The sequence below is a fragment of the Lelliottia jeotgali genome (assembly GCF_016771845.1).
Taxonomy (GTDB): domain Bacteria; phylum Pseudomonadota; class Gammaproteobacteria; order Enterobacterales; family Enterobacteriaceae; genus Enterobacter; species Enterobacter jeotgali.
Genome location: NZ_JAENMQ010000001.1, coordinates 458231 through 515901 on the forward strand (window position 1 = coordinate 458231; position 57671 = coordinate 515901).

The 57671-nt window shown below is 51.5% G+C and carries 59 protein-coding genes and 2 pseudogenes (2 of these 61 running past the window's edge); 31 read left to right on the forward strand and 30 right to left on the reverse strand.

Going from position 1 to position 57671, the window contains the following annotated elements; genetic code table 11:
* The 10 genes from JBO43_RS22900 to JBO43_RS02240 form a co-directional block, all read right to left on the reverse strand.
* A protein-coding gene (locus JBO43_RS22900) for a hypothetical protein (RefSeq protein WP_237729910.1) crosses the window boundary here: on the reverse strand, positions 1-173 show its 5' portion. Its footprint begins 34 nt before the window's first position; 173 of the gene's 207 nt are visible here — the first part of the coding sequence; it begins with the start codon at positions 171-173; its stop codon lies beyond the left edge, outside the window.
* On the reverse strand, positions 173-775 hold the full coding sequence (locus tag JBO43_RS02200) for a DUF1367 family protein (protein ID WP_202673644.1): 603 nt from the start codon (positions 773-775) through the stop codon (positions 173-175). Before JBO43_RS02200 ends, JBO43_RS22900 begins: the two co-directional genes overlap by 1 nt.
* Positions 776-1344: 569 nt before the next feature.
* Complete coding sequence (locus JBO43_RS02205; RefSeq protein WP_202673963.1) at positions 1345-1683, reverse strand: hypothetical protein; 339 nt, start codon at positions 1681-1683, stop codon at positions 1345-1347.
* A gap of 1 nt (position 1684) precedes the next feature.
* The gene (locus tag JBO43_RS02210; protein ID WP_202673645.1) at positions 1685-2047 is read right to left on the reverse strand and encodes a DUF6864 domain-containing function; all 363 of its coding nucleotides are present in this window, start codon (positions 2045-2047) and stop codon (positions 1685-1687) included.
* Between the two features lie 734 nt (positions 2048-2781).
* Entirely contained in the window at positions 2782-5478 is a 2697-nt protein-coding gene (locus JBO43_RS02215) for an HNH endonuclease (protein WP_202673646.1), read from the reverse strand.
* Between the two features lie 464 nt (positions 5479-5942).
* Positions 5943-6254, reverse strand: a complete 312-nt coding sequence (locus JBO43_RS02220; RefSeq protein WP_202673647.1) for a hypothetical protein — start codon at positions 6252-6254, stop codon at positions 5943-5945.
* Positions 6255-6256: 2 nt separating this feature from the next.
* Positions 6257-6943 (reverse strand): replication protein P, encoded by a 687-nt coding sequence (locus JBO43_RS02225; protein ID WP_202673648.1) that lies wholly within the window; start codon positions 6941-6943, stop codon positions 6257-6259.
* Entirely contained in the window at positions 6940-7857 is a 918-nt protein-coding gene (locus tag JBO43_RS02230; RefSeq protein WP_202673649.1) for a phage replication protein O, read from the reverse strand. The genes JBO43_RS02225 and JBO43_RS02230 overlap by 4 nt, the downstream gene beginning before the upstream one ends.
* Positions 7858-7942: 85 nt before the next feature.
* Positions 7943-8485, reverse strand: a complete 543-nt coding sequence (locus JBO43_RS02235; protein ID WP_202673650.1) for a toxin YdaT family protein — start codon at positions 8483-8485, stop codon at positions 7943-7945.
* A gap of 32 nt (positions 8486-8517) precedes the next feature.
* Entirely contained in the window at positions 8518-8745 is a 228-nt protein-coding gene (locus JBO43_RS02240; RefSeq protein ID WP_202673651.1) for a Cro/Cl family transcriptional regulator, read from the reverse strand.
* A gap of 68 nt (positions 8746-8813) precedes the next feature.
* On the opposite strand from JBO43_RS02240, the gene JBO43_RS02245 reads away from it, so the two are divergent.
* The 10 genes and pseudogenes from JBO43_RS02245 (at position 8814) to ttcA (ending at position 17888) form a co-directional block, all read left to right on the forward strand.
* Complete coding sequence (locus JBO43_RS02245; protein WP_237729911.1) at positions 8814-9536, forward strand: XRE family transcriptional regulator; 723 nt, start codon at positions 8814-8816, stop codon at positions 9534-9536.
* Positions 9537-9960: 424 nt separating this feature from the next.
* Positions 9961-10116, forward strand: a pseudogene (locus JBO43_RS22905) (hypothetical protein); the annotation flags it as partial.
* A complete protein-coding gene (locus tag JBO43_RS02250) occupies positions 10109-10273 on the forward strand; it encodes a YdaE family protein (RefSeq protein ID WP_202673653.1) in 165 nt (54 codons plus the stop codon). The pseudogene JBO43_RS22905 and the gene JBO43_RS02250, both read left to right, overlap by 8 nt.
* 138 nt (positions 10274-10411) lie before the next feature.
* Positions 10412-13225, forward strand: a complete 2814-nt coding sequence (locus JBO43_RS02255) for a RecE family exodeoxyribonuclease (protein ID WP_202673654.1) — start codon at positions 10412-10414, stop codon at positions 13223-13225.
* Positions 13191-14280 (forward strand): annotated as a pseudogene (locus JBO43_RS02260) (RecT family recombinase). The gene JBO43_RS02255 and the pseudogene JBO43_RS02260 overlap by 35 nt, the downstream one beginning before the upstream one ends.
* A gap of 33 nt (positions 14281-14313) precedes the next feature.
* A complete protein-coding gene (locus JBO43_RS02265) occupies positions 14314-15147 on the forward strand; it encodes a DNA adenine methylase (RefSeq protein ID WP_202673656.1) in 834 nt (277 codons plus the stop codon).
* Positions 15144-15386, forward strand: coding sequence for a DUF4060 family protein (locus JBO43_RS02270; protein ID WP_202673657.1), 243 nt, complete (start codon positions 15144-15146; stop codon positions 15384-15386). Before JBO43_RS02265 ends, JBO43_RS02270 begins: the two co-directional genes overlap by 4 nt.
* Positions 15387-15450: 64 nt before the next feature.
* Positions 15451-15663, forward strand: a complete 213-nt coding sequence (xisR, locus tag JBO43_RS02275) for an excisionase family protein (RefSeq protein WP_202673946.1) — start codon at positions 15451-15453, stop codon at positions 15661-15663.
* Position 15664: 1 nt separating this feature from the next.
* Positions 15665-16903 carry a site-specific integrase gene (locus JBO43_RS02280; RefSeq protein WP_202673658.1) on the forward strand — a complete coding sequence of 413 codons (1239 nt, stop codon included), beginning with the start codon at positions 15665-15667 and terminating at the stop codon, positions 16901-16903.
* A 49-nt stretch (positions 16904-16952) separates the two neighbouring features.
* Positions 16953-17888, forward strand: a complete 936-nt coding sequence (ttcA, locus tag JBO43_RS02285) for a tRNA 2-thiocytidine(32) synthetase TtcA (RefSeq protein ID WP_174348376.1) — start codon at positions 16953-16955, stop codon at positions 17886-17888.
* A gap of 45 nt (positions 17889-17933) precedes the next feature.
* On the opposite strand, the gene dbpA is transcribed toward ttcA, so the two are convergent.
* The 3 genes from dbpA to zntB all read right to left on the reverse strand — a co-directional run bounded on the left by dbpA (position 17934) and on the right by zntB (position 20775).
* Positions 17934-19307, reverse strand: coding sequence for an ATP-dependent RNA helicase DbpA (dbpA, locus tag JBO43_RS02290; protein ID WP_202673659.1), 1374 nt, complete (start codon positions 19305-19307; stop codon positions 17934-17936).
* Positions 19308-19364: 57 nt separating this feature from the next.
* Entirely contained in the window at positions 19365-19517 is a 153-nt protein-coding gene (gene ynaL / locus JBO43_RS02295) for a proline-rich small protein YnaL (protein WP_103945987.1), read from the reverse strand.
* 274 nt (positions 19518-19791) lie between these two features.
* Positions 19792-20775, reverse strand: coding sequence for a zinc transporter ZntB (zntB, locus tag JBO43_RS02300; protein ID WP_095282181.1), 984 nt, complete (start codon positions 20773-20775; stop codon positions 19792-19794).
* 201 nt (positions 20776-20976) lie between these two features.
* Between zntB and JBO43_RS02305 the strand changes: the two genes are divergently transcribed.
* A complete protein-coding gene (locus tag JBO43_RS02305; protein WP_233210385.1) occupies positions 20977-22095 on the forward strand; it encodes a GGDEF domain-containing protein in 1119 nt (372 codons plus the stop codon).
* A 31-nt stretch (positions 22096-22126) separates the two neighbouring features.
* On the opposite strand, the gene JBO43_RS02310 is transcribed toward JBO43_RS02305, so the two are convergent.
* Complete coding sequence (locus JBO43_RS02310; protein ID WP_237729912.1) at positions 22127-23281, reverse strand: methyl-accepting chemotaxis protein; 1155 nt, start codon at positions 23279-23281, stop codon at positions 22127-22129.
* Positions 23282-23735: 454 nt separating this feature from the next.
* Here JBO43_RS02310 and JBO43_RS02315 point away from each other — a divergent pair, with 454 nt between their 5' ends.
* From JBO43_RS02315 to JBO43_RS02325, 3 genes are all read left to right on the forward strand, one after another.
* On the forward strand, positions 23736-25865 hold the full coding sequence (locus JBO43_RS02315) for a putative bifunctional diguanylate cyclase/phosphodiesterase (protein WP_095282183.1): 2130 nt from the start codon (positions 23736-23738) through the stop codon (positions 25863-25865).
* A 91-nt stretch (positions 25866-25956) separates the two neighbouring features.
* On the forward strand, positions 25957-27189 hold the full coding sequence (locus JBO43_RS02320; protein ID WP_202673660.1) for a GGDEF domain-containing protein: 1233 nt from the start codon (positions 25957-25959) through the stop codon (positions 27187-27189).
* A 73-nt stretch (positions 27190-27262) separates the two neighbouring features.
* The gene (locus tag JBO43_RS02325) at positions 27263-27406 is read left to right on the forward strand and encodes an Ecr family regulatory small membrane protein (protein ID WP_157738401.1); all 144 of its coding nucleotides are present in this window, start codon (positions 27263-27265) and stop codon (positions 27404-27406) included.
* Positions 27407-27457: 51 nt separating this feature from the next.
* On the opposite strand, the gene JBO43_RS02330 is transcribed toward JBO43_RS02325, so the two are convergent.
* Positions 27458-29074, reverse strand: coding sequence for a peptide ABC transporter substrate-binding protein (locus tag JBO43_RS02330; RefSeq protein ID WP_095282185.1), 1617 nt, complete (start codon positions 29072-29074; stop codon positions 27458-27460).
* Positions 29075-29258: 184 nt separating this feature from the next.
* Between JBO43_RS02330 and mpaA the strand changes: the two genes are divergently transcribed.
* The gene (gene mpaA / locus JBO43_RS02335; protein ID WP_095282186.1) at positions 29259-29972 is read left to right on the forward strand and encodes a murein tripeptide amidase MpaA; all 714 of its coding nucleotides are present in this window, start codon (positions 29259-29261) and stop codon (positions 29970-29972) included.
* On the opposite strand, the gene ycjG is transcribed toward mpaA, so the two are convergent.
* Complete coding sequence (gene ycjG / locus JBO43_RS02340; RefSeq protein ID WP_202673661.1) at positions 29963-30928, reverse strand: L-Ala-D/L-Glu epimerase; 966 nt, start codon at positions 30926-30928, stop codon at positions 29963-29965. The genes mpaA and ycjG overlap by 10 nt on opposite strands.
* A 95-nt stretch (positions 30929-31023) precedes the next feature.
* On the opposite strand from ycjG, the gene tpx reads away from it, so the two are divergent.
* Positions 31024-31530: a thiol peroxidase gene (tpx, locus tag JBO43_RS02345; protein WP_095282188.1), complete on the forward strand. Its 507-nt coding sequence runs from the start codon at positions 31024-31026 to the stop codon at positions 31528-31530.
* A gap of 135 nt (positions 31531-31665) precedes the next feature.
* Positions 31666-32025, forward strand: a complete 360-nt coding sequence (locus tag JBO43_RS02350) for a glyoxalase superfamily protein (protein WP_095282189.1) — start codon at positions 31666-31668, stop codon at positions 32023-32025.
* 104 nt (positions 32026-32129) lie between these two features.
* On the opposite strand, the gene JBO43_RS02355 is transcribed toward JBO43_RS02350, so the two are convergent.
* The 8 genes from JBO43_RS02355 to pspA form a co-directional block, all read right to left on the reverse strand.
* Positions 32130-32366, reverse strand: a complete 237-nt coding sequence (locus tag JBO43_RS02355; protein WP_095282190.1) for a DUF2543 family protein — start codon at positions 32364-32366, stop codon at positions 32130-32132.
* A gap of 12 nt (positions 32367-32378) precedes the next feature.
* A complete protein-coding gene (tyrR, locus tag JBO43_RS02360; RefSeq protein ID WP_095282191.1) occupies positions 32379-33920 on the reverse strand; it encodes a transcriptional regulator TyrR in 1542 nt (513 codons plus the stop codon).
* 106 nt (positions 33921-34026) lie between these two features.
* Positions 34027-35076, reverse strand: coding sequence for a YcjF family protein (locus JBO43_RS02365; RefSeq protein WP_095282192.1), 1050 nt, complete (start codon positions 35074-35076; stop codon positions 34027-34029).
* Entirely contained in the window at positions 35073-36470 is a 1398-nt protein-coding gene (locus JBO43_RS02370) for a YcjX family GTP-binding protein (RefSeq protein WP_103946224.1), read from the reverse strand. The genes JBO43_RS02365 and JBO43_RS02370 overlap by 4 nt, the downstream gene beginning before the upstream one ends.
* Before the next feature lie 114 nt (positions 36471-36584).
* Complete coding sequence (gene pspD / locus JBO43_RS02375; protein ID WP_103945992.1) at positions 36585-36803, reverse strand: phage shock protein PspD; 219 nt, start codon at positions 36801-36803, stop codon at positions 36585-36587.
* Positions 36804-36818: 15 nt separating this feature from the next.
* Complete coding sequence (gene pspC, locus JBO43_RS02380) at positions 36819-37178, reverse strand: envelope stress response membrane protein PspC (protein ID WP_095282194.1); 360 nt, start codon at positions 37176-37178, stop codon at positions 36819-36821.
* The gene (gene pspB, locus JBO43_RS02385) at positions 37178-37402 is read right to left on the reverse strand and encodes an envelope stress response membrane protein PspB (protein ID WP_095282195.1); all 225 of its coding nucleotides are present in this window, start codon (positions 37400-37402) and stop codon (positions 37178-37180) included. The genes pspC and pspB overlap by 1 nt, the downstream gene beginning before the upstream one ends.
* 54 nt (positions 37403-37456) lie before the next feature.
* Positions 37457-38125: a phage shock protein PspA gene (gene pspA, locus JBO43_RS02390; RefSeq protein WP_095282196.1), complete on the reverse strand. Its 669-nt coding sequence runs from the start codon at positions 38123-38125 to the stop codon at positions 37457-37459.
* Positions 38126-38276: 151 nt separating this feature from the next.
* On the opposite strand from pspA, the gene pspF reads away from it, so the two are divergent.
* The 10 genes from pspF to pdeR all read left to right on the forward strand — a co-directional run bounded on the left by pspF (position 38277) and on the right by pdeR (position 51030).
* On the forward strand, positions 38277-39269 hold the full coding sequence (gene pspF, locus JBO43_RS02395; RefSeq protein WP_165790587.1) for a phage shock protein operon transcriptional activator: 993 nt from the start codon (positions 38277-38279) through the stop codon (positions 39267-39269).
* 87 nt (positions 39270-39356) lie between these two features.
* Positions 39357-40997, forward strand: a complete 1641-nt coding sequence (sapA, locus tag JBO43_RS02400) for an ABC transporter substrate-binding protein SapA (protein ID WP_095282198.1) — start codon at positions 39357-39359, stop codon at positions 40995-40997.
* Positions 40994-41959, forward strand: a complete 966-nt coding sequence (gene sapB / locus JBO43_RS02405) for a putrescine export ABC transporter permease SapB (protein ID WP_095282199.1) — start codon at positions 40994-40996, stop codon at positions 41957-41959. Before sapA ends, sapB begins: the two co-directional genes overlap by 4 nt.
* Complete coding sequence (gene sapC, locus JBO43_RS02410; RefSeq protein WP_095282200.1) at positions 41946-42836, forward strand: putrescine export ABC transporter permease SapC; 891 nt, start codon at positions 41946-41948, stop codon at positions 42834-42836. Before sapB ends, sapC begins: the two co-directional genes overlap by 14 nt.
* The gene (sapD, locus tag JBO43_RS02415; protein ID WP_095282201.1) at positions 42836-43828 is read left to right on the forward strand and encodes a putrescine export ABC transporter ATP-binding protein SapD; all 993 of its coding nucleotides are present in this window, start codon (positions 42836-42838) and stop codon (positions 43826-43828) included. The genes sapC and sapD overlap by 1 nt, the downstream gene beginning before the upstream one ends.
* Entirely contained in the window at positions 43829-44635 is an 807-nt protein-coding gene (sapF, locus tag JBO43_RS02420) for a putrescine export ABC transporter ATP-binding protein SapF (RefSeq protein ID WP_095282202.1), read from the forward strand. It begins immediately after the preceding gene.
* A gap of 125 nt (positions 44636-44760) precedes the next feature.
* Complete coding sequence (gene fabI / locus JBO43_RS02425) at positions 44761-45549, forward strand: enoyl-ACP reductase FabI (RefSeq protein ID WP_012017568.1); 789 nt, start codon at positions 44761-44763, stop codon at positions 45547-45549.
* 143 nt (positions 45550-45692) lie between these two features.
* Positions 45693-46694 (forward strand): CMD domain-containing protein, encoded by a 1002-nt coding sequence (locus JBO43_RS02430; protein ID WP_202673662.1) that lies wholly within the window; start codon positions 45693-45695, stop codon positions 46692-46694.
* An 87-nt stretch (positions 46695-46781) separates the two neighbouring features.
* Positions 46782-48716 (forward strand): exoribonuclease II, encoded by a 1935-nt coding sequence (locus JBO43_RS02435; protein ID WP_202673663.1) that lies wholly within the window; start codon positions 46782-46784, stop codon positions 48714-48716.
* Between the two features lie 322 nt (positions 48717-49038).
* Positions 49039-51030 carry a cyclic di-GMP phosphodiesterase gene (pdeR, locus tag JBO43_RS02440; protein ID WP_095282205.1) on the forward strand — a complete coding sequence of 664 codons (1992 nt, stop codon included), beginning with the start codon at positions 49039-49041 and terminating at the stop codon, positions 51028-51030.
* Here the strand turns inward: pdeR and JBO43_RS02445 are convergent.
* On the reverse strand, positions 51027-51896 hold the full coding sequence (locus tag JBO43_RS02445; protein WP_095282206.1) for a crotonase/enoyl-CoA hydratase family protein: 870 nt from the start codon (positions 51894-51896) through the stop codon (positions 51027-51029). The genes pdeR and JBO43_RS02445 overlap by 4 nt on opposite strands.
* A gap of 193 nt (positions 51897-52089) precedes the next feature.
* On the opposite strand from JBO43_RS02445, the gene JBO43_RS02450 reads away from it, so the two are divergent.
* The 3 genes from JBO43_RS02450 to osmB all read left to right on the forward strand — a co-directional run bounded on the left by JBO43_RS02450 (position 52090) and on the right by osmB (position 53556).
* Positions 52090-52272 (forward strand): YciZ family protein, encoded by a 183-nt coding sequence (locus JBO43_RS02450; protein ID WP_103945996.1) that lies wholly within the window; start codon positions 52090-52092, stop codon positions 52270-52272.
* A 42-nt stretch (positions 52273-52314) separates the two neighbouring features.
* Complete coding sequence (gene yciT, locus JBO43_RS02455; RefSeq protein ID WP_095282208.1) at positions 52315-53067, forward strand: DNA-binding transcriptional regulator YciT; 753 nt, start codon at positions 52315-52317, stop codon at positions 53065-53067.
* 270 nt (positions 53068-53337) lie between these two features.
* Positions 53338-53556: an osmotically-inducible lipoprotein OsmB gene (gene osmB / locus JBO43_RS02460; protein ID WP_095284293.1), complete on the forward strand. Its 219-nt coding sequence runs from the start codon at positions 53338-53340 to the stop codon at positions 53554-53556.
* A 101-nt stretch (positions 53557-53657) separates the two neighbouring features.
* Here osmB and yciH read toward each other — a convergent pair whose 3' ends face one another.
* The 5 genes from yciH to pgpB all read right to left on the reverse strand — a co-directional run bounded on the left by yciH (position 53658) and on the right by pgpB (position 57307).
* Complete coding sequence (gene yciH, locus JBO43_RS02465) at positions 53658-53984, reverse strand: stress response translation initiation inhibitor YciH (RefSeq protein ID WP_095282209.1); 327 nt, start codon at positions 53982-53984, stop codon at positions 53658-53660.
* Positions 53984-54721, reverse strand: coding sequence for an orotidine-5'-phosphate decarboxylase (gene pyrF, locus JBO43_RS02470; RefSeq protein WP_202673664.1), 738 nt, complete (start codon positions 54719-54721; stop codon positions 53984-53986). The genes yciH and pyrF overlap by 1 nt, the downstream gene beginning before the upstream one ends.
* A 185-nt stretch (positions 54722-54906) precedes the next feature.
* Positions 54907-56076 (reverse strand): lipopolysaccharide assembly protein LapB, encoded by a 1170-nt coding sequence (gene lapB / locus JBO43_RS02475; protein ID WP_095282211.1) that lies wholly within the window; start codon positions 56074-56076, stop codon positions 54907-54909.
* Between the two features lie 6 nt (positions 56077-56082).
* Positions 56083-56391, reverse strand: coding sequence for a LapA family protein (locus JBO43_RS02480; RefSeq protein WP_095282212.1), 309 nt, complete (start codon positions 56389-56391; stop codon positions 56083-56085).
* A 148-nt stretch (positions 56392-56539) separates the two neighbouring features.
* Complete coding sequence (gene pgpB / locus JBO43_RS02485) at positions 56540-57307, reverse strand: phosphatidylglycerophosphatase B (protein WP_202673665.1); 768 nt, start codon at positions 57305-57307, stop codon at positions 56540-56542.
* A gap of 195 nt (positions 57308-57502) precedes the next feature.
* On the opposite strand from pgpB, the gene ribA reads away from it, so the two are divergent.
* Positions 57503-57671, forward strand: partial view of a GTP cyclohydrolase II gene (gene ribA / locus JBO43_RS02490; RefSeq protein WP_095282214.1) — the beginning only. The gene runs 422 nt beyond the window's last position; only the first 169 of its 591 coding nucleotides appear in the window; it begins with the start codon at positions 57503-57505; the stop codon falls past the right edge of the window.

The window sequence follows — 57671 nt, forward strand, 5'->3', positions numbered from 1 at the left end:
GCGCGCGGTGGATTTTTGCTTTCCTGCAACCGGACGCTGACAGTCCAGGTGATGTAATCAGGGTTGAGGCTGCGTTCGACGCGCACTCCGCGGCGCTGGTATTGAGCCAGCAGTTCATTTGCTTGCTCTGTACTGCACTGGGTATGATGGAACCACGTAAATTTCATCCCCATCACCCCGCGAAGCCAAGCAGCTGCGCGGCGACATTCTCGGCTTCGTCCCGGTTGCGGAATGAACGAGACAGAATCCAGCGCCAGAGAACGTCCAGCGCAGCCTTGTAAAGCTGCTGGAATTCGAGTTCGTCCATGTTGGCGAAAGAAATACTGCGGGGATGTTTGCGGAGTGTGCCGTCAGGCAGTTGAATGGCGTCGAAGTGCCCTGCCTCAACGATCACCCAGGACCGGTAAGCATCGAATGATTTGCAAAGACTGATACCATTCGTGACGCGGCGATTGGCGACCTGTTCCAGATATTGCTCTGCAGCATCGATCAGAGCGCTTTTATTCCCGGCGTAGGATGCCAGGAATTTTGCGTAGCCGGTGATCAGCCTGCGTTCGTTAGACGAGATCGCTCCGCCGGTTGGTTCCCAGTATTCAAAGCCAAGGTTGAGGAGCGCGAAGAAGCGCCGGTGAAATGCCGGGTTGCGAACCCGCGTGAACTCAGCAACCAATACGACGCCGAGCTTAATTTTTGATTGCAGGATATCACTGGTCTCGGGGGTAGCCGGGATCAGTATTCCTGTGTGGTGCTTGATGAGTTGTAATTCGTGCGCCATGGTTCTCTCCGTGGCGCATCAGGTAACGAATGTTCAGTCCGTTAAGTGATCATACCAGAGAGAGACGTTATAGGGTAGCCAAGGCGGCGAAGAAACAGAGTTCTAAATGAGAGATTTAATACACTCTCGTCATCCAGAAGAGGTCTGCAAGAAACCAAGCCATTTCTAGTGATAGACAAGGCATCTGCATTCGATGGCCATTGAACCGATAGGTTTGCCGTTTGCTTGCCTAATAACATTAGGCCAGTATGGCTATACTAGATTATCTTTCATACAAGCGCCTTCTCTATCATCACCTAAATCTAACTAACCACCAGGGCTGAATCCCCTTTATTAAGCCACATATTAAATGGATAAAAAGTACTTAGGAATTTGATAATGTTTGCCCTTGGTATCAACCTTAAACAGAATAAAACTAAGCCACTGATTTTAATTCCCTTTTCACTCCGAGGCGAGAAAAACTGTTTTAAACAGATTGGTTGGTATGGAAGGCGGCGACTAGCTTGGTGAGTGGAAATTTTCAGCAAGCTAATGGACACAGAGCAGATTCGGACTTCAACATTTACATGCTAGTTCTTACTGACGTCCTCTCGCTTACCAAACATATATCCAAGAGAAAGTGTCAAAAGTGGACAAAACGTAGACCAAGTTTCTTTTATTATATATAAACAACCAGCCCCATTATTATTATATAAATCATAACTGCAAAGCACTAATATAATCGCGCTATACATATATAGAGTATAAGTGATGATTTTCCACACAATACTATTTTTGGCGTTTTCACCCTCTCCAATTGTGTTAGCAATTGAACCTGACGAAACATTACCTTTTGAAGTATTGCTAAATTGACCTTCAGGCTTATCAAACTCATGCGCTTCAGACTGTGAACTGAAAGAGGAAGTCATATTAGTCCCTTACAATATTGAAAGTGATAATCCTATTGTTTTCATTCACACTTTGAACCCAAACATTAATATAATACTGAAGACCATCAACATTATAAAAATCAAACGGCTCAAAAAAACCCTCTCCTAATGAATTATTAAAATTGATAAAGCTTAGAGTGTAAGACTGTCCGTCATCCGATGGATTCCCTTCATATCTAGATGTTTTGTTCTTACTATCATTTTTAAATCGAATATAGAAAAACTTATCATCAATCATTTTGAAGTTTATAGATGAACTAATATTAGGTACCAATATCGTTTGAGTTAACACAATGATTTTGTTATTTATGGTTATCTCTTTAACAACGTTCTCTTTAGACATGACAATTCCTCGCTAGTACGAATTCCATTATAAAAGCCACTTGAAATGATTACAACTTTTTTGAAATGAAGCAAGCAGCATCTGTTCTTCCCCAGGCATTCCTCAAGAAATTTGCTTTATTCAGAGGTTAATTTTAAAGCGGCAGATACAGTTCCTCGCGATACGCGCTCTATACGTGACTGCAGAACATCTCGTGTCAATTTCCTCATCAAAGCTTTAGAGAATGGTAGGAAGCATCATCTGGCGAACAACGGGCAAGCCACTTTTAGGCGGTTTTACGGCTGATATTGAAGCGTCGGCCCCTCCAGCAACCGAAAGGTTGCCTTCGAGGCAAGTCGCGACAAACTGCAAACGTTGTATGGTAATAGTCTCAGTCAAGGGCACGTTAAACCTCCATAAGCTGTTTACCATGCCGCTCTAACCTGTTACCCATGTGCCCGGTTTAAAGTACACCTATGTTACCGGTTCATACATCGGCCCCCTAGGCTCGATAGAGTTAGCGGTGCTGGAACATGCTCATGTCGATATCAACTATGCGGCAAGCGATCCTAACTACAAGGTACTTTATCAACCAGAATATTCTTGCAAGAACATGGCATTGAAGATGGTGATGCATTGGAGCCTTGGAGCTTATTGAAGTCTAAGATTCTCAGGGCTGCAGCATAAGCCATGTTCCAATAGTGATCGCTATTTAATGCTTGTTGTTTTATTTATTCACACGCATGCATGGATTTCTAATCATCCTGCGATGTAAAGTAGAACCAATGATATTCTAGAGCTTCTTTAGAAATTCCGACCTTATCCTCCAGCATGACGCCATTTAGTTCCTGATAGTATCTATCGCAAACAGTCTCATTTACGTGAATTTTTAAAGTCGCTGGATCAATTGATATTAGATAACTATCAAAGAGACGATGAATGTCGGTGCGTAATAACAACCCATTTTTAAGATGATTATCCTTATCACCTTTGTAAGGATAAATATGCGCTGCATCAAGCACTGCCAGAGTTTTACAACCAGTCAATGCACATTGCCCCCAAGCATTTAATAGCGCACTTCTGAAATCGCGCTGGCCTGTACGTAATGTAATGTTTTTATTTATAATTTTACGTTCATCAGAGTCCCTTAACTCAAACTCCCCCACTTCAAAATCATCATATTTCCTGGGCGCAACAATTACTTTATTAGGTGATTTTTCCACTTTAACGCGTTGATAAATTGATTTTGTTTGTACGGGATTTAAATATTCCTCTTCGAACGTTGGAAGTTCAAGGTCTTGAATCATACTTACAGACAGGAAATTTTTGTAACTCAATGGTTTAAAATCCAACCCGCGTTCATAACGAATTTTTGAAAGCACAGTAGCAGCTTCTTCCACATATTTAAAGCAATTTTCCCTCTCCCCCCATAATTTAGATAAATCATCTGCATTCAAATTATTATATCTTGATAGAATCTCACTTAAACTTTTAAAATGAACGGTAACCTCAGAGCTTACATTTGGTTTATCTTGAAAGCTACAAAGGGATTGAGGAGAGCAGTCTACATCTACATCTACATCTACATCTACATCTACATCTACATCTACATCTACATCTACATCTACATCTACATCTACATCTACATCTACATCTACATCTACATCTACATCTACATCTACATCTACATCTACAGAAGAAAATTTAAAGTTAACGTAGTCAAAATGGTTTTTACCACTCCAATCATTTAGCGATAAATAGCAACCATCATTGATATCTTCGTCTATTAACATTAATTTTTTATGGAGAATAAATAAAATTACCGCAGCTTCAAGATAATTCACATATTGAGAAAGATACTTATTTTTAAGCATATCTACGTCATATTTACAGTATTCATCACTTACCTTTTTTATTATAGATAATTCCTCCTCACACAAAATCACAGGTCTGTCATTTGATATATTACGAATCAGGAATGATATTAGTTTTTTTTGATTGTTCTTAGCATTTTCAGAGCGCGGTGGCTCAAGATATACACCTTCCACTCTGTCCAATGCCTTAAGGCAACTACCAGCAAGCTTAGCCATCGCATCTTTTCTTGTTTGGATCTTCGAATCTTCATAAAGAACAAAGTTGTCCCCATTGCGGATATGGGCTATTTCCAGCTGATATATATCATTATTTTTTACAAGTTTGTATACAAACCCGTACTTTTGCATTCTATGCAGAGCCAATGTAGGTATGACATCATCATTAGCTCTCTCATTTAAATCATAGTTTTTTATTCTTTTGTGCAACCAACTAATTGCCGGTGTTGAAATAATAATATCACTATATGAAATATTGTTTTTTTTACTTACTGAATTTAGAAGAGACACTCCAAACAAAGCCTGAATACAATCCACACAATAGGATATGCTTGCATAGTCTTGATGTCCTTTATATGGAAGAGAATCTAATGAAATAAACCCTGACTTATAAAATCTCATGAAGTTCTTTTCAGATAAAACTTGAGTTCCTAAAAGACTTCTATCGATAACATCTTGATCATTTCTTGTTAATTCGAGAATATTAATCGAAGCGAGAAGTGAAATATAATACGACCCTAAAGTTGCGAGCTCTCGATGTGAATTTATAGATATATCTTTCCCCTTTTTCCGAGGAGGAATAAAGGCTTGAATTGAGTTGAAGTTGATTGGAAAACCAAAACCCTCATTTAATTCATTATTGACATAACGTTCTCTAACATTCGGTTTTTGTACTCCGTCCCATGCCGATTTAATACCACCAAATTTGCTTTCATGTTTTTTAGGAGATTTCAATTTTAAGTGATTGCAAACTATACTTGCTACTTCACTCTCTGCTTTCTTTTTAGTCCCTCCAACTCCTATAAAGAACTGCCCATTAGAAAGCGTTATTTTAGATTCAAATTCTGGCGCATGTTCTGCCCCCCGAGCCAAGGAGGTTTCGTATATTGGTAAAGGTTGTCGATTTCGTTGAAAATGTTCTTGCAGAAGAGTTTTGGGTGGTTTGCCAAAAAAAGATTCAGAAATTGAAATGCGTTCAATGAAAAAATTTAGATGTGATACAAAATCAAAATCAAACACCACTCCAAGATAGTAATGAAACATCTGAACTATCATAGCCTCTGAATTTATCTCTTCCGCTCTTACTCCGTGGCCGAAATTTGCTTGACGATAAACTGTCGTCAAAGGAAAGTTTTCAACAACAATCTCTCTTAGGTTTTTTTTCAGGCTGGTAGTTGTAATGCTCAAATTTCTATCACCAACATTACCCACGCTCAAAGAACGACAAGCGCAGATTAAATCCTCGATCATTTTACCAACAGACACTGTAGCGCCAAATATTTCCGAGTTGCATTTGACAGATGAGCGATGGCTTATTTCAATATAATTTCCATTTATATAATCTATGAATGATATGTTCATATCCACCTCGTGCATTTTTCGACAAGGGTAACATTGTACGCGATCGAAATGCTTCGTTCAAAGCAGTCTCCCTAATTTAGCGCTGTATCAGCATAATCAATATTATCCTGCAGCTTCGCAAAAAATCGGATGGTTTGCGCGTGCACATACGTCAACAAGCCATGCCGGTACTGCGTTGCCGCACGTGCCACATGCTTATCCATCGCGTACTTTATCCTGCGATAGTTCTGGTCAATGATTTACAAGTCTTTAACTCCCTGCGCACGGTAGAGTTCATTTGGTTAGGGCATCTACTAACTTGCTGTAAATGCTCCCTTCAATCGTAACCAATCCAATGCGTTGTAATCTGCGACATGGCCAATTTAACTTTGGTTAGCCAAACAGTTTCCTGCATCACCTACAGCAGCAGATTTCTAGTTAAACAATTGGGTTTAGGGCATATTTCATCAGGGGGTCGGAATTGCTCATACTTGTGCACTCCGAATAATTTTATGGATTTGATAGCCCTTCCAGTTCTGGCGGCATATTTCAGCGATGCCGGGTTTATGTCGCTCCGCCACTATTAGCTTGATGCCTGTCTCCCCGTCCGGTTGTAGGATGAAAATTGGACGACGAGGCCGGCCGATGTTCTTCACGGCACCAACCGCATTGAGATGCTCGAGCAATCGGCAGGCTTTCTTGCTGTTGCAACCGAGTAACTTGCAAACATGCCGCTGAGTAATCTCGCCGCTGGCCTGAATTTCATTGATGATTGTCCAGAGATTATTGCTGGCCATCGTTATACCCTCCCGGCTGATTTCAGTTGCTCGTACTGAGCCTTGAGGAGTTGGGCCGGTGTTGGCCCTTTGGATGCGACTGGAGCGGCCAGCGCCCGGCGAACAGGCGGAATCGGCTTCCTGGCAAGCACCCGCTTTTCCCACATATCCAGGATGTCGCTGGCTTCACGCTCAAGCTCTTTCTGGCTCAGTTGGCCATCAGTGCCGCGGCGACGAAGCTCAAGGCAGATGTGATAATAAACCGGCTTAGGCCAAGGATACTGCTCACTGCTCGGGTACCGAAAAACCAGCTTCCTCCACTTCCAGAATTCCGCCATTACGTCTGCGGTGGTTATTCCCAACACGCAGCGCCCTTCCCTGCACCACTTGATAAACTGGCCAGGCGACGGTAGGAATGGTCGCTCCTGGCTGCGAGCTACACGCATGCCAGCGTCAACCTGATCCATGGTGCTTATCCCGTTTTCTTTGAAAGCCAGCACCCACTGCCGGCGGATCTCGTTCACGTCCTCCTGGTTGCGATTGACCAGGCTTGCCGGGAACGCTGCCGCCAGTTGCACGAACAGGCCGTTGATAATCTGCGCCACCTGCTGCGTTTGATCGCGTTCGGTGTATTGCTCAGGCAGGTTGTTCGCCACTCGGCGTGCCTGTTCCCAGTCAAAATTGCGAATGCTCTCTGAGAGGTTTTTCATTCCAGCACTCCGTCAATCCAGTCGGTGTTATGCAGGTCGACGCCACCCGGGGATGGTTTTGCCGCTCCGGTTGTGCGCAGTCGTTTGGTGGTGAGCTGATCCCACTGCTTGCGCAGACTCGAAGGGCTCAGAATGTTGTCTTTCCAGAACTCGTCCCGGTTGGCCCACTGGAACAGGTCACAGATTTCGTAGTGAGTACGTTTGTCCTGGATACGCATCAGCCTGATGGTATTTGCCCATTCAGCCCAGTTTGGTTCGGTTAGCGAAGCGTTGACGGTGAGAAGCCTGTCGTAAATCCAGCGAGCCGCCTTGAGGTCATCAGCGGATCCCCATGATTTACCTGCCGGGGTGTATATCCCATCGGCAGCTTCTGGATGGCGAGAGAGAAACTTTTGAGTTTCCTGGTTTCGGGATTCGTCAGAATTCCGAGACGAGGATCTTTTAATACTGTTCTTGTTATAGTCTTGGGTGTCTACCGTTTCCGGGAAGGTTTTTCCCGTTTTCGGTAACACTTTTCCCGATTTCGGGAAGGGTTTTCCCGTTTTCGGTTTGTCTAAAATCCAGGCTGAAAGGTCAGTATTTATACCGACAGTTTTCATCACGCCTTGCTTATGGCTGAAGATGATTTTGCGCTCTGCGAGCGATTTCAGTGCATCAGAAACATGCGAATCACTCAGATCTGTAAGCTCGGCGATCACCGTATTCGTCACGCGGTCCTGCTTCTTGTTCCAGCCGTAGGTAAGCCAGATCACCGCTTCAAAACACTGCCATTCTCGGCCCGATAATCTCAGGCGAGGTTTAAGCTTCTGTATCTCATTGGCGACCTTCGTATACCCGTTCGACAGGTCGGCCATACGACCTCCCGGTTGTTCGATTTGAGTTGGGAAATTGATAATTTCAGCGGTATTTGACATACTTAGCTCCGCATTTGCCTAACAACTGATGCACAAGAAAGTCGGTTCTGTTCGAGCAGACCGGCTTTCGCCATTTTGGAAGCACTCACATAACCCCCAGCATAGAAGTAACCATCGCCATCAATGGTCCAATTTGCTCAGGCATAAGACTGAATAGCGACGCGATACCTTCGCTTACCTCTTTCAACTTCTGATGCTCAGGAGCGTCCAGGATGATTGCCTGTTTGGCTTCAGCCACTTCCTTCTCGGCTTTTGCCAATCTTGAAAACTTGCAGTCGGCACCAAATAAATATGTTCGATATTCGATCGGCAGCACGGCCATGATTGCTGGCGTCAGTTGGCAAACATTTTCGCGGTACTTCTCTGAGTCGAAACGGTTATCCAACCAGCGGAACAATTTCTGACGGCGAAGGCTGATGTCTCGCGAGAACTCCAGTTTTCCACCTCCCTGCCGTTCCCACTCTTCAATAATTAAACTGGCGACAACATCCTGATTGTTCATTGACGCCGACCAAGCGCGTACAGCATCTCGAACATATTCCGGTGATACGTCCACAAATGACTGATAACGGTTTATCAGTGGCCTGGTGTCAAAGGATGTATTCTGGTGATAAGTAAGTGATTGCATATTGCATTCCGTATTAGTGGCTAAGACGCCAGTCAGGCAGCTTTTGGTTTGCTGATTTCAAGAATTTGGGTAGAAGTAAAGCGACCACCTGAAACTTCAGCAATCTTTGATGCGTAAGTCGTCTCTCCGGTGTATTCAGTGCGTGGCAAGCAGCCGCTATTGATCCATTTGTAGATAGCTCGCGGAGTCCGTTCGCATGCTTCAGCGACCACAGGCACGCGAATCAACTTGATGATTTCACCAAGGCTAGTAGGTTGCATTTTCCAATCCTCAATGTGAACTTTGAGTACATATTATGCAGGAACTGATAGTTCATGCAAGAGATATTATGATTGAACCTATGGTTCAGGAAGAAAAAGCGCGAAAAGACTTTTCCCATAGGCTAGCGCTGGCCTGCGATAAAGCTGGTTTGCCGGTACATGGTCGTCAGGCTGAGATAGCCAAAAAGATGAAGTTGACACCAAAAGCCGTAAGCAAATGGTTTAACGGGGAATCAATTCCAAGACGTGGAAAGCTTCAAGAGCTTGCTGCGAGTATTGGTACAACCTCAACTTATCTGTTAGGTGATAGCGCGACAGATGGTATCTCGGAGGGACGTTTGCAGAAAACGACCGGAACATTCCGCATAGATATGCTTAATGTCTCCGTTAGTGCTGGACCTGGCGTGATCAACAGCGAGTTTGTGGAGGTGTTACGCTCCGTGGAATACTCAGTTGAGGATGCGCGTCAGATGTTCAATGGTCGTAAACAGGAGCAGATCCGTATCATCAATGTTCGTGGCGACAGCATGTCTGGCACGATAGAACCCGGAGACCTTCTGTTTGTTGATATCAGCATCCAAAACTATGATGGCGACGGCATATATGCCTTCATCTACGACGACACATCACACGTTAAACGTCTGCAAAAAATGAAAGACAAACTTCTAGTCATCTCGGACAATCAGACATATCTACCTTGGGAACCGATTGAGAAGGAAGATATGAACAAAATACTCGTGTTCGGTAAAGTTATTGGCAGCATGCCCCAAACTTATAGAAAGCATGGGTAGATCATACCAATTGAAAAAGCCGCAAACGCGGCTTTTTCATGCAGAAATTTCTTGATGTGCACTTCGGTATACCGTAGCAATCATTAATGATTCAAATTCTCTTTGGCTTTCAACGTAGCTTTTAGGCTATCGATAATGGTATTCCAGCTTATCACTTTCCTTTCCGCTATTAGTCTTGATACCTCACTACAATCTCGCCGCAACAAACGGCACTCGATCTTTTTCTAGTTTTTCAGATCCAAAAATAATCTTTCAGTTGTTTTTTTGAACTAATCAAAAAACACAGGAATAAATTACCCTAAAGTTCATATTGTTAGCCGTCATGAACTTATCGTATTATTGAAATGTACTATCAGTACTTTACAATAATGAACTTACAGTACATCATAAACTCATCGCAAAACACTAAGCGCATCAGGTGTAAACGTTCCGCTGGCCAGCGATAAGGCAAACGAGGGTGAGAATGATTGATTTCGCACGCAAACCAGGACGGCAGCAGGCCGTAAAACTGAATTTTTTCGAGTTGATTATACGCCGTTTATGCTACGTGCTGGCGCAAAAGGGGAATCCAGATGTGTAACTCAACGAAATGCGGGTACTGCAGCAAGCCGGTTGAACCGGAGGAAGTAGTCAAAAGTACCCTGCTCTATCGCAACGGCGCACAGCTGGCGCGAAAAGAAAAAGAATACTGCTCTGAACGTTGTGCTTCGTACGACCAGATGGCCCACGAAAGCTAACGTAAAAGCCGCGTAAGGCGGCCCGTACGTCCGGTGACACCGACCAAAGTTCCACCGGAAAACTACACAAAACCAAAGTTAACCCGATGGGCGCTATCTCTGGCCCGGGGATCTTACATCCAAAAAAGAGGATCTCACATGGAATTTTTCTATGTAGTCAAAGCTACGCAGAAATCTGGCAAAGACGATGCAGTGGTTTGGTTCACTGCAAAATCAGAAGCCCGAGCCAACCTGCAGCTCGATGTTGAGCTAGAAGATGCTGGAATCGAAACCGGACGCGGTAAGGATTATCAGAAGCCGATCCGTACTGACTTCCCTGTCTATGACGACCTCCCGGAAGAAAGCACCGTTGATTACACCTGGTGCAAACGCTACGAATTGGCTGATGATCTGCGCACGTGGCAACTAAACCCCGTATCAGAGTCGAAGGATAACATTCACCAGAATGTCACTGTTAAAAGCAACCACGATTGTGATTTAACAACAGCACTTTTGTCCGAAGAAGATAGTGCTCGTAAGATCGAATACGCAGACGACAACAGCGTGCATTTTCAATTGGCAACAATGCCCTTTCGTCTTCAGTTGCTCGCACAGTTTTGTGCCGAAGATCGCCACGTCTACCACATCAGTATCCCACATCGCAAAGAGCTCTCGGCTCTCGAACTGGACATGGACAATAGCTACGTGCAGAACATGCTGCTAGCTGCCGAGAATAGCCCAGAAATTAAGTCATTCGACATGCCAACCCTCTGGAAATTAGCTGCCGCGATCAAGATGGTATTTCCGCAAGACAAGCGCCATGAACTTAACCAGATTATTGAGTTCACGAAGATATGGGTACAAACAGAGTATATCGATCGCGGTATCCTCACCCGCGAACGGGCAGCCGGCAACCGCATCAGCAAGGTTCAACGCACTGATTCCGGAACAAATTCTGATGGCGGTTATATCACTGATCGCGGAATCGACGCCCATCACACCCTCGAAACGCTTGATTTAGAGATCGCATGCGCCCTGCTCCCGATGGATTTCAACCATCTCGAGATCCCCGGCAGCATTCACCGTCGCGCCAAAGAAGTCGTAGCCAAAAAAGAAGAGCCATGGAAGTCGTGGAGCGCGATTCTGCGCAACCAGCCAGGCGTTCTGGCGGTGAACCGCGCGGCTATCTTTAACGTGGTGCGTATCGCGCCGGAAAACATTCACTGTACGCCAGCAGCTCACCTTGAATTTGTGAACAAGACGATGAAGGCTGAATTTAATGCTGCGGTTGAGTTGCTGCCGCTGCCTGCGCCAGTTGTTGACCCTGATGCGCCTGTAAAACAGCCTAAGGTCGAAAATCTCGGTGGTGGCATGTTCACCATCGATGGCCTGATGAACGAAAAACAACCAGAAAAAGATGACCGTTCATCGGTTAATCAGGAGACCACCAGCAATGTGCAGATGGAAGAGGCTGAGCCAGAGAAAGTCCAAATTACTGATGCGGTATCACCAGACCAAAGCGTTGATGAAGCTGATCTACAAACAGTTACCGTAGCACCGACAGATATTCTGGCCGCAGCGGCGCCAAGCCTCGCGAGCGACACCGCATCAGAAATCACGCTGGACGCGCCGGATGTAGGCACCAAAGCGCCAGAAGCGCAGCAGGATGAACCCACTGTCGATTACCCGGCATTCTTCGAGCCAGGTCGTTATGAAGGTTTGCCGAACAACGTTTACCACGCAGCGAACGGGATCAGCAGCACGCAGGTAAAAGATTCCCGGGTGAGCCTGATGTATTTCAACGCGCGCCACGTCGCCAAAACTATCCAGCGGGCGCCGTCTAAAGTACTGGATATGGGTAACCTGGTTCATGCACTGGCGCTACAGCCTGAAAATCTCGAAGAAGAATTCAGCGTGGAGCCGGAGATCCCATTAGGTGCGTTCACGACAACGTCCACTCTGCGTGAGTTCATCGATGCGCATAATGCCAGTCTTCCACCCTTGCTGAGTGCAGACGATATCAAAGCGCTGCTGGAAGAGCACAACGCTACTCTACCCGCGCAGCTGCCGCTTGGTGCGGGCCTGGAGGAAACCGCGCAGAGCTACATGGCGCTGCCGGCTGAGTTCCAGCGCATTGAACCTGAACAGAAGCAGACTGCAGCAGCGATGAAGGCCTGTATCAAAGAATACAACAACACCCTACCTGCGCCGGTAAAAACCAGCGGTAGCCGTGATGCACTACTCGAGCAACTGGCACTGGCCAATCCCGATCTGGTTGCGCAGGAAGCACAGAAGCCTGTTCCGTTGAAAGTATCCGGTACCAAAGCCGAGATGATCCAGGCGGTGAAGTCCGTCAAACCGGACGCCGTATTCGCCGACGAACTACTCGATGCATGGCGGGATAATCCGGGGGACAAAATCCTGGTTACGCGCCAGCAACTGGTAACTGCACTGGCTATTCAATCTTCGCTGCTGGCGCACCCGACCGCAGGCATGCTGCTCCAACACCCGAGCCGTGCCGTTGAGGTGAGCTACTTCGGCTTTGACGAGGAGACCGGTCTGGAAGTTCGTGTGCGCCCTGACCTCGAGATCGACCTGGATGGCGTGCGTATCGGTGCCGATCTGAAAACTATCAGTATGTGGAACGTTAAGCAGGAAGGTCTGCGCGCCAAGCTCCATCGCGAAATCATTGAGCGCGATTACCACCTGAGCGCGGCTATGTACTGCGAAACCGCAGCGCTGGACCAGTTCTTCTGGATTTTCGTCAACAAAGACGAGAACTACCACTGGATCGCCATTATTGAGGCATCCGCAGAACTGTTGGAATTAGGCATGCTCGAGTACCGCAAAGCGATGCGCGCTATCGCCACCGGTTTCGACACTGGCGAGTGGACAGCGCCGATCACAACCGATTACACCGACGAACTCAACGACTTCGATCTGCGCCGCCTTGAAGCGCTGCGCCTGGCTTAATGGAGGATTTGACCATGCAAGATACCAACATCATCACAACTGAGCAGGCTCCAAACACCATCTCTGCCAGCAATGCAGTATTTAACGTTCAGGCGCTTGGCCAATTGACTTCGTTTGCGGAACTGATGGCTCAGTCAGCCGTGACCGTCCCTAAACACCTGGCGGGTAAACCTGCCGACTGTATGGCAATCGTTATGCAAGCCATGCAATGGGGCATGAACCCTTACGCGGTGGCACAGAAAACACACCTGGTTAATGGCGTGTTGGGCTACGAGGCTCAGTTGGTCAACGCAGTGATCTCCAGTTCCAGCGCAATAGTTGGCCGCTTCCATTACGAATATGGTGGAGACTGGGAAAAGATCGCTGGACACAAAGATGCGCGTGATGAGTCATGTCTGTTTATCCGGGTTGGCGCGGTACTCCGGGGGGAGGCTGATATCACTTGGGGCGAAAATATTTACCTGGCTGATATCACTACCCGCAACTCCCCGCTCTGGAAAACGGCACCGAAACAGCAGATCGCCTATCTAGCAGTGAAGTATTGGGCTCGCCTGTACTGCCCAGAGGTCATCCTCGGCGTTTACAGTCCCGACGAAGTCGAGCCACGCACCGAGAAAGAGATTAACCCAGCGCCACAGCGCGTAACCCTTGCTGATATCTCAGGTGACAACGTAACAACCACTCAAAGCGCGCAGGTGTCGGCTTCCAACATCGATTCTCTGGCCGATGATTTCCGGGATCGCATCGAAGCAGCTCAGGATGTCGATAGTGCGAAAGCTCTACGTGCCGACATTGAGACCGTAAAAGCAACACTGGGATCTGCCCTGTTCACCGAGCTGAAAAACAAAGCCGTGAAGCGTTACTACCTTGTGGATGCACGGAACAAAGTTGAAGCAGCCATCAACTCGTTCCCCTCTTCGTTTGAACCAGATGCAGCGGAGCGATTTGAGGAAGTGGAACGCGTGCTGGCATCGGCGAAACGTCATCTTGGCGACGAGTTGCACGATCAGTTCAGCATCACCCTTGCAGACATGAAACCGGAATACGTGGGCTAAAGGAGGCGGGAGGTCTCGCCCTCCCGAAACATAATGTTAAGACAAGATCCCGTTAAGCATCCAGCAATACGATATCACGGCGGAAAATTCCGACTGGCATCCTGGGTTATTCAACATATGCCTAAGCACCTCTGCTATGTGGAACCATTTGGAGGCGCAGCTGGCGTACTGCTGCATAAGCCTCGCAGTTACGCAGAAGTTTATAACGATATTGACGGAGAGGTAGTTAACTTGTTTCGTGTGCTGCGGAACCCCGAGCTGAACCAGCGCCTGCAAGATGCGTGCATACTTACGCCTTATTCACGCGATGAATTCTGCGCCGCGCGTGAAGTAACTGAGGAACCGATTGAACGAGCTAGGCGTATGGTCGTGCGCGCAAGCATGGGCTTCGGCTCAGCTGCCGGTATTGGTGGTAACTCCGGATTCCGTAGCGACAGTAAGCGTAAATATGCAACGGCAGCTCATCTATGGGAGCGTTATCCGGCAAATCTGGCAGCAGTATGTCAGCGTTTTCAGGGCGTCATTATTGAAAATAAAGATGCGCTGTCAGTAATGCGTGCACATGACGCAGAAACGACCCTTCACTACATCGATCCGCCGTATCTACCGGAAACTCGGGTCCAAGGTAATCGTTATTACACCCATGAAATGACAGTCGAGGGGCACGAGAAATTGCTAACAGTGTCCAGGGCGATGGCAGGAATGGTGATGATGAGCGGTTACGAAACAGAGTTGTATAACGACGTACTGACGGGCTGGAAAAAAGTTAAGAAAAAATCACGCATCAGTGCGGGGCGCGGTACAAAAATTCGAACTGAGTGCCTCTGGATTAATCCCCTAGCGCAACAAGAGGAGCGTATTGCATGAAGCTGATTAATCGAGGCAGTAAGCAATCCCCGTTAGCACGTCGGGCCTGTGATATCGCGCTGGCAAAACATACTGAACGTTACGGCGATTATGGGCGCAGCAAAATGAAAGAAACGTACACGGTAAGGGTAGAAGGCGTGAAAGTCTGGGTCGAAGTAGTGAACCGACAGAAGAGCTACGTCGCCACAGCAATGACTGGCATGCGCCGTCTTCGAGCCCTTCCCGGCCAGGTAAACTGAAAACGAAATATCAACGACACAAAGCCGGCACATTTATACTCGTGCCGGTTACCTGAGGTGAATGATGACACAGGTAGTTTTTAATGAAGAGTGGGTGCTGGCTGAAAAACTGACCGCGAAAACAGGTCTGGATACGCGCCAGATCGAAAAGTATCGCCAGGGATGTTGGATAGAAGGAATCCATTTTAAGCGTCACTCCCCCACAGGTGCACAAACCACCCGAGGGATAACCTGGTACAACTACCCAAAAATTAATCAGATGATACAGGAAGCATAGAATGGCAGACTTACCTCCGGGTGTGGAGCTTCGCGGTCAAAGCATACGCATCTGGTTCATGTTCAAAGGTAAGCGTTGCCGTGAATCACTTAAGGGGTGGAAAGTCACCCCTTCCAATATAAAAAAAGCCGGTCAGTTAAGAACAGTCATCGTTAGTGAAATTGCACTGGGTGAATTTGACTACCGCGCTCGATTTCCCGAATCAAAGCAAATAGAGGAAACAGCAGGAACAGTTCAGTTACGCTATTTTGGAGAGCTCGTAGATACCTGGCTCGCAAACCGCCGAATCGAGCTTTGTGCCAATACCTGGCGTAAAACAGCCTCTCAGTTAAATACAATACTGGCTGTAGTCGGGGCTGACACAACCATCAGAGAGATAAAGCACAACGATATCCTCCGCTATCGAACCGAACTGCTCGAAGGTCAGACGATGTATTCATTTAATGTTCGCCCCAATAAAATTGGTCGTAGTGTCCGGACGGTGGACAATTACATATCCCTTCTCTGCTCTATTCTGCGCTTTGCCCATCGGTCTGGGTTCACAACGGAAAAGCCTTATGAGGGCATAAAGAAGCTTCAGAAAAGCAAAGCCAAACCTGATCCGCTTTCCCGCGCTGAGTTTGAGAAGCTCATTTCTGCCAACCAGGGGCAAAAACGGCATCTGTGGCAGTTCGCCATTTATTCAGGGTTGAGGCATGGTGAACTGGCGGCTCTGGCCTGGGAAGATATCAATCTTGAAAATGGCACCGTGAGTGTCCAGCGTAACCTGAACGCAATTGGTATGTTTGGGCCACCCAAAACGGATGCAGGATTCAGAACCATCACACTGCTTCAGCCGGCACTCGATGCCCTGCTTGCCCAAAATAAGCTAACCGGACAATTTCCTAAAACCGAGATCACCTATCACCATCGGGAGTACGGACTGACCGAGCAACAGAATGTGCATTTCGTTTTTATGCCCCGCGAGAGGAATGGAGCCCAGAAATCGCACTACTCGCTGGGCAGTATTGGAGCTCGTTGGGACTCTGCTGTAAAACGTGCTGGCATTCGTCGCCGCAATCCGTACCATACACGGCACACTTTCGCATGCTGGTTGTTATCTGCAGGCGCTAACCCGTCTTTTATTGCCAATCAGATGGGGCACGAAAATGCGCAGATGGTGTATGAAATCTATGCTACATGGATAGAAGAAATGAATAGCGAACAGGTGGCGATGCTGAACTCGAAGCTTGCGCTTTGAAATGGTTTTGTCCCACTGGTGCCCCATTTGATAGTTGAGTAACGAATAAATGCAACAAAATCAAGAGATTAATAAGAAAGAACAATACAACCTGAATAAACTGCAAAAGCGTCTGCGCCGTAATGTCGGTGAAGCCATTGCAGACTTCAATATGATTGAAGAAGGTGACCGCATTATGGTCTGCCTGTCAGGGGGTAAAGACAGTTACACGATGCTGGAGATCCTGCGCAATCTTCAGCAAAGCGCACCGGTGAACTTTTCACTGGTGGCAGTCAATCTTGACCAGAAGCAGCCTGGCTTCCCTGAGCACATCCTGCCGGAATATCTGGAACAACAGGGTGTCGAGTATAAGATTGTCGAAGAAAATACCTACAGCATTGTTAAAGACAAAATCCCGGAAGGCAAAACTACCTGCTCTTTGTGCTCGCGCCTGCGTCGCGGTATTTTGTATCGCACCGCAACGGAATTAGGGGCTACAAAAATCGCGCTGGGCCACCACCGCGACGACATTCTGCAAACCCTGTTCCTGAACATGTTCTACGGCGGCAAAATGAAAGGGATGCCGCCGAAGCTGATGAGCGATGACGGTAAACACATCGTTATCCGTCCGCTGGCCTACTGCCGCGAAAAAGACATCGAGCGTTTTGCCGAGGCGCGTGAATACCCAATCATTCCTTGCAACCTGTGCGGCTCGCAGCCGAACCTGCAACGTCAGGTGATCGGCGACATGCTGCGTGACTGGGATAAACGCTACCCTGGCCGCATTGAAACCATGTTCAGCGCCATGCAAAACGTGGTGCCTTCGCACCTGAGCGACGTCGAGCTGTTCGATTTCAAAGGTATTAAACACGGCGGAGAAGTCGTGGACGGCGGTGATCTGGCTTTTGACCGGGAAGAGATCCCAATGCAGCCAGCAGGCTGGCAGCCGGAAGAAGACGATTCTCAGCTGGATGAAATGCGACTGAACGTCGTGGAAGTGAAGTAAAAATCTGGCGTCTCAGATACGGTATCTGAGACGCCTTTTAATGGCTTATTTCAGCAAACGCACCTTACAGGTTTTGCCTTTAATCTTTCCGCCCTGCAGCTGTTTCCACGCTTTGTTCGCCACTTTCTGACGCACAGCAACATAAACGTGCGACGGATGCACCGCGATTTTACCGATATCCGCACCGTCCAGACCAATATCACCGGTCAGCGCACCTAACACATCGCCCGGACGCATTTTGGCTTTCTTACCGCCGTCGATGCACAGAGTCGCCATTTCAGCGGCCAGTGGCGTGATGCTGATATTGCCCAGCGCTGGCATCCAGTTCAGTTTTAATTGCAGCATTTCAGATAGAATGTTAGCGCGCTGCGCCTCTTCCGGCGCACACAGGCTGATAGCCAACCCGCTGTTGCCCGCACGCGCCGTACGGCCAATACGGTGAACGTGAACTTCCGGGTCCCACGCCAGTTCGTAGTTGACCACCAGCTCCAGAGATTTGATATCCAGACCACGCGCGGCAACGTCTGTTGCCACCAGCACGCGCGCGCTACCGTTAGCGAAACGGACCAGCGTCTGATCGCGATCGCGCTGCTCCAGATCGCCATGCAGAGAAAGTGCGCTTTGCCCTGCTTCTGCCAGCGCGTCGCAAACAGCCTGACAATCTACTTTGGTATTACAAAACACCACGCAGGACGCGGGCTGATGTTTGCTCAGCAGTTTTTGCAGCAGTGGAATTTTGCCGTTTCGTGAAGTTTCGTAGAACTGCTGTTCAATAGACGGGAGTGCATCCACGGTATCGATTTCAATCGCTACCGGATTGTTCTGCACGCGACCGCTGATCACAGCGATAGCTTCAGGCCAGGTTGCAGAAAACAGCAGAGTTTGACGTGATGGAGGCGCAAAACGAATGACTTCATCAATTGCGTCGGTAAAGCCCATATCCAGCATACGGTCCGCTTCGTCCATCACCAGCGTTTGCAGGGCATCCAGCGAAACGGTGCCTTTTTGCAGGTGATCGAGCAGACGACCAGGGGTGGCGACAATAATATGCGGCGGATGCTGCAACGAATCGCGCTGTGCGCCGAACGGCTGTCCACCGCACAGCGTCAGCACTTTGGTGTTTGGCAGGAATCGCGCCAGACGGCGTAACTCGCCTGCAACCTGATCCGCCAGCTCGCGCGTCGGACACAGCACCAGCGATTGAGTCTGGAACAGGCCTGCGTCGATCTGCTGGAGCAAACCGAGGCCAAATGCAGCCGTTTTTCCACTGCCCGTTTTGGCCTGCACGCGAACGTCTTTTCCTTCCAGGATCGCCGGAAGCGCGGCAGCTTGTACAGGGGTCATCGCAAGGTATCCCAACTCGTTCAAGTTATCGAGTTGGGCGGCAGGCAGAACATTCAGCGTAGAAAAAGCGGTCACAATGTATTCTCAAAGTAAAAATCACGGTCAGTTGGCGCGTATCCTCGCAGATCTGCGCTACCGATGCGACAATTTAATCGGTTCTTCATCCGGCGGTGGGTCCGGCATAGGCTGCGGACGCGGGATCGGATCGGGGACGGGCACCGGATCAATGGGTATTGAATCAGGCACCGACATGTTTGGGTAAAGCAGTGCTAAAAGAAAGCTCATGATTCCCTCCAGTTTATCGGGGTGACCCTTTTAGGGTAGACGCTGAGGTTCTGGAGGCAAAAAAAAGCCGACTAATTTAGTCGGCGTCGTACGAATCAATTGTGCTATGCAGTAATTCAAAAAAGGAAGTAAGACAATATGGAGCGCAACGCCCATCGCTTGACGTTGCATTCACCTGCGGGAGTAATACTGCACCGAACGGGGTAGTCGTTTATTGACTTCGCTCAAACAAAATCGCGTTTTGAAGCCTGGCGACGATGAGAAAAGTGTAAATTTACAGCCATTTACTACGATGCAACCACCACGCAACACCACCTATCAGAACGACTAACATGATACAAAAAGCGGAAAAGCCAAATCGGTACGCGCCACCCGGAATCCCCCCGAGGTTAACGCCGAACAAACCGGTCAAAAACGTGCTGGGTAAAAAGACCATTGCCATTAATGACATGGTGTACGTTCTGCGCGACAGCGATTCCTGCATCACCGTCGCAATTTCATCGGTCATGACTGCCGTACGGGCAATACACGAGTCTATCTCGTCAAGGCCACGCCCTAATCGGTCAGCGATATCCTGCATCCGTCGGCGCTGATCGTCATTCATCCACGGCAAACGCTCGCTGGCCAGTCGCGCGTACACATCGCGCTGCGGGGTCATATAGCGGCGCATCACTATCAGTTGCTTACGCAGCAACGCCAGAAAACCGCGCGGCGGAATTTGCTGATCGAGCAGGTTATCTTCGAGATCGATAATTTTATCGTGCAGCTCTTCGATAAATTCACTGGCGTGATCGGTCAACGCATCACAAATATCAACCAGCCACGCGCCGCAATCGACAGGCCCGGTTCCTTCTTTCAGGTCATTGACCACGTCATCCAGCGCCAGCACCTTGCGCTGACGGGTAGAGACAATCAGGCGCTCATCCATATATAAGCGCATGGCGACTAGCTGATCCGGACGTTCGTCAGTGCTGCCATTGATACAGCGTAGCGTAATCAATGTCCCTTCGCCGAGGCGGCTGACGCGTGGTCGCAGGCTTTCGCCAGCCAGCGCATCGCGTACGCTGTTTGGCAGCAGCGGCGTAGTGGCGAGCCACTGTGCGCTGTCTGGATGCGTGTAATTCAGATGCAACCAGCAGGGATGCTCGCTGTCGATGACATCGCTATCTTCCAGCTGTCGCGCACCGCCCTTTCCGTCGAGTAACAACGTAAACACCGCGTCCGGAACGTTAACGTCCGATCCCTTAATGCCTTCCACAGCGCTTCCCCCATTTTGCAATCATCACGTCAGTCTAGCGTCCAAACCGGCTTAATCAATATCTACCGATAGCATAGCGCTGAATCTATTCATAAATTGCCGTTTTTTATACGCTAAAGCTTTACAGAAAGTTGCAAAACAGTAGAGTTACAAAAATGCTGCCATTTTGTATTTAAATGTATCTTTAACGAGTGTATGACGATGAAAAAGCCCTGTGCGGCCTTCGATGTCCGTCTCGCAGAAATGCGGACCATCGCCATTAAAACCAGCGTCACCTGGTTCCTGTGGGTAAACATGTTGTTCTCCTCCTTTATCCTTGGGCGCAACTATTTTTCCGCCTTTGAGGCCGAAGTGCTGTTCCACCACCCTGCCGCACTGCTTGAAACCATGATGGTGTTTGATCTGACGCTCTCAGCCGGTGTTTTATTCATCATGCGTATGGCTCCGCTACAAAACGCACACTGGCTCGGCGCGTTAGCAAAATGGACGGTGGTTGCCTTAAGTCTGTGCTGGGCGGGCTGTTTTTTCGTACTTATCGTCAGCGACGACGTGCGTATTATTTTCCCTTCCGCCGCCTTACTACTCTTTACCGCGCTGATTTCGCTCTACTTTGATCCCAAAGTTCTGCTGAGTTTTATTCTGCCAATCTGGCTGACCATCCTGATCACATCGCTTTTTTACCGCGACAGCCTGACGGTGATGAATGGATTGCAGTGGATATTACTGGCGGGTTTGATTGAATCCGGCAGGCGTATACTCAATCGTTGGTTCTTGCTTGCGCTGCGCCGTGAACAGGAAAACGCAGATCTGATCCAGCAGCTTGGGCTACTGGCCAATAATGACCCGCTTACCGGCATAGCGAATCGGCGTTCATTTGAAACACAAATGGACCACGCGATTTTACGCCATCAGCAGGACGGAAAAGGGTTTGGGCTGATCATGCTCGACGTCGATCACTTCAAACTTTACAACGATTATTACGGACACCAAAAAGGCGATCTGTGTTTGATGGCCATTGCCCGAGCACTGGAATCCGCTGCCCTGACTTCCAGCGCAATTGTCGGGAGGTTTGGTGGCGAGGAGTTTATATTGCTGTTACCGGATGCCGATGCTGAGTCGCTTGAGACGGCGGCGCAAAACATTGCCGCTGTGCTACAGGCTCAGAATATTCCTCATGCCGCCTCTCCCGTGAGCGACCGAGTGACGGTGAGCCAAGGGTTAGCGCTTTGGCAGCCGGGAGTGAGTGCACGTGAACTGATCGCGGGTGCGGACAAAGCGCTGTATCAGGCAAAACAGGAAGGGCGAAACCGCTATAAATAAAAAAGCCTGGCGAACCAGGCTTTTTATCTTATCAGAACGAGTGTTCCGCATGACGGGGATAAGCGCCGTGCTCATGTTGCACGGCATCCTGCCAGTCAGGTTGCGACCCACCTTCCAGTCTGAAATTTCGGGTGCGCGTCTGAAGCTCAATCACCTGATTTTTCAGCACGTCGGACGAGCCAGACAATTCATCGACCATTGCGACGTTACTCTGCGTCACACGTTCCAGCTCAGAGAGCGCCTGTGTAATCTGGGTGATACCCTTTTCCTGCTCTGCCGTGGTGGCAGAAATCTCATCCATCAGCTTGCTGACATGCCCAGAACCGTTGACGATTTCGTGCATGTTTTTTTCTGCCTCAGACACCACGGTTACGCCCTGAGTGACGTTATTGCTGGTCACGTCGATCAGTGACTTAATACTTTTCGCCGCTTCCGCGCTGCGATGAGCCAGATTACGCACTTCACCCGCCACCACCGAGAAGCCTTTACCGTGATCGCCCGCTCTTGCCGCTTCGACCGCCGCATTCAGCGCCAGAATGTTAGTCTGGAAGGCAATGCCGTCAATCAGCGAAATAATTTCTGTCATTTGCTGCGCGCATTCCGTAATCGACTGCATATTGTTAGCAACCTGCCCCATCAGCTCACCGCCTTTGCGTGCCTGCACCGTCGCGAGATTCGCGCGTTCGCTGGCCAGTCGGGTGTTGTCTGCGTTGTTGCGGGTGCTTGCCGCCATTTGCTCCATGCTTGCAGCGGTCTGAATGAGTGAGGCCGATTGTTGCTCTGTTTTGACCGATAGCTGAGCGCTACGAGAAGAGAGTTGTTCAGAAAGGGTCATGGCAGTTTGCGATGAGGCGCGTATTTCACGAACCAGAGTCGCAATGTTACTCGATAAGCTGTTGATCCCCGGAATGAGGCGGCCTGCACAGTTATTACCAAACTCAGGAATGGAGACGGCAAGATTGCCCGACGTCACTTCTTCAATACTTTTTTTCACGGTATTGATCGGCGTCACAAGATATTTTGTCATGTAGGACCACAGCAACAAGACCGCAAGCACATTAATAATATTTACTGCGATAAAAAGCGATGTACTTTTCGATAAAGCCCAAATCAAACCATCAATCACTAAAAGCACGACCAGCAGAAAATAAATAATAAATGTCCTTACGCTAATATTTCTAAGCATAATTTATCCCATACCACAAGTCGGAGGAGGTATAATGGTTATAGCATTCGCCATTTCTTTTTCCACCACATTTTAAGTGGCATTTATCATTCACCTTTGGATCTTAATAATTTAACTTAAGTTGGAGCTTTTGCTCATCCCACACCTGAAAAGCAGTCATACCCTCTATTATGACCTTATTTATTTTGTGACAACAATCGTTAGCCAACCAATAATTAAATATCACCCCCCAGTTTATTAAGAGTTAATGTTGCTGGTGATTAAAATCATGTAGCGCCGCTTAAGTAATTAATGAGAGAATATATCCGGCGCGCAATTCTATCAGTAAAAAATAACGCGTTTGTTGTTGATTTTTGATAAGCAACTAATCTTGGAATTAGTTAGAGTAAGCCACGGCGGTGATGAGTCACGCACCGGATGAACTCAATAACGACTTTTAGAGTGGGATTGCATAATGCTCGATGTGTCCTGGGACCCCGTACTCATCGCCATCTCATTCCTGGTGGCCTTTATCGCTTCATTTGTAGCGTTAGACAGTGCTGGCAAAATTTCAGGCGCCAGCCGCAAGGCTGCAATCTGGTGGCGTATGGCCGGAGGTGCAACGCTTGGGATTGGCATCTGGTCAATGCACTTCATCGGTATGCTGTCGATGAAAATGCCCATGCCCATGAGCTATCAGTTCTGGCTCACCGCCGGATCGCTTGGCATCGCCATTCTTGCAGCGACCAGTGCCATCAATATTGCAGTGCCCGGTAACTCCCTTTCGTTTATGCGCTGGCTTTTTTCTACACTAATCCTCAGCACTGGCGTTGTCGCGATGCACTACACCGGGATGGCGGCGTTAATGTTACACGAGGAAATCAGCTGGAATATGACCATCGTGTCGCTTTCAGTGGTGATTGCTATCGTGGCTTCCGGCGCTGCCATCTGGCTCGCCTTCCACTTACGCCACAGACATAAAGGCGTGTTTATCAACCGCGTGGCAGCCGCCCTGGTGATGGGGCTGGCCATTTGCGCGATGCACTACACCGGGATGAGTGCGGCGAGCTTTCAGCATGAAGCCCACACGATGTCCGGCGGCGTAAGCGAGTTGGGACTGTCCATTTGGGTCTCCGCCACCACCCTTGCGCTGCTCGGTATCATGCTCATTATTTCCCTTGTGGATTCTCATTTTCGCACTCATCGCCTGACGGAGAATCTACGCCAGCTCAATAAACAGCTTGAGCTTAAAGCGCGTTTTGACGCCCTCACTGGGCTTGCCAATCGACACCAAATGGATCTGAGCCTGCAGGATTGCCTGCACACTTCACTGCTCAATAAAAAGCAGTTTGCGGTGATGTTTCTGGATATTGACCACTTCAAACTGATCAACGACGCGTGGGGACATCAGATGGGCGATGAACTGTTGATCAGCGTCGCCCAGCGCATCACCGCCAAACTGTCGCAAGGGATGACTCTCGCCCGGCTTGGCGGCGATGAGTTTATCCTGCTGCTGCCCGACAGCGATGACGACAAAATATCGTCCCTTTCAATGACCTTGCTCGATGAGATCCGTCGGCCTTTCGCGATTGGCGGGCACGCGCTCAACATCACTCTGAGCCTTGGCGTGAGCCTCTATCCGCAGCACGGTGAAACGCTCCACGAACTGAAATTTAAAGCCGATGCAGCGATGTATCACATTAAGCAAGAGGGGCGAAATGGTTGGGCAATCTACCGTCCGGAGATGTCGAAAAGTATTTCAGCGGAACCGTCCTTCCTGCAGGATTTAACTCAGGCGCTGGAACGCGAGCAGTTTGAACTCTGGTATCAACCCACCTATCTCGCCGAATTAAAAGAGATCCACGGTTTTGAAGCGCTGCTGCGCTGGCACCATCCGGAACAGGGTGTTCTGCTGCCGAATGTGTTTCTACCGTCCCTGGAAAAAACCGGCTTAATCATTCCTGTCGGTGTATGGGCGATTGAACAGGCGTGCCGGCAATTGCGCTTCTGGACGGAACAAGGATTTAGCCAGTGGACGCTGTCATTTAATTTGTCCCCTATTCAGTTTGAGCAACAGGATATATTCGAGGTCATTTCCGGCACCATGCAAAAATACAACCTCGAACCATCACGTTTGATTCTGGAAGTGACAGAAAGCACTGCGCTAAAAAACCTGGAGCGCAGCATTGAATTGTTAGATACATTTAACCATGCCGGGTTTACGGTCTCTATCGATGACTTTGGCACCGGATACTCTAACCTGTTGATGCTCAATGTGCTTCCGGCGAAAGAGCTGAAAATAGATAAAAGCTTTATTGATAGCATGCTCGAAAACGATAAAAGCAAAAAAATCGTCGAAACGATTATTCACGTTGCACGCACTATGGATATGGTCGTCGTCGCCGAAGGCATTGAAACCGAAGAGCAGCAACTGATGCTGGCAAGCCTGGGCTGTGATTATTTACAGGGCTATTATTTCTCTCGCCCGCTCCCGGCGGAACAAGTTCCGTGGCTGGTATTACAAAATAAATCTGACAAACAAATTATACCAATCGGTAAAAATCAAATAGAACCGGCGCTTAATTCACAAAAAAACCATGCCTGATGTGCTGAAGTAGAGTATGTTTTTGTTACGCCCGCGTGGGTATATTGCGTCGTAAACATCAGGCAGGTCTGCCGATGAATGGGAAGAATCTATGTCGCCACACAGCTTTGATGCGCTGAATTTCATCAAAACACCGGTATGGTTAGTTTCACCCGTTTCTGAACACCTTATTTTCGCCAATATTGCGGCGACTGACATGATGCGTAATAAAACGCTCAACGATATGCGTATGGGGGTTTATTCCGCCAGTGCGCAGCTACAGCTGGCAATGTATGTTCCGGATCTTAAATCTGAACTCGACATCGTTGAGATCTGGACGGTGTGGCGAAATGGCCAGGAAACGACGCTGAGCTGCCAGCTTTCCCTCGCGCACCATGAAACTGCGGGGGACGTTATTGTCTTTGAAGGCATCGTATCGCAGGCGTCCTCTGGGCTTAAAGCCAGCCGCTCCGCGAACTACCAGCGTAAAAAACAGGGCTTCTATGCCCGCTTCTTCCTGACCAACAGCGCGCCCATGCTGTTAATCGATCCTGCCCGTGACGGGCAAATCGTTGACGCCAATCTGGCGGCACTGAATTTTTACGGCTACAGCCACGATGATATGTGCTGTAAACACACCTGGGAAATTAATACCTTAGGGCGCGATATTTTACCGATCATGACCGAGATCGCGCGTTTGCCCGGCGGACATAAGCCGCTTAATTTCGTTCACCGACTGGCCGACGGGTCTACTCGCCACGTACAAACTTACGCGGGTCCGATTGAAATCTACGGTGATAAGCTGATGCTGTGCATCGTTCACGATATCACTGAGCAAAAACGGCTGGAGCAAGAGCTGGAGCACGCGGCATTGCGTGATTCCATGACCGGCCTGCTCAATCGTCGGCAGTTTTATCTCATCACCGAACAAACCAATCCCTCTCATTTGCCCGCCCAGCAGCAATTCAGTTTATTGCTGGTCGATACGGATCATTTCAAAAGTATCAATGACGTATTTGGTCACTCAAAAGGCGATGAAGTCTTGATCTCATTGTCACGTATGCTCGAAGCGTGTAGCCGTAAAGATGATTTTGTTTTCCGCTGGGGCGGAGAAGAATTTGTGATCCTGCTTCCGCGCACCTCACTTGAGGCGGCGATGCAGGTGGCTGAAACCATCCGCGCAGAAGTGGCACGCATTGCGATCCCCGGCCTGCCTCGTTTTACAGTCAGTATCGGCGTCGCACGGCATAATCCTGACGAGAGCATCGACGACCTGTTTAAACGTGTCGATGACGCCTTATACCGTGCCAAAAACAATGGCCGCAATAAAGTGCTTGCCGCCTGAAACTGGCGAAATGATTAAGGCCCCGTTACAATGCCCACTCTAATAAACGGATTTCAGGTGGGTAACTTTTGCTATGGGGAAAACAGAAGTCATACTCATCTTAATTATTTTATGCGTTATTATATCGGGGCTATGGTTTATTTTTAGCGGGGAGATGTGGCATCTGGTGGGGTTCCTGGAAAGCAGTCTTTACCCGTCGATAAACGCCCCTGAATGATGCACGAATTAAGACTTTAAGGCCCGTCACTGACGGGCCTTATTGTTGGTGTTAATGTTTCTCGATATACATCGTCCGGCTGTATGCCACATCTTCTGCGTTATTAATCGGATACCCTTTTACCCACGGCTTAATCAGGCGACCGTTGGTATATTGATAAATTGGCGCGATAGGCGCTTTTTCCGCAAGGATCTTCTCCGCGGCATTGTAATCGGCATTACGCGCTTTTGCCGTGGTTTCCAGCGACGCCTGATTAATAATCTTGTCGTATGCCGGATCGTTAAAGCGCGAAATATTACCGCTGTGCGTCGAGGTCAGCAGGGACAGGAACGTTGACGGCTCGTTGTAATCACCGACCCAGGATGCGCGAATCACATCGAAATTGCCGGTATTACGGCTATCAATGTAGGTTTTCCACTCCTGGTTCTGCAGCTTCACGTCCACGCCGAGGTTTTTCTTCCACATCGACGCCACCGCAATGGCGATTTTCTGGTGGTTTTCAGATGTGTTGTACAGCAGCGTCAGTTTTAGCGGACGCTGCGGGCCATATCCGGCGGCCTGCAACAGCATTTTGGCCTGCGCATTGAGCTCCGCCTGCGGCATCTGCTCGAACGGCGAGGTTTCTGGCGTAAAGCCTGCCGTTACATCCGGAGTAAAATGCCACGCCGGTTTTTCGCCGGTCCCCAGCACTTTCTCGGCCATAATCCGGCGATCGATAGTCATACTCAGCGCCAGACGCACGCGCTGGTCAGCCGTTGGGCCTTTCTGGGTGTTAAACGCGTAGTAATAGGTGCCCAACTGCGGCGGCGTATACACCTGTCCCGGAATATCTTTGAGCAGCTTCTGATAGAGATTTTTTGGGAAGGATTCGGTGATATCAATATCCCCCGCCAGATAGCGCTTGGTGGCCGATGACTCCTGATTGATCGGGATAAAAGTAACTTTTTTCAGCACGGTTTTGGCGTTATCCCAGTACGAGGTATTCGGCTCAACCACCAGCTTTTCATTCACCACACGATCGGTCAGGACGTAAGCGCCGTTGCCGACCAGTGCGCCAGGACGGGTCCACTCTTTGCCACTCTCGACGTTGGCTTTTTGTACCGGGTAAAACGCAAAACTGGCCGTCAGATTGGCAAACCACGGCAGCGGTTTATCGAGCTGCACGCGCAGGGTTTTCGCATCAACAGCAGTAATACCAAGCTGGTTGGGCTGCGCTTTACCGTCGATAATATTTTGGGCGTTCGTTATTCCCGCCAGCGCTGCGAACCAGGCAAAAGGCGAAGTGGTTTTCGGGTCAACCAGACGCTGCCAGCTGTAGACGAAATCCTGCGCCGTCACCGGCGTACCATCAGACCACTTGGCATTATCGCGCAGGGTAAACGTCCAGGTGCGATTGTCGTTGCTCTGCCATTTGGTGGCGACACCAGGGATCAACTCGCCCTTTTCGTTCTGATTGACCAGGCCTTCGAACAAATCACGGATCACCTGGATTTCCGGCAAACCGACGGCTTTCGCCGGGTCTAGCGATGCCGGTTCGTCCTTAATATGGCGAACCAGTTCCTGTTTTTGCGCAAGAGTGGTTCCCTGAGGAATATCAGCAGCATAAGAAACAGAAGAGAGTCCGCACAGCCACAGCGCAGTACAGAGCAGCGAAACAGGATGCTTCATGAGATCCCCTTTGAAAGAGTGGGTAACAAGCAGATGCGTAATTATTTGTTTCAAAACAGAGAAATGCAAATATCTTCGCGCGGAAAGTTGAGATCGGGCCAGTTTATCGCAGCGTTGAAACTATTTGATTAACCGCGTGTTTTACACAACACTGGCTATAAAGAACTCGCTATCAGGATTTCGTATGTCACTTACCCGCCCAAGAACGGAACGTGGCGCTTTTCCGCCCGGAACAGAACACTATGGCCGCTCATTTTTAGGCGCTCCGCTGATCTGGTTTCCTGCCCCGCAGGCCGACCGCCACAGCGGGCTTATCATTGCGGGCACGCACGGAGATGAAAACTCCTCCATCGTTACCCTTTCCTGCGCCCTGCGCACGCTGGCGCCGGACCTGCGCCGTCATCACGTGGTGTTAACCGTGAACCCGGACGGCTGTCAGCTTGGGCTGCGCGCCAACGCGCGCGGCGTCGATCTCAACCGCAACTTCCCGGCGGCTAACTGGCGCGCGGGAGAAACCGTCTATCGCTGGAACAGCGCTGCAGACGAGCGTGATGTGGTGTTGCTCACCGGAGAAAAACCGGGCTCGGAGCCTGAAACACAGGGGCTGTGTCAGCTGATCCACCATCTTAAACCGGCGTGGGTGGTGTCGTTTCACGATCCGCTGGCCTGCATTGAAGATCCACGCCACACGGAATTAGGCGAATGGCTGGCGGATGCCTTTGCTCTGCCGCTGGTCACGAGTGTCGGATACGAAACGCCAGGCTCCTTTGGTAGCTGGTGCGCCGACCTCGGCCTGCACTGTATCACCGCCGAGTTCCCGCCCGTTTCATCGGATGAAGCGAGCGAGAAATACCTGAAAGCCATGACCGGGCTACTGCGCTGGCACTCTCAGAGGTGAAGCGTACCGGTGGTAAAATTCAGCGCGGGTGATACGTCGACCGCAAGCCAGGTTGGCCCGTCCAGATCGGCGAAACTCACTTGATCTGTTAACGGCAACGCAGCGCTGATGGCTCTTGAAGTGCAAAGCATACACCCGAGCATCAGCGCAAATCCCTCTGCACGGGCCTGCTTCGCCAGCGCCAGCGCTTCGGTCAGTCCACCGGTTTTATCGAGCTTAATATTCACCATTTCATAGCGCCCTTTCAGACCCGCCAGGCTCTCGCGTGTATGGCAGCTTTCGTCTGCGCAGATGGGCAGCGGATGAATGAAGTTTTCCAGCGCGGCATCTTCCGCTGACGGTAGCGGTTGTTCGAGCATCGCCACGTTTAAATCCGCCAGCAGCTGACAGCGTGCAGCCAGCCCTTCACTCTTCCAGGATTCGTTGGCATCGACAATCAGCGTCGCATCAGGCACCGCGCCGCGAATTGCCACCATCCGCTCGCTGATCAGATGATCGTCAAGCTTCACTTTCAACAGACGCGCCCCGGATTCATACAACGCTTTGGCACTGGCGGCCATTTGCGACGGTTCACCGATAACGACGGTTTGCGCCGTGACAATGGTTTGCGGTAACGCCACGCCGAGCGACTCAGAGATGGTGTGATTCAGGCGATGGGCATCGAGCGACCATAACGCGCAGTCGACGGCATTTCGTGCCGCCCCCGCCGGTAACGCCTGTTGCAGCGCTTCGCGGGTCATTCCCTTTTCCAGCTCAGGAACGATGGTCATGATCTGCGCCATCACCGAAGCCAGGCTTTCGCCGTAGCGCGGATACGGGGTGCATTCGCCCGCGCCTTTTATGCCGTCTTCTTCAATTTCCACCACCACTACGCAGGCTTCGCTGCGGCTGCCGCGAGAGATCACAAACGGCGTATGCAATGGCCATGCTTCTTCATAGACCTTGACGGTTCTCATCACTCGCTCCTGTAGGGCAAAATAGGTTTGCCGTGTTATCCGCTGTTGTCATACACTAACCACGACGTTAACTATATGTAAACAGGAAGATATCTATGTCACAACTCGTTCATTTCCAGGGCAACCCGGTTTCTGTTGCAGGTTCCATTCCGCAGGCAGGCAGCAAAGCGCAGGCTTTTACCCTCGTGGCAAAAGATCTGTCTGATGTAACGCTGGCTCAGTTCGCCGGTAAACGCAAAGTGCTGAACATTTTCCCGAGCATCGACACCGGCGTTTGCGCGGCATCCGTGCGTAAATTCAACCAGCTGGCCACCGAAGTGGATAACACTGTAGTACTGTGCATTTCCGCTGACCTGCCGTTCGCCCAGTCTCGTTTCTGCGGTGCAGAAGGCCTGAGCAACGTTATCACGCTTTCTACCCTGCGTAGCCCAGATTTCCTCGAAAACTACGGTGTGGGTATCGCCGAAGGTCCACTGAAAGGCCTGGCCGCACGTGCGGTACTGGTGATTGATGAAAACGACGCTGTTATCTTCAGCGAACTGGTGAACGAAATCACCAACGAGCCAGATTACACCGCCGCGCTGGACGTGCTGAAAGCGTAAGAGAATTGCCCGGTGGCACTTCGTTTGCGCGGGCCTACGGGTTTTGTAGGCCGGGTAAGCGCAGCGCACCCGGCGATGAAAGCTCCGCAATGCGGAGCTTTCTTTTTCCCAGTCCCGGAGCGAACAGGAGTAAAAATGATCTCTTTTGAAAAAAGCATTCCCATTTTTCGCATGTTCGACGAACGAAAGGCACGCGAATTTTATCTGGGTTTTCTCGGGTTCAGCGTCGAGTTCGAACACCGCTTTGAACCTGATCTGCCCCTGTATATGGGCATCAGCCGCAACGGCCTGCAGATACATCTCTCAGAACATCATGGCGACGCCTGCCCTGGCGCGACGCTGTTCGTTCCTGTGCACAATATTGAATTATTAAGGGATGAACTGAAGCAAAAGCATTATGGCTATGGGCGGCCAGATATCGTGCAGCAGGACTGGGGGAAAATCCTGGAGGTGTGCGATCCGTTTGGGAACAGGATTCGGTTTTGCGAAGAATAAACAAGATGGCCGCTGCTAATATAGCGCGAACCAAATGCCCTTCGGGTCGCGTATAAACAGTCAGCGGACATCGCACTCAATACGGTTGTATCAGACTCACCCCATCACCACGTATTCAAAAACTCCGCAATCTCATCAATACGCGTTGCATCGATACCGGCCTCTTTCGCCATTTCACTCTGCGCTTCCTCGCTGATCTCCTCGTTACCCATCAAGCGCGTGATCAGCGACTGGAAATAATAGGCCACTGCGTCGCGTTCGGCTTCGCTCACTGGCTTTGCGGATTCCTTCGAATATTCATCCGCGATGTCATAAAACTTTAAAGGGATTTCGTTGCTCATACTTTTTCTCTTTTATTCATCAGTTTTTTTCTGGTTCAGACCGTACTCGCGCAATTTGTTGGCGATGGCCGTGTGCGACACGCCGAGGCGTTTTGCCAGTTTGCGGGTGCTCGGGTAGTTGCGATAAAGCTGGGTCAGCACCGAACGTTCAAAGCGGCTGGTGATATCATCCAGCGATCCTTCCATCGCCTCTTCGCCAACAGATACCGTTCCGGCATCGTAATCCGGTAGCAGTATGTCCTGCGAGCGCAGCTCATATCCTTCAAGCTGCGTGAGCGCACGGTAGACAGCGTTTTTCAACTGGCGGATATTTCCCGGCCAGCCGTAGCGCGTCAGCATCGAACCCAAATCCGCAGAGAGCTTAGGACGCGGCACGCCCTGCTCGTCGGCAAAGCGCGCCACGAACAGTTCGGTCAGCGGCATAACATCCTGCGGACAGTCGCGCAGCGGCGGAATATTCAGGGTCAGGACGTTCAGTCGATAATAGAGATCTTCCCGGAACACCCCTTTCTGCACCAGTTCAACCAGGTTTTTCTGCGTCGCACAAATCACCCGCACATCCACGTGAACTTCATGATCTTCTCCAACGCGGCGGAAAGTGCCGTCATTGAGGAAGCGCAGCAGTTTGGCCTGCATCCGCGGCGACATCTCACCGATTTCATCCAGCAATACCGAGCCACCGTTGGCCTGCTCAAAGAAGCCTTTTTTGCCTTCCGGCGCATGACCGAACAACTCGCTCTCAACGGCATCTTCTGGAATCGACGCGCAGTTTAGGGCCAGATAGGGTTTAGCCGCGCGCGGGCTGGCGGTGTGAACCGCATGAGCCAGTAAATCCTTACCTGTTCCCGTTTCGCCGGTAATCAGCAGCGGCGCGGTGAGATTAGCCAGCTTACGCGCCTGATCCACCACGTGCTTCATTTTCGGGCTAACGGCGATAATCTGGCTGAACGCGCCGACATCCTGGTTAGACAGATTCTGCAACTGACGCCCCATTCGAATGGTGGAACGCAGCATAATCACCGCACCGGTAAGCACGCTGACATCATTCTCACCGCGCAGATGAACCGGGGTAATTTCCATCAGGAAGTTCTGTCCGCCGATCACCACATGTTCGCTGTGCGTGCCCTGCGGGTTGCTTTCGAGCCAGCGCTGGAAATTAAAACCGGCGATCAGTTGCGCTGCATGATGGCTACTCAGCTTGTCCTGGCTCTGGCCGAAGAGCTGACAGCTGGCCTGATTGGTACGCTCAATTTTACCTTTCAAATCGAGCGACAAAAATGGCTCAGGCATGGCTTCAAGCAACGCACTCAGCGCCAGATGTTCACGTTCAGACGGCATCCACGGCACGGTACGGACATCCGTAACGCCAGCGATACGGCGAATTTCAGCCATCAGGCTGCTGAATGTATTAAATTCGATTTCGGCAAAATTGAGGTAAATTCGCCCGATAGGGTCGATGTCGATGCCGCGCAAATCAATGTCACGCAAAACAAGGAGATCGAGTAATTCGCGGGTCAGGCCGATACGGTCCTGACAGAACACTTCCAGACGCATGGGAAATTCACTCTTTAAGCCAGTCACTTTAAAATGATATGTCAGATATCGTCTGGCTGGAAGCTCGCTGTCAACAAATATTGACAGCGAGGTGAATTCTTACGCTTTATTGTGATTTTTTGCTCAGTGTCTCTTTCAACTGACCGACAAGTTCGCGGCGAAAATCACCAAGACGCGGTTTATCGTCGTTAATCCACGGCAGCGGTCGACATAATTCCATCGCTTTAATCCCCAGTCTCGCGGTCAACAGCCCGGCTCCGATACCCTGCGCAGCACGCGTGGATAAACGCGCGGCAAGATCCTGAGACATCCAGTCCATGCCCACTTCACGCACCAGCTCGCTGGCTCCGGCAAACGCCATATTCAGTAGCACCAGACGGAAAAGGCGCAGACGGCTGTAATACCCAAGTTCGATGCCATACAGCGTGGCAATGCGGTTGATGAGGCGCAGATTGCGCCACGCGATAAACGCCATATCCACCAGCGCCAGCGGGCTAACGGCAATCATCAGCGTCGATTCCGCCGCCGAACGGCTAATCTCCCGCCGCGCCTGTGAATCGAGAACCGGCTGCACGATGTTTGCATACAGGCTGACGATCTCGCGGTCGTTTTGTGTTTCATGAATAGCCGCATACCAGCGTTGCAGGGCCGGATGCGACTGGTCGATACCCGCCTGACTGGCCAGCTTTTCGCAAAATGCGCGCCCTTTTCCGGTCGCATGGCTGTGCAGCAAATCGCGCGCTTCGTCGCGCTCATGCGCACGCTGGCGCAGTCGCCACAAACGACGCCATTCAGTGGCAATTGAACCGACACCCGCGCCGATGATAAGAGCGCCCGCCGCACATCCGCCCAGAGCCACCCAGTCCTGGGTTTGCCAGGCATTCATCGTCCACTGCACGCCCTGGCCGACCACACTCACGCCAAAAAGCGTCAGCCCGGCAGTGACCATTTTGCGCCACAGGCTGCGTTTGGGCCGCAGCGCCGCCTCAACCACCGCTTCTGCCTGCCCTTCGTCCGCAAGCAGTTCATCGGCGACAACGGGCGCAAATTTCTCTGCGTCCGGGCCACTGAAGGCCTGAGCAGTTTTAAACGCTTCGGCCCGCTCTTGCTCAAGCTGGCCGGTAAAATCGATGCGTGGCTTTAACGGTTCCGTCATCGCAGCTTATCTCCTATTAAAAACTCCAGCGCCGCGTCGAGGCGAATGTGCGGCAACGGCTGGTCAACATTCATCACCTGAGGGCGAAACGCCTCAAACTGAAATCCCTGATTTTGCCAGAATGCCTGCCCCGGTAATCGCGCCGGTACTTCGCCGGGATAGACGGTCAGCGGCTCACCATCGCTCAGACGATTACCGCGCAGCGCCGGGATTTTCTCACCGTTGACGTCAATCAGCCCGCTCTGCGTCGCCTGCACCGCCGCCAGCCCCAGACAATCCATGCTGATCCCTTCGAACGCTGCGTTTTGCCACGCGTCCTGAACAAGCTGTTGCAGCAGCGAGACCATATTCGCATGCTGATCGACCGTCACATGATCGGCTTTGGTGGCGGCGAACAGCAGCTTATCGATAACCGGCGAAAACAGACGGCGGAACAGTGTCCGCTGCCCGTAGTGAAAACTTTGCATCAGTTGGGTGAGCGCCAGGCGCATATCGTTGAAGGCCTGCGGCCCACTGTTCAGCGGTTGCAGACAGTCCACCAGCACAATCTGGCGGTCGAAGCGCAGGAAGTGGTTTTTATAAAACCCCTTCACCACTTTCTCGCAGTAATAGTTAAAGCGATCGCGCAACATCCCGACGTTGGTGTGTTTGTCCGCCATCGCCAGTTTTGACTCACCCCAGCTTTCGACATCCGGCCACGGGAAGAATTGCAGCGCAGGCGCCCCCGCCATTTCACCAGGTAGTACAAAGCGGCCTGGCTGAATAAAGTGCAGCCCCTGCTGTTTGCATTGATGAAGATAATCGGTCCAGGCCTGTGAAATGGCAGCCAGTCGGTTTTCGTCCGCCGGGGCCAGCGGGTCCAGCCCGGCGCACAGCTCACGCCATTTTGCCGACCATTCCGCACGTTGCCCCTGCAACAGGCCGGTCATTTGCCGTGACCAGCTCAGGTAATCCTGGGCCAGCATCGGTAAATCGAGCAGCCATTCACCGGGATAATCGACGATTTCAAGGTACAGCGTGGAGGTGTCTTTGAAATGGCGCAGCACGGATTCGTTAGAACGAAAGCGCAGCGCGAGGCGAATTTCACTCACCCCACGCGTCGGTGTCGGCCAGGCGGGCGGTGTGCCATACAGCTGCGCCAGCCCTTCGTCGTAGGTAAAGCGAGGAATACCAAAATCGCGCTGCGGCACACGTTTTACGCCCAGCAGACGCTCTTCCCGCGCCGCGCTCAGCAGCGGCAGCCGTGCGCCAGCATGTAAGTTAAGCAACTGGTTAACCATCGCGGTGATAAACGCGGTTTTGCCGCTGCGGCTTAATCCCGTGACCGCCAGTCGCAAATGGCGGTCTACGCCACGATTAACCAGTGAATTAAATTCGTTTTTAAGTCGCTTCATCGCCATCCTGTTTTGCCTGAAGGAATTATTATTCTTAAAAATATGACATGGGGGCAAAATGAAAGGAATAAAACCTTATGACAAAACGGCACATTTCCGGCGTGCCGTCTGATGTTATTTCAGTTTCCCCGAAAAGCGCATAGCCAGTTTCTTCAGCAGCGGCTCCAGCGCCACGGCCAGTAACATTCTGACTGGTTTACGGGCAACAGACTTCACCGCCCAACCCGCGACACCTGCCGGGCCATAACGTAGCGCGGTCAGTAAAACGAATTTGCCTGCGATAACCAGGCCCGGTTTCATTTTCTGACCGGCCTGCTGCCAGTTTTTGTTCATTGTAATTTCTCTCCGTTAAAGCTGGCGAAAACGGCTGCGCAGCGTGAACGTGTCGGAGGTGACGTAACGTTCCATTTCGCGCAAACGCTTCTCGCCGGAAGCCAGTTCGGCATCCACCGCATCCAGCAAATCACTGCTGGTCGGCGCATCTTCTGATGCCATCGCACTGTCTGGCATCGGGTCGAGCACAAAGGATAAGACGATGTACGCCACCAGGGTAAAGAAGGCCAGTCCGAAGAAGATAGACAGCACGGTGACCGCGCGGACCAGCTTGACGGGAACGTCGAGATAGTGCGCCAGACCGGCACAGACACCGCGCACCATCCCCTGCTGGGGAATGCGCCACAGCTTTTTATTCAGATTCAGTCCGCCCATTAATTGTCCCTCCAGTTCGGATGCTCCGCGTCCAGAATCGCTTCCAGCGACTGGATGCGTTCACGCATTTTTTTCGCGTCATCGGTGAGCTGCAACAGGCGTTGCTGTTCGCTTTGCGAAAGCTCACCGCGGGAAGAACGGTTACTGTAGTGCAGCCATAACCAGATCGGCAGAACAAACAGCACGAAAATGGTCAGGGGAATAGCCAGAAACAGCGCACTCATAGGGTCTCCTTGTCTTACGATGCGTTGCGGCACGCGAAGGTGCCGCATTCATTATTATTGGTTGTCTTGCTTCATTTTGGCTTTCAGCACCGCAAGCTGCTCGCTGATTTCGTCATCCGCCTTCAGATCGGCAAACTGCTGATCCAGCGTTTTCTGTTTGCCAAAGCTGTGGCTCTCGGCCTCGGCTTCCATATGATCGATACGACGTTCGAACGATTCGAAACGCGCCATCGCTTCATCAATTTTACCGCTATCCAGCTGACGGCGAACGTCGCGGGATGAGCTGGCAGCCTGATGACGCAGCGTCAGCGCCTGCTGGCGAGCGCGGGTTTCGCTGAGTTTGTTTTCCAGCTCCGCAATCTCTTTTTTCATGCGGGTCAGGGTTTCATCCACCAGCGTGATTTCATGCTCCAGCGTAGCGACGATGTCGGTCAGCTTCTGTTTTTCGATCAGCGCCGAACGGGCCAGATCGTCTTTCTCTTTACGCAGCGCAAGTTCTGCTTTTTCCTGCCATTCGGTCTGCTGGGCCGTCGCCTGCTCAATGCGGCGAGAAAGCTGTTTCTTTTCGGCCAGCGCACGGGCAGAGGTGGAACGGACTTCAACCAGCGTGTCTTCCATTTCCTGAATCATCAGACGCACCAGCTTCTGCGGGTCTTCCGCTTTTTCCAGCAGCGAGTTGATGTTAGCGTTCACGATGTCGGCAAAACGAGAAAAAATACCCATAATTCAATCCTCACAGTTCTGTTATCGGGCGATGCACTGCTGATGAGCTAATACAAATCCCGTGCCAATTTTTTATCTTATTGATTTATATGATTGTGGTTGATTTTACACCACAGAGAACCTACTCTCACCTGGTGAATATCGCTAACGAGTGGTTAATTTCATCATGGCTGATTACAAAGACAATTTATTGGGTGAAGCGAACAGTTTTCTTGAGGTGCTGGAGCAGGTTTCGCGCCTCGCCCCGCTCAATAAACCGGTGCTGATTATCGGTGAGCGCGGGACCGGGAAAGAGCTGATCGCCAACCGCCTGCACTATCTTTCCGGACGATGGGACGGCCCGTTCATCTCTCTTAACTGCGCGGCGCTGAACGAAAATCTGCTCGATACGGAACTGTTCGGCCATGAGGCGGGCGCCTTTACCGGTGCGCAAAAACGTCATCCAGGGCGTTTCGAACGCGCTGACGGTGGGACGCTGTTCCTTGATGAACTCGCTACCGCGCCGATGTTGGTTCAGGAAAAGCTGTTGCGCGTTATCGAGTACGGCGAGCTGGAGCGTGTCGGGGGCAGCCAGCCGTTGCAGGTCAATGTGCGTCTGGTGTGCGCCACTAATGCCGACCTTCCACAGATGGTGGCGGAGGAGAAATTCCGCGCGGATCTGCTCGACAGACTGGCCTTTGACGTGGTGCAACTTCCGCCGCTGCGCGAACGCCGCAGCGATATCATGCTGCTGGCCGAGCAGTTTGCCATTCAGATGTGCCGCGAGCTCGGCCTGCCGCTGTTCCCCGGTTTTAGCGACTATGCGCGGGAAACGCTGCTGGATTACCGCTGGCCGGGCAATATTCGTGAGCTGAAAAACGTGGTCGAGCGTTCCGTCTATCGCCACGCCAGCAGCGAAACCGAGCTGGATAACATTATTATCGATCCCTTTTATCGCGCCGCACCGACGAAACTGGAACCCGCGCCGCACGCCGATGCCCCTTCTCTGCCGCTCGATTTACGCCAGTTCCAGCATATTCAGGAACAGCAGTTACTGGAACAGAGCCTGAAAGAGGCAAAATATAACCAGAAGCAGGCTGCCGAACTGCTGGGTCTGACCTACCATCAATTAAGGGCATTGCTCAAAAAGCATCAAATGCGCTGACATTATCGGCACTTACCCGCAGACATTTTCCGAATCGGGGGTAAGTGCGATACACTTTGCAGATCGAATCTAAAAACCCTGAAAATTATGCGTCTGGTTTTATCGTCCCTGATTGCACTCGGTCTGTTTAGCCGCCTGGTCTTTGCTGCGCCCGAACCGACTGCGCTTCCTGATATTCGCGACAGCGGTTTTGTCTATTGCGTGAACGGGCAAGTCGACACCCTGAACCCACAAAAAGCAGGCAGCGGCCTGATTGTCGACACCCTCGCGGCACAGCTTTACGATCGCCTGCTTGATGTCGATCCTTATACTTATCGCCTGGTGCCGGAGCTGGCTGAGAGCTGGGAAGTGCTGGATAACGGCGCGACCTACCGTTTCCATCTGCGCGACGACGTGGCGTTTCAGTCTACCCCGTGGTTCAAACCGACCCGCAAGTTGAACGCCGATGATGTGGTGTTTACCTTCCAGCGTATTTTTAATCGCAACCATCCCTGGCATAACGTCAACGGCGGCAGTTTCCCGTATTTCGACAGCCTGCAGTTTGCCGATACGGTGAAAGACGTGCGCAAGCTGGACAATCGGACGGTGGAGTTTCGCCTGACGCGCCCGGATGCCTCTTTCCTGTGGCACCTCGCGACCCACTATGCGTCAGTGATGTCAGCGGAATACGCTGATAAACTGACGAAAGCCGATCATCAGGAACTCCTCGATCGCCAGCCGGTCGGGACAGGCCCGTTCCAGATGGCAGAATACCGCTCCGGGCAGTATATTCGGTTACAACGTCACGAACACTTCTGGCGCGGCACACCGCTGATGCCGCAGGTGGTGGTCGATTTAGGTTCTGGCGGAACCGGCAGGTTATCTAAACTGCTGACCGGCGAATGCGATGTGCTCGCCTGGCCTGCTGCCAGCCAGCTGACGATTCTACGTGACGATCCGCGTTTGCGTCTGACTCTGCGCCCCGGCATGAACATCGCCTATCTGGCGTTTAATACCGATAAGCCGCCGCTCAATAATCCTGCCGTACGCCACGCTCTGGCGCTTGCCATCAATAACCAGCGCTTAATGCAATCCATCTATTACGGCACGGCGGAAACGGCAGCGTCAATTTTGCCGCGCGCGTCGTGGGCCTATGACAGCGAAGCGAAAATCACCGAATACGATCCGGCAAAATCACGCGAACAGCTGAAAGCGCTGGGCGCGACCAACCTCACCCTGCAGCTGTGGGTCCCGACCAGTTCCCAGGCGTGGAACCCGAGCCCGCTAAAAACGGCGGAACTGATCCAGGCCGATATGGCTCAAGTTGGTGTCAAAGTGGTGATTGTGCCGGTAGAAGGCCGCTTCCAGGAGGCGCGTCTGATGGACATGAATCATGACCTGACGCTCTCCGGCTGGTCGACGGACAGTAACGATCCCGACAGTTTCTTCCGCCCGCTCCTGAGCTGTGCCGCCATTCGTTCCCAGACCAACTACGCTCACTGGTGTAACCGTGAATTTGACACGGTGCTGCAAAAGGCGCTGTCATCTCAGCAGTTGGCCTCGCGCATCGAAGCGTACGACGAAGCGCAGAATATTCTGGCCCGCGAACTGCCGGTGCTGCCGCTGGCCTCTTCCCTGCGATTGCAGGCCTATCGCTATGATATTAAAGGTCTGGTGCTCAGCCCATTTGGTAACGCTTCGTTCGCTGGCGTGTCACGTGAGAAACCCGATGAGGTGAAAAAACCATGATTATTTTTACCTTACGACGCCTGCTGCTGTTGGCGATCACGCTTTTTTTTCTGACCTTTATCGGCTTTAGCCTGAGCTACTTCACGCCCCACGCCCCGCTGCAAGGCTCGTCCTTCTGGGACGCATGGTTATTCTGGTTTAACGGCGTGCTGCACTGGGATTTTGGCGTTTCGAGCATTAACGGCCAGCTGATCTCCGAGCAGTTGAAAGAGGTGTTCCCGGCGACTATGGAGCTGTGCATTCTGGCCTTTGGTTTTGCCCTGATGGTCGGTATTCCGGTGGGGATGCTGGCGGGGATCACACGCAATAAATGGCAGGATAAACTGATCAGCGCGTTGGCCCTGCTCGGCTTCTCAATTCCGGTGTTCTGGCTGGCGCTGTTGCTTACGTTGTTCTTCTCCCTGACGCTGGGCTGGCTGCCGGTCTCCGGGCGTTTCGATCTGCTCTACGCCGTCAAAACTGTCACTGGCTTTGCCATTATCGACGCCTGGCTTTCTGACTCCGTCTGGCGTCACGAGATGATCATCAGCACCCTGCGCCATATGGTGCTGCCGGTGCTGACGCTGGCGGTTGCGCCGACCACGGAAGTGATCCGCCTGATGCGCACCAGCACGATTGATGTTTTTGACCAGAATTATGTGAAAGCGGCCGCCACGCGCGGTTTGTCACGTTTGACGGTCCTGCGTCGTCACGTACTGCACAACGCCCTTCCGCCGGTGATCCCACGCCTGGGGCTGCAATTTTCGACCATGCTGACCCTGGCGATGATCACCGAGATGGTGTTCAGTTGGCCAGGTCTCGGACGCTGGATGATCAACGCCATTCGTCAGCAGGACTACGCGGCGATTTCCGCCGGTGTGATGGTGATCGGCTCGCTGGTGATTATCGTGAACGTGATTTCTGACATTTTGGGTGCGATGGCCAACCCGCTGAAACATAAGGAATCGTATGCCTTACGATAGCGTATACAGGGAAAAGCGCACGCCCGGCGTAGTTCGGACCGTGTGGCGCAAATTCTACGGCGACACCACGGCGATGATCGGTTTATACGGCTGTGGCGGCCTGGCATTGCTGTGTATTTTTGGCGGCTGGTTTGCCCCGTATGGCCTGGATCAGCAGTTCCTCGGCTATCAACTGCTGCCACCCTCATGGTCACGCTACGGTGAAGTATCGTTCTTTCTCGGCACTGACGATTTAGGCCGCGATGTTCTGAGCCGTCTGTTAAGCGGCGCCGCACCAACCGTGGGCGGTGCGTTCGTCGTCACTTTCGCTGCCACCTTCTTCGGCCTGGCGCTCGGCGTGTTTGCCGGTGCGACGCACGGCCTGCGTTCGGCGGTGCTGAATCATATTCTCGATACTCTGCTGTCCATTCCGTCCCTGCTGCTGGCAATCATCGTCGTTGCTTTTGCCGGACCACACCTGTCGCATGCGATGTTTGCCGTCTGGCTGGCGCTGCTGCCGCGCATGGTTCGCTCAGTTTATAGCCTGGTGCATGACGAGCTGGAAAAAGAGTATGTTGTCGCCGCCCGTTTAGACGGCGCGACCACGATGAATATTCTTTGGTTCGCGGTAATGCCTAACATCGCTTCGGGGCTGGTGACTGAAATCACCCGTGCTCTGTCGATGGCGATTCTCGATATTGCCGCGCTCGGTTTTCTCGATCTCGGCGCGCAATTGCCCTCCCCGGAATGGGGCGCAATGCTCGGTGATGCGCTGGAGCTGATTTACGTCGCACCGTGGACGGTGATGCTGCCCGGTGCCGCCATCATGGTGAGCGTGCTGCTGATTAACCTGCTGGGCGACGGAATTCGCCGCGCGATTAACGCGGGGGTGCAATAATGCCGTTACTTGATATCCGCAATCTGACGATTGAATTTAAAACCGGCGAAGGCTGGGTGAAAGCGGTCGACAGGATCAGTATTACGCTTGCCGAAGGCGAAATCCGCGGGCTAGTGGGTGAGTCTGGCTCCGGTAAAAGTCTGATCGCTAAGGCGATCTGCGGCGTCGCCAAAGACAACTGGCGCGTCACCGCTGACCGTATGCGATTTGATGATATCGATCTCCTGCGCCTGTCGCCACGCGAGCGCCGCAAGCTGGTCGGGCATAACGTCTCGATGATCTTCCAGGAGCCGCAGTCATGTCTCGACCCGTCTGAACGGGTTGGCAAACAGCTGATGCAGAACATCCCCGGCTGGACCTACAAAGGCCGCTGGTGGCAGCGCGTCGGCTGGCGCAAACGCCGCGCGATTGAGCTGTTGCACCGCGTCGGCATTAAAGATCACAAAGATGCGATGCGCAGCTTCCCGTATGAACTGACGGACGGCGAGTGCCAAAAGGTGATGATCGCCATCGCACTGGCCAATCAGCCGCGCCTGCTGATCGCCGATGAGCCGACCAACGCGATGGAACCGACGACGCAAGCGCAGATTTTCCGCCTGCTGTCGCGCCTCAATCAGAACAACAACACCACCATTTTGCTGATCAGCCATGACCTGCAAATGCTGAGCAAATGGGCGGATAAAATCGACGTGATGTACTGCGGTCAGACGGTGGAAACGGCCATCAGCGAAGAGCTGGTGAATACGCCGCATCATCCTTATACCCAGGCGCTGATCCGCGCGATCCCCGATTTTGGCAGCGCGATGCCGCATAAAAGCCGCCTCAATACGCTTCCGGGGGCGATTCCCCTGCTGGAGTCGCTGCCAATCGGCTGTCGATTGGGGCCGCGCTGCCCTTACGCCCAGCGCGAATGTATTGAAACGCCACGGCTGACCGGCGCGAAAAACCATCTGTACGCCTGTCATTTCCCGCTGAACATGGAGAGAGAGTAAATGGTCGAAACGTTGCTGGAAGTTCGCAACCTGAGTAAGACCTTCCGCTATCGCACGGGGCTGTTTCATCGCCAGACCGTCGAAGCGGTGAAGCCTCTCAGCTTTACCCTGCGCGAGAAACAGACGCTGGCAATCATTGGCGAAAACGGTTCCGGGAAATCCACGCTGGCGAAAATGCTGGCGGGGATGGTTGAACCGACGGCGGGCGATGTGCTGATCGACGATCATTTTCTGTCGTTCGGTGACTATTCGTTTCGCAGCCAGCGCATTCGTATGATTTTCCAGGACCCGTCGACATCGCTCAATCCGCGTCAACGTATCTCGCAAATTCTCGATTTTCCGCTGCGCCTGAATACGGATCTGGAGCCGGAGGAACGGCGTAAACGCGTGATTGAGACGCTCCGTCTGGTCGGTCTGCTGCCCGATCACGTCAGCTATTATCCGCACATGCTCGCCCCCGGCCAGAAGCAGCGTCTGGGGCTGGCGCGCGCGCTGATCCTGCGCCCGAAGGTGATTATCGCCGATGAAGCGCTGGCATCTTTAGATATGTCGATGCGTTCCCAACTGATCAATCTGATGCTCGAATTGCAGGAGAAACAGGGTATTTCGTATATCTACGTGACTCAGCATCTCGGGATGATGAAACACATCAGCGACCAGGTACTGGTCATGCATCAGGGTGAAGTGGTCGAGCGCGGAAGCACCGCCGACGTGTTGGCTTCACCGCTGCACGACCTGACCAAACGGCTGATTTCCGGTCATTTCGGTGAAGCGCTGACGGCGGATGCGTGGCGAAAAGACAGGTAACCGCTTTACTATAAAGTGGTCGGATTAACTCTGAACGCGACACGTGATATTATCGCCGCGTTTTAACGACGAGCGCCACGTATGAGAGGGCGTTCGCCATAACAATGAATATAAGGATCTAAGCTATGGGTTTTCTTTCCGGTAAGCGCATTCTGGTGACTGGCGTCGCCAGCAAACTGTCCATCGCCTACGGCATCGCACAGGCTATGCACCGCGAAGGCGCTGAGCTGGCGTTCACCTACCAGAATGACAAGCTGAAAGGCCGTGTTGAAGAGTTCGCCGCACAGCTGGGTTCCAGCATCATTCTGGAATGCGACGTTGCTCAAGATGAAAGCATCGATGGCATGTTCGCAGAGCTTGCAAAAGTGTGGCCGAAATTTGACGGTTTCGTGCACTCAATCGGTTTCGCACCAGGCGATCAGCTGGACGGCGACTACGTGAACGCGGTAACCCGTGAAGGCTTCAAAATCGCTCACGACATCAGTTCTTACAGCTTTGTGGCAATGGCTAAAGCCTGCCGCACCATGCTGAACCCAGGTTCTGCGCTGCTGACCCTGTCTTACCTGGGCGCTGAGCGTGCGATCCCTAACTACAACGTAATGGGCCTGGCGAAAGCTTCTCTGGAAGCCAACGTGCGCTACATGGCGAACGCGATGGGTCCAGAAGGCGTGCGTGTTAACGGTATCTCTGCTGGTCCAATCCGTACTCTGGCCGCTTCCGGTATCAAAGACTTCCGTAAAATGCTGGCGCATTGCGAAGCCGTTACCCCGATTCGTCGCACTGTGACCATCGAAGATGTGGGTAACTCCGCAGCATTCCTGTGCTCTGACCTCTCTGCTGGCATCTCCGGCGAAGTGGTTCACGTTGACGGCGGTTTCAACATCGCGGCAATGAACGAGCTGGAAATCAAATAAGTTGTGTCACTCTCTTCCCTCCGGGGAAGAGAGTTTCTCCCCGTCGTTATTCCGTTCTGCTATTTGTTATCACCTAACAATATTTTTCCCCTTGCAAGCCATGCGCCAGGATATTGATCGCCATTTGAGATCAAGGAACGCACATGGAACAACGCCGTTTTTCCGGCAAAGGCCACTGGTATCACGAAACCCAGACAAATCACTGTCCGGATGATGTTCTGCCGCTGGTTCCCGAGGCCGCTCATGTCGACGATCGTTTTTTACTCGATTTAACGCTGCCCGCTGAGATTGTGACCCCGTGTGAAAGTTGGCTTAAGCCTGCCAGAGCGTTATGCCACGTGCTTTTTCCGCTGCATATCGCCGTCAATCGGCTGCATACGCTTAGCGCCTACGACCGGCTGAGCACAGCGTTAACCGTGGCGCAGGCGTGTGGCGTTCAGCGCCTGTGTAACCACTACGCCGCCCTGCTCGCGCCTCTTCCCGGTCCGGATTCCTCACGAGAAAGTAATCAACGCCTCGCCCAAATCACTCAGTACGCCCGCCAGTTAGCAAGCTCACCCGATATCATTGATGACAAAGCGCAGCAGCAGCTGGATGAAGTGGGGCTGACAACCTACGACGTGATTGTGATTAATCAGATAATCGGCTTTGTCGGCTTTCAGGCACGCGTGGTTGCCGCGTTCCAGGCCTTACTGGGATATCCCGTCCGCTGGCTTCCTGGGCATCACATTCCTCCGCACGCGCGGGTGACGGATATTAATATGAGTGAGTGGGAACCCCTGTTCCCTGGTGTCGAGTTACGCTATGCCACCGCGCAACAGCTTGAACTGCTCGCTCGCTGGCAAACGGAACCCGCATTAAGGGAACTGACGGCGGTGCTTTGCCACGAACCGGAGATACTCAACGGCACGGGCGAGATCCTGACAAGTGGTATTCAAGAGGCAAATAGTCGCTATTCCACTCATCATGCCGTTGCGGCGGCGACAGAACTTTTGACCGTCTCTCCCGACCGATTCAGCGCCGCGCAATTTACCCCGCTACTTGATGAGGGCATTCCCCCCGTGGAGGCAATTAATTTGCTGACCTGGTGCGCTTTTTGCGGTTGGCTCAACCGTCTGAAAATTGCCTTAAACAAGGGTGACTGAGCCTGGTAAATCCCTAAATGCGCTTGCTGTAGCAGTGAGATTCGCGTAAAACTGTCAGCCGCTCAATGGCCACGAAAATAGAATACTATGCTTCAGGACAACCCGCTGCTAGCGCAGCTTAAACAGCAATTGCATTCCCAGACGCCGCGCGCTGAAGGGGTGGTAAAAGCCACGGAAAAAGGCTTTGGCTTCCTGGAAGTCGATGCACAGAAAAGCTACTTCATCCCGCCTCCACAGATGAAGAAAGTGATGCACGGCGATCGTGTAACGGCAGTGATTCATACCGACAAGGATCGTGAATCCGCCGAGCCAGAAGAATTGATCGAACCTTTCCTGACCCGTTTTGTCGGGAAAGTACAGCGTAAAGACGATCGTCTTTCCATCGTTCCGGACCATCCGCTGCTTAAGGATGCGATTCCATGCCGCGCTGAACGCGGCGTTGAACATGATTTCAAACAAGGTGACTGGGCCGTTGCCCAGATGCGTCGCCATCCGCTGAAAGGCGACCGTGGTTTTTACGCAGAACTGACCCATTTCATTACCTTCGGCGACGATCATTTCGTGCCGTGGTGGGTAACGCTCGCCCGTCATAATCTGGAAAAAGAAGCGCCAAATGGTGTGGCAACGGAGATGATGGACGAAGGTCTGGAGCGTCGCGATTTGACTGCCCTGAACTTCGTTACTATCGACAGCGCCAGCACCCAGGATATGGATGATGCGCTGTATGTGGAAGAAGGCAGCGACGGCAAACTGCACCTGACTGTCGCGATTGCCGACCCGACGGCGTGGATCGCCGAAGGTAGCAAGCTGGACGATTCCGCTAAAATTCGCGCGTTCACCAACTATCTGCCGGGCTTCAATATTCCGATGCTGCCACGTGAACTCTCTGACGATCTCTGCTCGCTGCGTGCGAACGAAGTGCGTCCGGTACTCGCGTGCCGCATGACCGTGGCTGCTGACGGCACGATTGAAGACGATATCGAATTTTTCGCCGCAACTATCGAATCCAAAGCGAAGCTGGCGTACGACGATGTCTCTGATTGGCTGGAAAATAGCGGCAGCTGGAAACCAGAAAATGAGGCTATTGCTGAGCAAATCACGCTGTTGCAACAACTCTGCCTGAGCCGTGGCGAATGGCGTAAAACCCATGCGCTGGTGTTCAAAGACCGCCCGGATTATCGCTTTGTGCTGGGTGAAAAAGGCGAAGTGCTGGATATCGTTGCCGAACCGCGTCGTATCGCTAACCGCATTGTTGAAGAGTCGATGATTGCCGCCAACATTTGTGCCGCACGCGTGTTGCGCGACAAACTCGGTTTTGGCATTTACAACGTGCATACCGGTTTTGATCCGGCGAACACCGAAGCACTGGCTGCTCTGCTGAAAACGCACGACGTTCACGTAGATCCGCAGGAAGTGCTGACCTTAAACGGCTTCTGCAAACTGCGCCGCGAGCTGGATGCGCAACCGTCTGGTTTCCTCGACAGCCGTATTCGTCGCTTCCAGTCCTTCGCAGAAATCAGCACCGAGCCAGGCCCGCACTTTGGTCTGGGCCTTGAGGCGTATGCGACCTGGACTTCACCGATCCGTAAATACGGCGACATGGTTAACCACCGTCTGCTGAAAGCGGTTATCAAAGGTGAAACCATTGCCCGTCCGCAGGAAGATACCACCGTGCAGATGGCGGAACGCCGTCGCCTGAACCGTATGGCTGAACGCGATGTCGGCGACTGGCTGTATGCGCGCTTCCTGAATGACAAAGCCGGTACGGACACCCGTTTTGCGGCTGAAATCATTGACGTGAGCCGCGGCGGGATGCGCGTGCGTCTGGTCGATAATGGTGCCGTTGCCTTTATTCCGGCCCCGTTCCTGCACGCGGTCCGCGATGAACTGACCTGTAGCCAGGAAAATGGCGCAGTACAGATCAAAGGCGAAACGGTTTATAAAGTCACGGATGTGATTGATGTGAACATCGCTGAAGTGCGTATGGAAACCCGGAGTATTATCGCGCGCCCTGTCGCCTGATAAGTTTTAAAAATGTCGGCTATTTCTTTTAAGGGAAAGCCGACATTTTTCTTCCCCTGATAAATCGCACATTCATCACTTTTTCTTAATATTTTCCTCTCGTTCCCCACAAAAACCATCACCATTATCTACAGTAAAAGTAATCCGTCATTTTTGGTTACTGGAATTTTTATCCACGTGTATCCTTTTAAGCCCATCTCGTTTTAATATAAGAATGCAGGGAAAAACAATAAGTTCACTTCGGTTTTGCCGCTGTCATACCACGGGAAAATCGAATGTAAATGCATAATTTTTGCGCCATTGAGCAGGTTCGGGAGAGAGCATGATTGACGATTTGGAGCAAAATTTGCTGTTTCGTTACATGGGCACACACAGCCCCTGGTGGCGTTTGACAGCTGACAGCAATGCTCTGCATCTGGCCGCCAGTGAAAACGCTGATATCACCCAGGTGGTTGCCTTGAGCGACGATCAGGCCGAACTTGTCCGCCAGCTTACCGTCATCACTTCCAGCATTACCATGACGCTTTCCCTCTATGGCTCCGACGTTCCCGTGCATCTGGTGGGGCGCAAAATCAATAAAAAGGAGTGGGCTGGCACCGCTTCTGCCTGGAATGACACCCCTTCCGTGGCGCGCGATCTGGTGCAAGGGTTATCCTTCGCCGAACAAGTCGTTTCTGAAGCTAACTCGGTGATTGTTATCCTCGATCAGCAGGGCAATATTCAGCGCTTTAACCGCCTGAGCGAAGAATATACCGGCATGAAAGAGCATGAAGTCATCGGGCAAAACGTCTTTAAATTGTTTATGAGCCGCAGTGAAGCGGCGGCCTCTAAACGCAATATTTCTGGTTTTTTCCGTAACGGCAGTTCGTACGAAGTAGAACGCTGGATCAAGACCCGCAAAGGGCAACGATTGTTTCTGTTCAGAAACAAATTTGTTCATAGCGGTAGCGGGAAAAATGAAATATTCCTTATCTGTTCTGGCACGGATATTACTGAAGAACGCCGGGCACAGGAACGTCTTCGCGTACTGGCCAATACGGACACCATCACCGGCCTGCCGAATCGTAATGCGATTCACGAATTAATCAGCAATGCTATCGAAACACGCGGCGAATCCCAGGTCGGGGTGGTCTATCTCGATCTCGATAACTTCAAAAAAGTGAACGATGCTTACGGGCATATGTTTGGCGACCAACTATTGCAGGCGGTCGCACTGGCTATACTGAGCTGTCTGGAAGAAGGCCAAATACTGGCGCGTCTGGGCGGCGATGAATTTATTGTGCTCGCGACGGATACCTCGCAAAGCTCGCTTGAGGCGATGGCCTCACGTATTCTGACGCGTCTGCGCCAGCCCTTCCGTATTGGCCTGATCGAAATCTACACCGGCTGTTCACTCGGGATTTCGCTTGCACCACAGCACGGCACCGATCGAGAAAGTATTATTCGCAACGCCGATACGGCGATGTATACCGCTAAAGAGAGTGGACGCGGCAAGTTCTGCGTCTTTTCGCCGGAAATGAATCAACGCGTGTTCGAATATTTGTGGCTGGATACCAACCTGCGCAAGGCGCTGGATAACGATCAGCTGTTAATTCACTATCAGCCAAAAATGACCTGGCGCGGCGAAGTGCGAAGTCTGGAAGCACTGGTGCGCTGGCAGTCCCCTGAGCGCGGTTTAATCCCACCGCTGGAGTTTATCTCGTACGCCGAAGAGTCGGGCCTGATTGTCCCGCTAGGGCGCTGGGTTATGCTCGACGTGGTACGTCAGGTGGCGAAATGGCGTGATAAGGGAATCAATCTCCGGGTGGCGGTGAACGTCTCTGCCCGCCAACTGGCAGACCAGACCATATTCAGCGATTTAAAACAGGCGCTAAAAGATCTGAACTTTGAATACTGCCCGATTGACGTAGAGCTGACCGAAAGCTGCCTGATAGAAAACGAAGAGCTGGCCCTGTCGGTTATTCAGCAATTCAGCCAACTGGGGGCGCAAATTCATCTTGATGACTTTGGGACCGGATATTCCTCGCTATCGCAGCTGGCGCGTTTCCCGATTGATGCCATTAAACTTGATCAGGTATTTGTTCGCGATATTCATAAACAATCGATTTCCCAGTCGCTGGTGCGGGCCATTGTCGCTGTGGCTCAGGCACTGAATTTGCAGGTCATTGCTGAAGGCGTTGAGAGCGCGAAAGAAGACGCCTTTCTGACCAAGAATGGCGTCAACGAACGGCAAGGTTTTTTATTTGCTAAGCCGATGCCCGCTGCCGCATTCGAGCGCTGGCTAAAACGCTATCAGGCGAAGAAGATGCGTTAGCTGGCTTTACGCATTCCTGCCGCGTTATGACGATTTTGCAGCATCACCAGACGTTCCATATAGGCAATGTCTTTCGGCTCCAGGCAGAATGCCGCATCCACCCAGTCCTCGGTGATATCCATTAACTCACTACGTGGAAGTTGCAGCACGCGCTGACGGGCACGAAGCATCGCCCTTACGCCATTCAACTTGGGCTGTAGAGTATCGATAAACGTGCGCGTCGACACATACCCATGACCCGGCTCAAACAGCACATCGACCAGTCCGTACTGCTCATGCCATTCCGCCGTATGCGATTCTCCTCGGTAGATGAGTTCCTCAGCGAGTTTCATGCCTGCGCGACGGGCGACCAGCGAATATCCGCCCATGCCGGGGAACAGGTTAAAGGCGATTTCCGGAAATCCCAGGCGCGCGTCGCGCTGCGCCAGCACAAAATGATGCGCTAACGCTGCCTCAAAGCCGCCACCGAGCGCACTGCCCTCCACCATCGCCAGTGTAATGGCTCCTGTATCAAAACCGCGTGAAGCGGCGTGGACACAATCCACACAGGCGCGAGCGTAAGCACGCAACGCCTCGCGGCGACCATTCTGGATGCATTCGACAAAGAAGCGTAAATCGCCTCCCGTGTTATACATGTCCGGGACCAGTGAACCGGTCACCCAGAAATCCACAACAAAGCCTGACTGTCGTACCAGCCACGACATGTTCATGATTTCCTCGATTAACGCGTGATTGAAACAGGGACGCGGCTGAGCGCGGAGCATCATCCATACCGTACGCCGTTCTTCTTCGTAATAGCCTGCGAGCTGGGTGAAACGATCAGGGTCGGTGAACAGTTTGCAGGTAGCTTGGTTAATGACTGTCATAGTCCAATTCCTCATATAAAAAAGCGCCTTGCGCGCAGTTTTAGACTAATCCACTCCCTAACCCGTCTGCATGAGAAGGAATAAATATATCACTTTCATTTATGTAATTTGGTTAGTGTATTTTTTCCCTTCTCTTTTGAGAGCAATTTCTGCATCATTGAAATTATTAACTTTTCGTTCTGAGGGTGAGATGATGTCAGAAGTTGACGCGCAGCGAGTGGCACAACGTATTGATACAGTGCTGGATATTCTGGTGGCGGGTGATTATCAGTCTGCAATTCGTAATCTTGAGATCCTGAAATCCGAATTACTGGCACAGAATGGCGCAGGCCAGATGGCGGAGCCCTCCCAGCCAAAAGCCCCGTGGGAAGTGTAATCTTCACCCTTTTTTCGTTTTCGTTCTCTTTATATGGATGCTATGAATTCCCGACAACAAATCATTCTGCAGATGGTGATCGACAAAGGACGCGTGAGTGTCGTCGAATTAGCTAAAACGACCGGCGTTTCAGAGGTAACTATCCGTCAGGATCTGAATCTTCTGGAAAAGCAAAGCTACCTTCGCCGCGCGCACGGTTACGCCGTACCGCTGGACAGCGAAGACGTTGAAACGCGCATGATGACTCACTTTGCGCTTAAACGTGAGCTAGCCGAATTTGCCGCCACGCTTGTCAATAATGGCGAAACCGTTTTTATTGAGAACGGCAGCAGCAATGCCCTCCTGGCGCGCACCCTGGCAGAACAAAAAGACATTACCATTATCACGGTCAGCAGTTATATCGCCCATTTGCTCAAAGAAACCCAGTGCGAAGTCATTCTACTGGGCGGGATTTATCAGAAGAAAAGTGAAAGCATGGTTGGGCCACTAACGCGTCAGTACGTTCAGCAGGTTCACTTCAGCAAAGCCTTTATCGGAATTGACGGCTGGCAGCCAGAAACGGGGTTTACCGGCCGCGATATGATGCGTTCTGATGTGGTGAATGCCGTACTGGAAAAAGGCTGTGAAGCCATTGTGCTCACCGACAGTTCTAAATTTGGTGCTGTGCATCCGTACACGATGGGCCCGATTTCGCGCTTTAACCGCGTGATTACCGATGAACGTTTGAGCGATGAGCATCGCCAGCAATTGCAACGCGACGGACTGACCGTCGATATCGTCAAACACACCGCCTGACCCTCCTCCGCGCCCTATTCCACGGGCGCTTATTGCATCCTTTTTCCATCTGAGACGATTCTGAACATCCCTTTAAGATTTTTTACCTGTCGTTTCGACAGCAAAAATTTAAAATTACTATTAGCGATATAACAGGAAGTGACTATCACCTGCGTGATTTTGTAACACCTGCGCGACCAGGTTTCACGGAAATGACGCTGCTGAAGTATTTCATTGTCTATACTTACAGATAGCTTATTTCCGTGAATCGATAATTCAGGAGAAAGTATGATGAATTTAACCAGCAAAAAATTAGCCGCAGCGGTTTTGGCAGTAACTCTCGCAATGTCTCTGAGCGCATGTTCTAACTGGTCCAAACGTGACCGTAACACCGCGATTGGTGCGGGTGCGGGTGCAGTTGGTGGGGCCGTATTAACCGATGGTAGTGCCCTGGGAACCCTGGGTGGTGCAGCAGTCGGTGGTATCATCGGCCATCAGGTGGGTAAATAAGATATATAAAATAACCACTGCATAATTGGATTAATTCAGAACGATATTTTCTGACTTACGCACCAGAAAAAAAGCCACGGTAAATACCGTGGCTTATTATTTTAGCCGCCTGCCAGTTTGACTTTCATTCCCCTGGCTTCAAGCAGCGTCTTTATTAAGTCGCGATTGTCGCCCTGAATTTCAATTACGCCGTCTTTCACTGCTCCGCCACATCCGCATTTCTTTTTCAATTCAGCAGCGAGTTTAGCCAGTGTTGCGTCGTCTTCATCAATGCCCGTAATCAGGCACACACCTTTGCCTTTACGTCCGCTGGTCTGCCGCTGGATGCGCACAATACCATCGCCCTTTGGCCGCTGAACGACTGCTTTAGGTTCATCAATACGGCCACTGTCCGTTGAATAGACCAGACGGCTGTTGGAATCGCTCATTACACCCCCTTTTTCAATGACGCATTAATCGCTTTTAAGGTTTGCGCAGGGTCGGCTGATTGCGTGACCGGGCGTCCAATAACCATATAGTCGACGCCCGCCGCCAGCGCCTGTTCTGGCGTCATAATACGACGCTGATCGCCCGCGTCAGTACCCTGCGGGCGAATGCCAGGGGTCACCAGTTTAAACGCTTGACCGAGTTCCGCTTTGAAGCGTACCGCCTCCTGAGCAGAGCAGACTACGCCGTCCAGCCCGCAGTTTTGCGTCAGACGCGCCAGACGCTCGGCATGTTCAGCAGGTGACAACGTCACGCCAAGATCCAGTAAATCACTGGCTTCCATGCTGGTCAACACGGTGACGGCAATCAGCAATGGTGCATCTTTGGCGAACGGCACCAGCGCTTCGCGCGCGGCAGTCATCATGCGCGCCCCGCCCGATGCATGAACGTTTACCATCCAGACGCCGAGATCAGCCGCTGCGGCGACCGCATGTGCCGTGGTGTTGGGAATATCATGGAATTTGAGATCGAGAAATATATCAAAACCACGCTGCTGCAGGTCACGCACGATTTGCGGTCCAAACAGGGTGAACATCTCTTTGCCGACTTTGAGGCGGCAGTCGCGTGGGTCAATGCGATCGACAAAGGCGAGCGCGCTGTCGCGATTGTTATAGTCGAGTGCAACAACAACGGGAGATTGAGTAACTACGCGGGAAGAAGAGGATGCAACAGACGTCATGACCAGCCCTTTTCGTCTATGGGCGCCGCAGTGGCGCGGGATAGATAAACGGCGAGCATTCTACCTGTCAGCGGAACAAATTGACAGAATCCATTTACCTCCTGCCAGACTATAGACCGCACGGTGCTGAATCAATCTTGAAACACCATAAGTATGTTGTAACTAAAATGCGGTTTTTTTAAAAATTACTGCCCGTCCAGGCCGCGAATCGGTTTAATGGTTGACCAGGCGCGGCATGAAGGACAATGCCAGTAAAGCGTGTAGGCGGTAAATCCGCATTTCGAACAGCGATAGCGCGGTTTACTGCGCACCTGCTCGCCCACCATATCACGCAGCACCATCAGGCTCTCTTTCGCACGCCCTTCTTCCGCTTCGTTCAGGTGGTAATCCATCAGTTTGTGGAAGACACGCATGGTGGGATGGCGCTGAAGCTGGCGTGTGATGTAAACCTGAGCCGTATCGTTGCCTTCGTGCTGCTCGACGACGTCCGCCAGCATCAGTTCAGCCGTCGCACCGGTATTCTCTTCCACACAGCGACGTAAGAACGCCACCCATTCATCCGGGCGGCCAAGCTGTTGGTAGCAGGTTTGCAGCATCTCCAGCGTTTCGCTGACCAGCTCTTTATCCTGGTCGATCACGCGCAGCAGGCATTCTACGGCTTTGGCAAATTCGCCCTTCGCCATAAATACGCGCCCCATCATGATGGAGATGCGCGCACTGTTGCGATCGGCAGAAGCGCCCTTTTTCAACAATGCCATGGCTTTTTCCATGTCATCGCTGCCCATTTGCTGCAACGCGAGCTCACAGTAAAAGTGGGCGATTTCGACACGCTGTTTGTCTTTGCCAAGTTTGACCAGACGCTCTGCCGTATCGATGGCTTTTTGCCAGTCGCTGGTCGCCTGATAAATTTGCAGGAGTTGTTGCAACGCGCTGACGCGAAACTCTGTTTCGTCCACCAGCTGACTGAACATGTCTTCCGCGCGGTCGTAAAGACCGGCGGCCATGTAGTCACGGCCCAGCTGCTGGACCGCCAGCAGACGCTGATCGTAGGTAAGCGAGGCGCTTTCCATCAATGTCTGGTGGATACGGATGGCACGATCGACTTCGCCACGCGAGCGGAACAGGTTTCCAAGGGTGAGATGCGCCTCAACGGTGCCGGTGTCCTCTTTTAACATGTCGAGGAACAGGTCGACCGCTTTATCCTGTTGGTTGCTCAGAAGGAAGTTCACCCCCGCTACATAGTCGCGAGAAAGGCGGTTTGCTTCGTCCTGCTTATTTTGTTGCGCACTTCTGCGGCCCATATACCAGCCATAGGCTGCGGCTACAGGCAAAAGCAGAAACAACAACTCCAGCATATTCGTTTATTCCTTCACAACCGGAACACCAGTATTCACCGGCACGTCGGTCACAGGCGCAATTTGATTTTCAAGACGTTTGATTTTACGTTCCGCGCGCGCAAGAGAAACACGAACTTTTAACCAGAACAGGCCACAAACAAGCCAGCCGATGGCAAATCCGGCGGCGAATAAAACAGCAAGCAAGCTCGAAACACGATACTCGCCCTGCGCCAGCAGATAATTGAAAGTCACCAGCTGATCGTTTTGCGCACCCAGTGTGACCGAAATAACAAAAATCGCTAACACCAGTAAGAATATGAGTAGATATTTCACATGACTTCCCGTTATGTGGTTCAGGCGAATAAAGTGTGTTCAACTCGCCGCAATCAGCCTTATAAACTACCATTTTAGCCGCGAGCGTGAAACGGAAAAAGTAGCAGGGTCCAATATGATTTGAGGGCTAAACCACGAATTTCAACCGTCAGACCTCTTCTTGCTCTCGTTCTTCGATCTCTTTGTGCTCTTCTGGCGGCGGCGTGAGCGGTCCGCAAAGCCGTTGGGCAAGCCAGGTAGCAAACGTCACCAGCAGCCAGGAAATCAACGTCGCCACCACCAGGTCGCGCGGCCAGTGCATCCCTAACAGCAGGCGACTGCCCATCACGCCTGTCGCCCAGACCAGCAAAATAGCGATGGTGATAGTGCGGCGGCGCGGCCAGAGTAAACCGACAGCTAACAGCGCCCAACTGGCCGCAAACATGGTATGCCCGGACGGAAAGGCGAATCCGGTCTCTTTTTGCCAGTGTTTGCGTAAAAATTTCGGAATTTCCTGCGCTTCCGCCATCTGATCTTTCACCAGATGGCCGCGCTCTTTACGCTTTAAATTGTAGAAGGTATCTACCGGAATATGATGCGTTTTTTCAAGCCACACCACAAAAGGACGCGGTTCCTGAACGTGGTCTTTAACCCAGGACTTAATTCCCTGCCCGACGATTATCGCCGCGCCGAGAATGACAAACAGCATGATCGCCGGACGAAGCCGAAAACGTAGGCACCACAAAAACCACGCGCAGAGAATACCGTGCGTGATAATCCCCCACGGCTGAGTCACGGTCTCCGTTACCCAATACAGCGCCTTTAGCCACGTGGCGTTTTGCCCCGGTTGCCAGGCCCAACCTGAAATCCATACCGCTAAGGGCATAATGAGTAAAATAGCGGCACCGGCAGCCGTGCGGCGGGCAATCGAAAGCATGTTGTCTCCTTTTTCGCTAAGCTCAACAATCATAACCGAATTTAACGCAATCCGTGAAAATGTCGGATTGTGCGTTTAACGTTCGTATAGCATGAGCCCGGCTAGGTGAACGCCGCCAGCTTGTGGCAAAATAGCGGGATACTAAAGCCGAAGGGCGACTGGCACGAAACGTGTCAGCATACTCTGGAGAATCACATGCAGCTTAAACGTGTGGCAGAAGCCAATCTGCCAACCCCATGGGGCGATTTCCTGATGGTGGGTTTTGAAGAACTGGCAACCGGGCAGGACCACGTCGCTCTGGTGTTTGGCGATATCTCAGGACAGACACCGGTGCTGGCACGCGTCCATTCAGAGTGTCTGACGG

Bases quoted from the DNA above. Each gene is read 5' to 3' on its own strand.
- JBO43_RS02200 (WP_202673644.1), bottom strand. From the start codon at position 775: ATGGCGCACGAATTACAACTCATCAAGCACCACACAGGAATACTGATC.
- JBO43_RS02205 (WP_202673963.1), bottom strand. From the start codon at position 1,683: ATGACTTCCTCTTTCAGTTCACAGTCTGAAGCGCATGAGTTTGATAAG.
- JBO43_RS02210 (WP_202673645.1), bottom strand. From the start codon at position 2,047: ATGTCTAAAGAGAACGTTGTTAAAGAGATAACCATAAATAACAAAATC.
- JBO43_RS02215 (WP_202673646.1), bottom strand. From the start codon at position 5,478: ATGAACATATCATTCATAGATTATATAAATGGAAATTATATTGAAATA.
- JBO43_RS02220 (WP_202673647.1), bottom strand. From the start codon at position 6,254: ATGGCCAGCAATAATCTCTGGACAATCATCAATGAAATTCAGGCCAGC.
- JBO43_RS02225 (WP_202673648.1), bottom strand. From the start codon at position 6,943: ATGAAAAACCTCTCAGAGAGCATTCGCAATTTTGACTGGGAACAGGCA.
- JBO43_RS02230 (WP_202673649.1), bottom strand. From the start codon at position 7,857: ATGTCAAATACCGCTGAAATTATCAATTTCCCAACTCAAATCGAACAA.
- JBO43_RS02235 (WP_202673650.1), bottom strand. From the start codon at position 8,485: ATGCAATCACTTACTTATCACCAGAATACATCCTTTGACACCAGGCCA.
- JBO43_RS02240 (WP_202673651.1), bottom strand. From the start codon at position 8,745: ATGCAACCTACTAGCCTTGGTGAAATCATCAAGTTGATTCGCGTGCCT.
- JBO43_RS02245 (WP_237729911.1), top strand. From the start codon at position 8,814: ATGATTGAACCTATGGTTCAGGAAGAAAAAGCGCGAAAAGACTTTTCC.
- JBO43_RS02250 (WP_202673653.1), top strand. From the start codon at position 10,109: ATGTGTAACTCAACGAAATGCGGGTACTGCAGCAAGCCGGTTGAACCG.
- JBO43_RS02255 (WP_202673654.1), top strand. From the start codon at position 10,412: ATGGAATTTTTCTATGTAGTCAAAGCTACGCAGAAATCTGGCAAAGAC.
- JBO43_RS02265 (WP_202673656.1), top strand. From the start codon at position 14,314: ATGTTAAGACAAGATCCCGTTAAGCATCCAGCAATACGATATCACGGC.
- JBO43_RS02270 (WP_202673657.1), top strand. From the start codon at position 15,144: ATGAAGCTGATTAATCGAGGCAGTAAGCAATCCCCGTTAGCACGTCGG.
- xisR (WP_202673946.1), top strand. From the start codon at position 15,451: ATGACACAGGTAGTTTTTAATGAAGAGTGGGTGCTGGCTGAAAAACTG.
- JBO43_RS02280 (WP_202673658.1), top strand. From the start codon at position 15,665: ATGGCAGACTTACCTCCGGGTGTGGAGCTTCGCGGTCAAAGCATACGC.
- ttcA (WP_174348376.1), top strand. From the start codon at position 16,953: ATGCAACAAAATCAAGAGATTAATAAGAAAGAACAATACAACCTGAAT.
- ynaL (WP_103945987.1), bottom strand. From the start codon at position 19,517: ATGAGCTTTCTTTTAGCACTGCTTTACCCAAACATGTCGGTGCCTGAT.
- JBO43_RS02305 (WP_233210385.1), top strand. From the start codon at position 20,977: ATGAAAAAGCCCTGTGCGGCCTTCGATGTCCGTCTCGCAGAAATGCGG.
- JBO43_RS02310 (WP_237729912.1), bottom strand. From the start codon at position 23,281: ATGCTTAGAAATATTAGCGTAAGGACATTTATTATTTATTTTCTGCTG.
- JBO43_RS02315 (WP_095282183.1), top strand. From the start codon at position 23,736: ATGCTCGATGTGTCCTGGGACCCCGTACTCATCGCCATCTCATTCCTG.
- JBO43_RS02320 (WP_202673660.1), top strand. From the start codon at position 25,957: ATGTCGCCACACAGCTTTGATGCGCTGAATTTCATCAAAACACCGGTA.
- JBO43_RS02325 (WP_157738401.1), top strand. From the start codon at position 27,263: ATGGGGAAAACAGAAGTCATACTCATCTTAATTATTTTATGCGTTATT.
- JBO43_RS02330 (WP_095282185.1), bottom strand. From the start codon at position 29,074: ATGAAGCATCCTGTTTCGCTGCTCTGTACTGCGCTGTGGCTGTGCGGA.
- mpaA (WP_095282186.1), top strand. From the start codon at position 29,259: ATGTCACTTACCCGCCCAAGAACGGAACGTGGCGCTTTTCCGCCCGGA.
- ycjG (WP_202673661.1), bottom strand. From the start codon at position 30,928: ATGAGAACCGTCAAGGTCTATGAAGAAGCATGGCCATTGCATACGCCG.
- tpx (WP_095282188.1), top strand. From the start codon at position 31,024: ATGTCACAACTCGTTCATTTCCAGGGCAACCCGGTTTCTGTTGCAGGT.
- JBO43_RS02350 (WP_095282189.1), top strand. From the start codon at position 31,666: ATGATCTCTTTTGAAAAAAGCATTCCCATTTTTCGCATGTTCGACGAA.
- JBO43_RS02355 (WP_095282190.1), bottom strand. From the start codon at position 32,366: ATGAGCAACGAAATCCCTTTAAAGTTTTATGACATCGCGGATGAATAT.
- tyrR (WP_095282191.1), bottom strand. From the start codon at position 33,920: ATGCGTCTGGAAGTGTTCTGTCAGGACCGTATCGGCCTGACCCGCGAA.
- JBO43_RS02365 (WP_095282192.1), bottom strand. From the start codon at position 35,076: ATGACGGAACCGTTAAAGCCACGCATCGATTTTACCGGCCAGCTTGAG.
- JBO43_RS02370 (WP_103946224.1), bottom strand. From the start codon at position 36,470: ATGAAGCGACTTAAAAACGAATTTAATTCACTGGTTAATCGTGGCGTA.
- pspD (WP_103945992.1), bottom strand. From the start codon at position 36,803: ATGAACAAAAACTGGCAGCAGGCCGGTCAGAAAATGAAACCGGGCCTG.
- pspC (WP_095282194.1), bottom strand. From the start codon at position 37,178: ATGGGCGGACTGAATCTGAATAAAAAGCTGTGGCGCATTCCCCAGCAG.
- pspB (WP_095282195.1), bottom strand. From the start codon at position 37,402: ATGAGTGCGCTGTTTCTGGCTATTCCCCTGACCATTTTCGTGCTGTTT.
- pspA (WP_095282196.1), bottom strand. From the start codon at position 38,125: ATGGGTATTTTTTCTCGTTTTGCCGACATCGTGAACGCTAACATCAAC.
- sapA (WP_095282198.1), top strand. From the start codon at position 39,357: ATGCGTCTGGTTTTATCGTCCCTGATTGCACTCGGTCTGTTTAGCCGC.
- sapB (WP_095282199.1), top strand. From the start codon at position 40,994: ATGATTATTTTTACCTTACGACGCCTGCTGCTGTTGGCGATCACGCTT.
- sapC (WP_095282200.1), top strand. From the start codon at position 41,946: ATGCCTTACGATAGCGTATACAGGGAAAAGCGCACGCCCGGCGTAGTT.
- sapD (WP_095282201.1), top strand. From the start codon at position 42,836: ATGCCGTTACTTGATATCCGCAATCTGACGATTGAATTTAAAACCGGC.
- sapF (WP_095282202.1), top strand. From the start codon at position 43,829: ATGGTCGAAACGTTGCTGGAAGTTCGCAACCTGAGTAAGACCTTCCGC.
- fabI (WP_012017568.1), top strand. From the start codon at position 44,761: ATGGGTTTTCTTTCCGGTAAGCGCATTCTGGTGACTGGCGTCGCCAGC.
- JBO43_RS02430 (WP_202673662.1), top strand. From the start codon at position 45,693: ATGGAACAACGCCGTTTTTCCGGCAAAGGCCACTGGTATCACGAAACC.
- JBO43_RS02435 (WP_202673663.1), top strand. From the start codon at position 46,782: ATGCTTCAGGACAACCCGCTGCTAGCGCAGCTTAAACAGCAATTGCAT.
- pdeR (WP_095282205.1), top strand. From the start codon at position 49,039: ATGATTGACGATTTGGAGCAAAATTTGCTGTTTCGTTACATGGGCACA.
- JBO43_RS02445 (WP_095282206.1), bottom strand. From the start codon at position 51,896: ATGACAGTCATTAACCAAGCTACCTGCAAACTGTTCACCGACCCTGAT.
- JBO43_RS02450 (WP_103945996.1), top strand. From the start codon at position 52,090: ATGTCAGAAGTTGACGCGCAGCGAGTGGCACAACGTATTGATACAGTG.
- yciT (WP_095282208.1), top strand. From the start codon at position 52,315: ATGAATTCCCGACAACAAATCATTCTGCAGATGGTGATCGACAAAGGA.
- osmB (WP_095284293.1), top strand. From the start codon at position 53,338: ATGAATTTAACCAGCAAAAAATTAGCCGCAGCGGTTTTGGCAGTAACT.
- yciH (WP_095282209.1), bottom strand. From the start codon at position 53,984: ATGAGCGATTCCAACAGCCGTCTGGTCTATTCAACGGACAGTGGCCGT.
- pyrF (WP_202673664.1), bottom strand. From the start codon at position 54,721: ATGACGTCTGTTGCATCCTCTTCTTCCCGCGTAGTTACTCAATCTCCC.
- lapB (WP_095282211.1), bottom strand. From the start codon at position 56,076: ATGCTGGAGTTGTTGTTTCTGCTTTTGCCTGTAGCCGCAGCCTATGGC.
- pgpB (WP_202673665.1), bottom strand. From the start codon at position 57,307: ATGCTTTCGATTGCCCGCCGCACGGCTGCCGGTGCCGCTATTTTACTC.